50 protein-coding genes and 1 pseudogene are annotated in these 44,358 nt (G+C 54.0%); 38 read left to right on the top strand and 13 right to left on the bottom strand.

Annotation, left to right across the window (positions count from 1 at the left end; translation table 11 throughout):
- The first annotated feature begins 121 nt into the window (after positions 1-121).
- From EKM95_RS07490 to EKM95_RS07620, 28 genes and pseudogenes are all read left to right on the top strand, one after another.
- Entirely contained in the window at positions 122-1,108 is a 987-nt protein-coding gene (locus EKM95_RS07490) for a metallophosphoesterase family protein (RefSeq protein WP_164510124.1), read from the top strand.
- On the top strand, positions 1,101-1,427 hold the full coding sequence (locus EKM95_RS07495; protein ID WP_125697229.1) for a thioredoxin domain-containing protein: 327 nt from the start codon (positions 1,101-1,103) through the stop codon (positions 1,425-1,427). The genes EKM95_RS07490 and EKM95_RS07495 overlap by 8 nt, the downstream gene beginning before the upstream one ends.
- Before the next feature lies 1 nt (position 1,428).
- Positions 1,429-1,593 (top strand): hypothetical protein, encoded by a 165-nt coding sequence (locus EKM95_RS11655; protein ID WP_164510125.1) that lies wholly within the window; start codon positions 1,429-1,431, stop codon positions 1,591-1,593.
- A gap of 5 nt (positions 1,594-1,598) precedes the next feature.
- Positions 1,599-2,411, top strand: coding sequence for an HNH endonuclease (locus tag EKM95_RS07500; protein WP_125697230.1), 813 nt, complete (start codon positions 1,599-1,601; stop codon positions 2,409-2,411).
- A gap of 112 nt (positions 2,412-2,523) precedes the next feature.
- The gene (locus EKM95_RS07505) at positions 2,524-2,979 is read left to right on the top strand and encodes a P27 family phage terminase small subunit (RefSeq protein WP_125697231.1); all 456 of its coding nucleotides are present in this window, start codon (positions 2,524-2,526) and stop codon (positions 2,977-2,979) included.
- Positions 2,976-4,682: a terminase large subunit gene (locus EKM95_RS07510; protein ID WP_125697232.1), complete on the top strand. Its 1,707-nt coding sequence runs from the start codon at positions 2,976-2,978 to the stop codon at positions 4,680-4,682. Before EKM95_RS07505 ends, EKM95_RS07510 begins: the two co-directional genes overlap by 4 nt.
- A gap of 11 nt (positions 4,683-4,693) precedes the next feature.
- Positions 4,694-4,876, top strand: a complete 183-nt coding sequence (locus EKM95_RS07515) for a hypothetical protein (RefSeq protein WP_125697233.1) — start codon at positions 4,694-4,696, stop codon at positions 4,874-4,876.
- On the top strand, positions 4,877-6,118 hold the full coding sequence (locus tag EKM95_RS07520; RefSeq protein WP_125697234.1) for a phage portal protein: 1,242 nt from the start codon (positions 4,877-4,879) through the stop codon (positions 6,116-6,118).
- The gene (locus EKM95_RS07525) at positions 6,084-6,707 is read left to right on the top strand and encodes an HK97 family phage prohead protease (protein ID WP_225423227.1); all 624 of its coding nucleotides are present in this window, start codon (positions 6,084-6,086) and stop codon (positions 6,705-6,707) included. Before EKM95_RS07520 ends, EKM95_RS07525 begins: the two co-directional genes overlap by 35 nt.
- Positions 6,708-6,738: 31 nt before the next feature.
- A complete protein-coding gene (locus EKM95_RS07530; RefSeq protein ID WP_125697235.1) occupies positions 6,739-7,896 on the top strand; it encodes a phage major capsid protein in 1,158 nt (385 codons plus the stop codon).
- Between the two features lie 196 nt (positions 7,897-8,092).
- The gene (locus tag EKM95_RS07540; protein ID WP_125697236.1) at positions 8,093-8,440 is read left to right on the top strand and encodes a head-tail connector protein; all 348 of its coding nucleotides are present in this window, start codon (positions 8,093-8,095) and stop codon (positions 8,438-8,440) included.
- Position 8,441: 1 nt separating this feature from the next.
- Positions 8,442-8,774, top strand: coding sequence for a phage head completion protein (locus EKM95_RS07545; protein WP_225423229.1), 333 nt, complete (start codon positions 8,442-8,444; stop codon positions 8,772-8,774).
- Positions 8,764-9,144: an HK97-gp10 family putative phage morphogenesis protein gene (locus EKM95_RS07550; protein ID WP_125697238.1), complete on the top strand. Its 381-nt coding sequence runs from the start codon at positions 8,764-8,766 to the stop codon at positions 9,142-9,144. The genes EKM95_RS07545 and EKM95_RS07550 overlap by 11 nt, the downstream gene beginning before the upstream one ends.
- Position 9,145: 1 nt before the next feature.
- Positions 9,146-9,556: a phage tail protein gene (locus tag EKM95_RS07555; protein ID WP_125697239.1), complete on the top strand. Its 411-nt coding sequence runs from the start codon at positions 9,146-9,148 to the stop codon at positions 9,554-9,556.
- 27 nt (positions 9,557-9,583) lie between these two features.
- The gene (locus EKM95_RS07560; RefSeq protein ID WP_125697240.1) at positions 9,584-10,183 is read left to right on the top strand and encodes a major tail protein; all 600 of its coding nucleotides are present in this window, start codon (positions 9,584-9,586) and stop codon (positions 10,181-10,183) included.
- Positions 10,184-10,253: 70 nt separating this feature from the next.
- A complete protein-coding gene (gpG, locus tag EKM95_RS07565) occupies positions 10,254-10,667 on the top strand; it encodes a phage tail assembly chaperone G (protein WP_125697241.1) in 414 nt (137 codons plus the stop codon).
- A gap of 5 nt (positions 10,668-10,672) precedes the next feature.
- A complete protein-coding gene (locus tag EKM95_RS11660) occupies positions 10,673-10,813 on the top strand; it encodes a hypothetical protein (RefSeq protein ID WP_164510123.1) in 141 nt (46 codons plus the stop codon).
- Positions 10,813-15,168, top strand: a complete 4,356-nt coding sequence (locus EKM95_RS07570; protein WP_125697242.1) for a phage tail tape measure protein — start codon at positions 10,813-10,815, stop codon at positions 15,166-15,168. The genes EKM95_RS11660 and EKM95_RS07570 overlap by 1 nt, the downstream gene beginning before the upstream one ends.
- Entirely contained in the window at positions 15,165-16,676 is a 1,512-nt protein-coding gene (locus EKM95_RS07575; RefSeq protein ID WP_125697243.1) for a distal tail protein Dit, read from the top strand. The genes EKM95_RS07570 and EKM95_RS07575 overlap by 4 nt, the downstream gene beginning before the upstream one ends.
- Positions 16,676-19,774 (top strand): phage tail protein, encoded by a 3,099-nt coding sequence (locus EKM95_RS07580; RefSeq protein ID WP_125697244.1) that lies wholly within the window; start codon positions 16,676-16,678, stop codon positions 19,772-19,774. The genes EKM95_RS07575 and EKM95_RS07580 overlap by 1 nt, the downstream gene beginning before the upstream one ends.
- A gap of 11 nt (positions 19,775-19,785) precedes the next feature.
- A complete protein-coding gene (locus tag EKM95_RS07585) occupies positions 19,786-20,040 on the top strand; it encodes a hypothetical protein (RefSeq protein ID WP_125697245.1) in 255 nt (84 codons plus the stop codon).
- Between the two features lie 65 nt (positions 20,041-20,105).
- Positions 20,106-20,171 carry an XkdX family protein gene (locus EKM95_RS11925; protein WP_263852819.1) on the top strand — a complete coding sequence of 22 codons (66 nt, stop codon included), beginning with the start codon at positions 20,106-20,108 and terminating at the stop codon, positions 20,169-20,171.
- A gap of 28 nt (positions 20,172-20,199) precedes the next feature.
- Positions 20,200-20,493 carry a hypothetical protein gene (locus EKM95_RS07595; RefSeq protein WP_125697275.1) on the top strand — a complete coding sequence of 98 codons (294 nt, stop codon included), beginning with the start codon at positions 20,200-20,202 and terminating at the stop codon, positions 20,491-20,493.
- A pseudogene (locus EKM95_RS07600) lies at positions 20,483-20,722 on the top strand (phage holin); the annotation flags it as partial. The gene EKM95_RS07595 and the pseudogene EKM95_RS07600, both read left to right, overlap by 11 nt.
- A 28-nt stretch (positions 20,723-20,750) precedes the next feature.
- Complete coding sequence (locus tag EKM95_RS07605) at positions 20,751-21,554, top strand: N-acetylmuramoyl-L-alanine amidase (RefSeq protein ID WP_125697248.1); 804 nt, start codon at positions 20,751-20,753, stop codon at positions 21,552-21,554.
- A 661-nt stretch (positions 21,555-22,215) separates the two neighbouring features.
- Positions 22,216-22,596, top strand: a complete 381-nt coding sequence (locus tag EKM95_RS07610) for a DUF1694 domain-containing protein (protein WP_125697249.1) — start codon at positions 22,216-22,218, stop codon at positions 22,594-22,596.
- Between the two features lie 15 nt (positions 22,597-22,611).
- Positions 22,612-23,589: a DUF2785 domain-containing protein gene (locus EKM95_RS07615; protein WP_125697250.1), complete on the top strand. Its 978-nt coding sequence runs from the start codon at positions 22,612-22,614 to the stop codon at positions 23,587-23,589.
- Positions 23,590-23,828: 239 nt separating this feature from the next.
- Positions 23,829-24,704, top strand: coding sequence for a helix-turn-helix transcriptional regulator (locus EKM95_RS07620; RefSeq protein ID WP_125697251.1), 876 nt, complete (start codon positions 23,829-23,831; stop codon positions 24,702-24,704).
- Between the two features lie 463 nt (positions 24,705-25,167).
- Here the strand turns inward: EKM95_RS07620 and EKM95_RS07625 are convergent, their stop codons facing one another.
- From EKM95_RS07625 to EKM95_RS07640, 4 genes are all read right to left on the bottom strand, one after another.
- Positions 25,168-25,668, bottom strand: coding sequence for a universal stress protein (locus EKM95_RS07625; RefSeq protein ID WP_125697252.1), 501 nt, complete (start codon positions 25,666-25,668; stop codon positions 25,168-25,170).
- Positions 25,669-25,723: 55 nt separating this feature from the next.
- On the bottom strand, positions 25,724-26,014 hold the full coding sequence (locus EKM95_RS07630) for a hypothetical protein (protein ID WP_125697253.1): 291 nt from the start codon (positions 26,012-26,014) through the stop codon (positions 25,724-25,726).
- Positions 26,015-26,421: 407 nt separating this feature from the next.
- Complete coding sequence (locus EKM95_RS07635) at positions 26,422-27,699, bottom strand: replication-associated recombination protein A (protein WP_125697254.1); 1,278 nt, start codon at positions 27,697-27,699, stop codon at positions 26,422-26,424.
- Between the two features lie 73 nt (positions 27,700-27,772).
- A complete protein-coding gene (locus EKM95_RS07640; protein ID WP_125697255.1) occupies positions 27,773-28,225 on the bottom strand; it encodes a YueI family protein in 453 nt (150 codons plus the stop codon).
- Positions 28,226-28,307: 82 nt separating this feature from the next.
- Here EKM95_RS07640 and EKM95_RS07645 point away from each other — a divergent pair, with 82 nt between their 5' ends.
- Positions 28,308-28,910 (top strand): DUF1054 family protein, encoded by a 603-nt coding sequence (locus EKM95_RS07645; RefSeq protein ID WP_125697256.1) that lies wholly within the window; start codon positions 28,308-28,310, stop codon positions 28,908-28,910.
- 10 nt (positions 28,911-28,920) lie between these two features.
- The gene (locus EKM95_RS07650; protein WP_125697257.1) at positions 28,921-29,934 is read left to right on the top strand and encodes a TMEM175 family protein; all 1,014 of its coding nucleotides are present in this window, start codon (positions 28,921-28,923) and stop codon (positions 29,932-29,934) included.
- Between the two features lie 121 nt (positions 29,935-30,055).
- Here the strand turns inward: EKM95_RS07650 and EKM95_RS07655 are convergent, their stop codons facing one another.
- Positions 30,056-30,676 (bottom strand): hydrolase, encoded by a 621-nt coding sequence (locus EKM95_RS07655; RefSeq protein WP_125697258.1) that lies wholly within the window; start codon positions 30,674-30,676, stop codon positions 30,056-30,058.
- 104 nt (positions 30,677-30,780) lie between these two features.
- Between EKM95_RS07655 and EKM95_RS07660 the strand changes: the two genes are divergently transcribed.
- Complete coding sequence (locus EKM95_RS07660; RefSeq protein WP_125697259.1) at positions 30,781-31,092, top strand: helix-turn-helix domain-containing protein; 312 nt, start codon at positions 30,781-30,783, stop codon at positions 31,090-31,092.
- A gap of 26 nt (positions 31,093-31,118) precedes the next feature.
- Positions 31,119-31,703, top strand: coding sequence for a hypothetical protein (locus EKM95_RS07665; RefSeq protein ID WP_125697260.1), 585 nt, complete (start codon positions 31,119-31,121; stop codon positions 31,701-31,703).
- A 217-nt stretch (positions 31,704-31,920) separates the two neighbouring features.
- Here EKM95_RS07665 and EKM95_RS07670 read toward each other — a convergent pair whose 3' ends face one another.
- Together EKM95_RS07670 and EKM95_RS07675 are read right to left on the bottom strand one after the other, a co-directional pair.
- The gene (locus EKM95_RS07670; RefSeq protein WP_125697261.1) at positions 31,921-32,196 is read right to left on the bottom strand and encodes a hypothetical protein; all 276 of its coding nucleotides are present in this window, start codon (positions 32,194-32,196) and stop codon (positions 31,921-31,923) included.
- A gap of 16 nt (positions 32,197-32,212) precedes the next feature.
- Positions 32,213-32,551 (bottom strand): hypothetical protein, encoded by a 339-nt coding sequence (locus EKM95_RS07675; protein ID WP_125697262.1) that lies wholly within the window; start codon positions 32,549-32,551, stop codon positions 32,213-32,215.
- A gap of 312 nt (positions 32,552-32,863) precedes the next feature.
- On the opposite strand from EKM95_RS07675, the gene EKM95_RS07680 reads away from it, so the two are divergent.
- Complete coding sequence (locus tag EKM95_RS07680) at positions 32,864-33,127, top strand: hypothetical protein (RefSeq protein ID WP_125697263.1); 264 nt, start codon at positions 32,864-32,866, stop codon at positions 33,125-33,127.
- A gap of 318 nt (positions 33,128-33,445) precedes the next feature.
- Positions 33,446-34,687, top strand: a complete 1,242-nt coding sequence (locus tag EKM95_RS07685; RefSeq protein WP_125697264.1) for an MFS transporter — start codon at positions 33,446-33,448, stop codon at positions 34,685-34,687.
- Positions 34,688-34,764: 77 nt separating this feature from the next.
- Here EKM95_RS07685 and EKM95_RS07690 read toward each other — a convergent pair whose 3' ends face one another.
- The 3 genes from EKM95_RS07690 to EKM95_RS07700 all read right to left on the bottom strand — a co-directional run bounded on the left by EKM95_RS07690 (position 34,765) and on the right by EKM95_RS07700 (position 35,997).
- Entirely contained in the window at positions 34,765-34,971 is a 207-nt protein-coding gene (locus EKM95_RS07690; RefSeq protein ID WP_125697265.1) for a hypothetical protein, read from the bottom strand.
- Between the two features lie 69 nt (positions 34,972-35,040).
- On the bottom strand, positions 35,041-35,493 hold the full coding sequence (locus EKM95_RS07695) for a hypothetical protein (protein ID WP_125697266.1): 453 nt from the start codon (positions 35,491-35,493) through the stop codon (positions 35,041-35,043).
- 81 nt (positions 35,494-35,574) lie between these two features.
- The gene (locus tag EKM95_RS07700) at positions 35,575-35,997 is read right to left on the bottom strand and encodes a MerR family transcriptional regulator (protein ID WP_125697267.1); all 423 of its coding nucleotides are present in this window, start codon (positions 35,995-35,997) and stop codon (positions 35,575-35,577) included.
- 78 nt (positions 35,998-36,075) lie between these two features.
- Here EKM95_RS07700 and EKM95_RS07705 point away from each other — a divergent pair, with 78 nt between their 5' ends.
- Both EKM95_RS07705 and EKM95_RS07710 read left to right on the top strand, forming a co-directional pair.
- Entirely contained in the window at positions 36,076-37,545 is a 1,470-nt protein-coding gene (locus tag EKM95_RS07705; protein ID WP_164510126.1) for an MFS transporter, read from the top strand.
- Positions 37,546-37,772: 227 nt separating this feature from the next.
- The gene (locus tag EKM95_RS07710; protein ID WP_125697269.1) at positions 37,773-39,947 is read left to right on the top strand and encodes a Tex family protein; all 2,175 of its coding nucleotides are present in this window, start codon (positions 37,773-37,775) and stop codon (positions 39,945-39,947) included.
- 133 nt (positions 39,948-40,080) lie between these two features.
- Here EKM95_RS07710 and EKM95_RS07715 read toward each other — a convergent pair whose 3' ends face one another.
- The 3 genes from EKM95_RS07715 to EKM95_RS07725 all read right to left on the bottom strand — a co-directional run bounded on the left by EKM95_RS07715 (position 40,081) and on the right by EKM95_RS07725 (position 42,790).
- Positions 40,081-41,022, bottom strand: a complete 942-nt coding sequence (locus EKM95_RS07715) for an alpha/beta hydrolase (protein ID WP_125697270.1) — start codon at positions 41,020-41,022, stop codon at positions 40,081-40,083.
- A 68-nt stretch (positions 41,023-41,090) separates the two neighbouring features.
- Positions 41,091-41,681, bottom strand: a complete 591-nt coding sequence (locus tag EKM95_RS07720) for a Crp/Fnr family transcriptional regulator (protein WP_125697271.1) — start codon at positions 41,679-41,681, stop codon at positions 41,091-41,093.
- A 98-nt stretch (positions 41,682-41,779) separates the two neighbouring features.
- Positions 41,780-42,790 carry an NAD-dependent epimerase/dehydratase family protein gene (locus tag EKM95_RS07725; RefSeq protein ID WP_164510127.1) on the bottom strand — a complete coding sequence of 337 codons (1,011 nt, stop codon included), beginning with the start codon at positions 42,788-42,790 and terminating at the stop codon, positions 41,780-41,782.
- Between the two features lie 200 nt (positions 42,791-42,990).
- On the opposite strand from EKM95_RS07725, the gene EKM95_RS07730 reads away from it, so the two are divergent.
- Together EKM95_RS07730 and EKM95_RS07735 are read left to right on the top strand one after the other, a co-directional pair.
- Positions 42,991-43,614, top strand: coding sequence for a TetR/AcrR family transcriptional regulator (locus EKM95_RS07730; protein ID WP_225423231.1), 624 nt, complete (start codon positions 42,991-42,993; stop codon positions 43,612-43,614).
- Between the two features lie 446 nt (positions 43,615-44,060).
- Positions 44,061-44,324 carry an AAA family ATPase gene (locus EKM95_RS07735; protein WP_125697273.1) on the top strand — a complete coding sequence of 88 codons (264 nt, stop codon included), beginning with the start codon at positions 44,061-44,063 and terminating at the stop codon, positions 44,322-44,324.
- Positions 44,325-44,358 lie beyond the last annotated feature (34 nt).

The following is a 44,358-nucleotide window of genomic DNA, read 5'->3' on the forward strand; positions in this document are numbered from 1 at the left end:
CCTCTGCATTCATTATACGACAGTAACGGAACGGTTCCCATGAAAACAAGGCACTTACAAATATTCAGTATCCACTATAAAGGCGAAGTCACACAGGCTCGGAATTGAATTTCAGCCACCCATGACGAACGAGTACGATTCAGATGGCACACAGTCTAGTGAGACGATCCTGAAGGTCGTCAGGGGACAGAAACTCACCCCAGAAGACGTTCTTAGGGCGCATGGATACGACCCAGAACAATGGCGTATTTCAAATGCGACTTCCAACTATTGGAAGCAGACGCCCGAGGCAACCCTGTATCAGAGTAAGATTCGGCTGGCACCAAAGGGCGGACTACAGCCCAAGGAACTGTCGGTGATGCTCAATGAAGATGTCACACCGATCAGAGTAACTAATATCAAAGCGGGACGCCATAACTTGGTGATTCCGCTTTTTGATTTACACTTCGGTATCACGACATTGGAGATGTTAAGGCCCAGGCTTAACGATCTGATTGAGATTATTGGGCGAGGCTACAAGCACGTTGTCATTGAGTTAGGCGGCGACTTGCTTCATTCCGACTTCATGGCGACTACCCAGACGGTCAAAGGCACTCAGCTTGACCACGCGGACACCGTAAAGGCGTGGAGCGAGGCCAAACAGTTTATTGGTGCAATCATACAGGCGTGTCTGCAAAACGCCGCACACGTCTCAATACGAGCAATTGGGGGAAATCATGATTTTGACATGCAATGGGCATTCGTTGATGGCCTGAGTGATCGCTATCCGCAAGTTAGTGTATACAATACCATTGAGTATCGGCAAGCGTTCAGACTTGATCACGTTGGCATTATGATGGCCCACGGCGATACGGCGCTGCGCAAGTTGCCAATGCTATTTGCAACAGAGCATTCAGACATATGGGCAAATTCTACATGGCGCGAGGTACATTACGGCCATTTCCATCATGAGGTAGTCGACGACGATAGTGGTGTGATTCTTAGACAGATGGGCACACCCAAGCCGTCAGACAACTACGAGAAGAAGAACGGCTACACCATGAGCCATAAGTCGTGGAAGGTGTTTGAATACGATGAGAGCAGATTGCGGGTGACGTACGATGTCTAATCGTATGATCCGAACTGACTACGGCTACGTCAGCGGCATAGAGCGATCAATCATTGAGAAACTATCGAGGGAAGAGAAACACATGCACGCAATCATTTATACCAAACCAAACTGTGCCAAGTGTCGCATGACATCCAACCTGCTGTCTCGTGCCATGCCAGTCCAAACAATCATGGCTGACGAACAAGACTATGCACGTTTCCGCAAGCAAGGCTACAAGTCTATGCCAGTCGTTACCGTGTACAAGCCAGATGGCACGCGCGATCAATGGTGCGACATGAGGACAGACAAGATCAACCAATACAAGGAGGCTGACTAACATGTACTACTTCGTACTACTGCTGACGCTGATCTTCGTGCTGGCCAAGCTGTTCGGCTTGATCGCATGGAGTTGGTTACTGGTGTTCGTGCCGCTGATTGCTTGGATCATCTGGATAGTATTCTGGATCGGACTAATTGTCGTCACCGGATTACATGAGGAGTGACGGCCATGCCCATGCAAAAGCTGTCCTTCATCAATGGTAAGCCAACGCTTGTGCCAGTCAACCAACGCACGCGGCAATCATCCGACCGCCAATATAATCAGCGTAGGGCGGACGCCGACAGCGATTACCTGAGCTTCTATCACTCCGCTGCGTGGCTGCATACTCGCAAGCAAGTGCTGATGCGCGACAACTACCTTTGCCAGCGATGTGGATTGGAAGCCACGCTGGTTGACCACGTCATCCCCAGCGAAGACGATTGGGAAGACAGACTGAACGTGGACAATCTGGAGGCCCTTTGCAAAGACTGCCACTACTGGAAGACACGCAGGGAGAATGCTAAGCGGAAGAAGGGAGAGCGACGTGCGATGCGCATCAATGTCATTGCTGGTTATCCCGCAAGTGGGAAGACAACATATGTGAGAGATCATTGTGGAAGTCATGACTTGATCTATGACTATGATGCGCTGATGGCGGCGCTCACTGGACAACCGGCGCACACTCACAATATAAACGCCCATGACTATGTGCAACTCATCTATGAGATGATGCTTCGTAAGCTCAAGGCAGAGCAGACATTCGACAATGTGTGGATCATCCTGACTTATCCAGACGACAAGCTCGACAGTCTGCTGGTGAACAGAGATGTTCATCACATTCGATTGACAACATCAAGAGAGATTTGCGTTGCGCGTTTGCGGGAACAAGGACGACTCGATGCGATGGAAGCAATCAACAAGGTTGACCAACTTTTGGCCGACGGAAAGTTTGCCGGCTATTCGGCGGGTGGGGATACCCCCCTCGGTTTTGTCGGGGGTTAGGTCTGTTCGGTCTCTTGAACGGCCGTCCTATTTTTCTCGTCCCATTTTCTATCCATTTTATAGGCTAAAGTGGAGTGCTGCACCCTATTTATGAAAAAGGGGGTGACGTGGTATGGCAGGAAAATATAAAGTTTTGAGCCAAAGCAAGGGCAATCTGACTAAGCTCCAGCAGGAAGCCAAGGTACAAGCGGAGTTCCTGGCGGCAGACGGATTGCCGGAATTGCAGAAGACGCCACCAAGTCATCTCGACCCCCTGGCGAAGCAAGAATATCGCCGCATAGTGGAGAGCATTGGCCAACTTCCGCTGCGAAACCTCGACCGTGGGGAGCTGGAGAATTATTGCACGTGGTATTCGGTATATAAAAACACATCAACGCGGATGAAGCAGGCCATGGCGGTGGGGGATGAAGAGCAATACTTTGCTTATGTGGGTATCCTGAACAAGGCGACCGCCGCAATTAAAGGATTAGCGAGTGACCTCGGTTTATCCGTGAACAGCCGCATGGCAATGAATATGCCTAAGACTGAGGAACAGAAACGGAAGTCACTCAAGGAGGTGTTCGGATGACATTCAAAGACCCGTTGCCGTCATTTGTGGGGCGGGTGCTGAGTGGGGAGCTGCTGACATCGAAGGCAGTCCTTCAAGCCGTCCAACGCCACAAAGAAGACTTGAAACGGACCGACTGGCGTTGGATCTATGACGCCGAGTTGGCTGGCAAGGCCGTCGCATTCATGGAGATGCTGCCCGAGCCTAAGACTGGCAAGCCGACACCGCTCGCGCCGTTCCAGAAGTTCATCATTGGCAGCTTATATGGCTGGGTAGACAAGGACGACAACACCGTGCGCCGGTTCACTGACGCGTTTATTTCTATGGCTCGGAAAAACGGGAAGAGTTTGCTCATTTCTGGCGTCATCACCTATGAGTTTCTGTTCGGCAAAAATCCTGAGCGCAAGCGGCAACTATACACCGCCGCGAACGACCGCAAGCAGGCCGGCATCGTGTTCGGCATGGTCAAGGACCGCATCAAAGCGTTGTGCCGCAAAGATTCTGATATTAATCAGATGGTTAAGATCACTCGCGATGAGATCGTTAATCTCGACGATGGCTCGATTATCCGCTCATTCTCGCGTGACGCTGGCCTGGTCGATGGCTATGAGCCACACGTTGCCGTTGTGGATGAATATGCCAACGCCAAGACAACCGATATGCTCGAGACGCTCGCGTCTGGCCAACTGTTGTTGCCTAGTTACCTCACGTTCATCATCTCCACCGCTGGGTTTGACATGAACGTGCCCATGTACACGCAGAATTATCCCTATGCGAAGAAGGTGCTGGCTGGGGATGAGACAAACGACCGCTACTTTGCGTTTATCGCGGAGATGGACGGCATCGAAGAGGTCGATGACCCTGTGCTATGGATCAAAGCAAACCCGTTGCTGGACGTCCCCGCGTTGCATGACCAGATAACCGATTATCTAACTGGCAGGCTCAAGGCCGCTCGCGCTGATGGCACAATTAACTCAAAGCTAATCAAAAATTGGAACATCTGGCGGCAAGCAACCGAAGACAGCTATATCGACACCGAAGTCTGGAGTAACTCACAAGGCGATGCGCCAAGCATCCACGGTGCACGTGCGTGGCTCGGCATTGACGTTGGCCGCGTGGGCGATTTGTTCGCCATCACGTGGCTCATCCCACAAGAGGGCAGTTGGTGGCTCGACGGTTATGCATTCGTTGGTAGCCGCGATGGCATCGACAACAAGCAGAAGACTGACCGCATCGACTACATCGGCGCGGCAAACGCTGGTGAAGCAGAGGTGTCAACGCTGGAGTCTGGCATTATCGACAACGACCGCGTTTATGAGTGGCTCGCAGGCTTCATCGAAGACAATGAGCTTGACGTTCAAGGAATTATGTATGATCCGTATCAATTTGGCCCATTGCTGACCATGATTGAGAAGAATCATCCCGAGTGGCCAATGGTCGAAGTTAGGCAGGGCACACTCACACTGTCCATGCCGACCAAGCAATTCAGAATGGACTTAATCTCTGGCAAGATAAAGCACTCCGCAAACCGCATCATGCGTGCGGCCGCAATGAATGCCGTGCTGATGAGTGACAACAACGGTGTGCGCATCAACAAGAACCGCTACACGAACAAGATTGACATGCTGGACGCGGCGCTGGATGCCTACGCCGTGGCATTCCGCACTGACATTGATGATTATCTGGACGATGACCGCGTGTTTAGCGATGACTTCGGCTTCTAGGGGGATGAATAATGGCAAATTTAATCAAATTAATCGTCCTAAACGCGCCGGCAATCGTCCTGATTGCTGGTTTTTTATTGCTCGCGGCGGCAGGCTTTTCGGTGAGTTTGACAGTGGGGTTGGCCGTTTCTGGCCTATTGATGGTCATTTTGGCCGTTATCTTGATGATTCCTGACGGGAAAGGAGGTGATTAATTGAGACTATTTAGAAGTTTGGACTATGCAACTGATGCAGACCCAAATTGGGCTGGCTCACTGCTTGCAGATGGGACACTGCCGTCATTCCGTGGTGGTTATGTGGGCATCAGTGCGCTTCGCAACAGTGACGTGCTGACCGCCGTGTCCATCATTGCGGGGGATGTGGCACGGTTCCCCATGATTGTGGAAGACAAGGCAAAAGAGACCATCGTGCCGCTCGAAAATGTCGAATATCTGCTGAACACAAAGGTCAATGGCCGGCTATCTGCTTATCAGTGGCGCTTTGCGATGACTGTGAACGCCATTTTGACCGGCAACTCATATTCCCGCATCGTGCGCGACCCGCTGACCAATGAACCGTCAATGCTCGAGTTTTATGCGCCGTCGCAGACTGAGGTCGACACAACAGACCCGAATCACGTTGTCTATCGCTTCACGCCATATAACAGCGGATACACCATCGTTTGTCAGCAAGAAGACGTTCTTCATTGGAAGTTCTTCAGCTATGACACATTCACTGGCCGTTCGCCGCTTCTATCGCTCGGCGATGAGATTAAACTGCAAGAGCAGGGCATTGGGACGCTCAAGTCATTCTTTGGCGGGGGCCTCAAGGGGTCAGTGCTCAAGGCTAAAGGCAAGTTGTCTGCTGATGCTCGCAAGAAGATGCGTGAAGACTTTGAACGCGCCCAATCTGGAGCCGCCTCGGGTGCACCAGTGGTGGTAGATGACACCGTGGAGTATCAACCGCTCGAAGTGGACACCAGCGTGCTGAACCTCATCACATCGAACAATTATTCCACCTCACAGATTGCAAAAGCCTTGCGCGTGCCAGCTTATCGACTGGCGCAAAACAGCCCGAACCAGTCCGTTAAGCAGTTGTCTGATGACTACATCGTCAACGATATGCCGTTCTATTTTGAGCCAATCACCACCGAGGCCGAGATGAAGCTGCTTGATGATGAGCAGCGACACAAATTCAAGATTGAGTTTGACACGTCCAAGGTGTCGGGGCCGAGCGTGCAAGACGTGGCGTCAATGAAGACCAACGGCATCATCGTCGGTAACGAGGCGCGCCAGAAGCTCGGCATGAAGTCGATTGATAACCCCGACATGAATCGGCTCGAGAGCAATCTCAACACTATTTGGCTCGACCAACGTGCAGCCTATCAAGCCGCTAAGGCGGCAACGAAAGGAGGTGATGCACATGAAGGAAATTCGCATGATGACAACGCCGATTGAGCTGCGTGATGCCGAAGAAGGCAAATCGCAGGCCATCACCGGCTATGCGCTGAAGTTTAATCGTCAATCTGACCCGCTCGGCTACGGCGACTATCGGTTCCGCGAGACCATCGACCCGCACGCACTCGACAATGCCGACCTGTCTAACGTGGTTGCGTTGTTTAACCATGACCAGTCGCAAGTGTTAGGCCGCACGGGCATTAATCTCACATTGACCGTGGATGAAGTTGGCTTGCGTTATGAGCTGACACCGCTTGACACGCAGCTTAGCCACGATCTGGTGGAGAATATCCGCTCCGGTGTTGTCTCGCAGTCCAGCTTCGCTTTCACAATCCCAGATGACACCGACGCTGACAAGTGGACACGTGACGGGGATGCTGAGGCACCTTATAACCGGCTCATCCGGTCAATCGACCACATTTATGACGTGTCTCCGGTGACTACGCCAGCCTATCCTGACACAGAGGTCAAGGTGGGTGCACGATCACTCGAAGAGATCAACAAACTTGACCAGCCGCCGAAGTGGCAAGAAGACCGCGATGCACTGGTCAAGCAGTTAAAACGTGAACAAATCACTGAAGGCCTATAAAGGGGCCTTTTTTAATTAGGAGGAAACAAGTATGACTTTAGACGAAAAGCTCGCCGCACTGCGTAAACAGCTCGACGAAAAGCGGGCGGCACTGCCTGCTATGAAGGAAGAAGTGCGCTCGTTGGCTGAAAAGGCCGAGAGCGAAGAAGATTTTAAGGCGGCACAAGACAAGCGTTCTGCTGTCGAAGCCGCAGAGAAGGAAATTAATGACATGGAAGGCAAGCGCTCTTTGTACGAAATGGCGCTAAAGGGTGAACAAGTACCGGCGAAGGTGGCACCAGCGACTGAAGACCGCCGTAAGGAAGTTAATGACTTCATCCGCGCAAAGGACTTGAGCAAGTCTATGACTATTAGTCTGCGTGAAGACGCCGTTGTGTCCGAGACAGCAGCTGACAATGGCATCAAGTCTGCGGACAATACGCTGACTATTCCCATTGCCCAAACTTATGTGCCACAACGCGAACTTGAGACCGTTAGCGACCTCAAGCCATTCACGCACGTAATCGCGGCAAAAACAGCTAGCGGCACATATCCAATTCTGAAAAATGTGGATGGCGTGCTTCACGAAGTTGCTGAGCTGGAAAAAAATCCGGCACTGGCCAAGCCAGAATTCTCCAAAGTTGACTGGAAGATTGGCACCTATCGTGGCTCCATTCCTATCTCTCAGGAAGACATCGACGACAGTGCCGCTGACTTAGTTGGCATCGTTGCCGAAAATGGCCGCCAGTTGAAGCGAAGCACCGCCAATAGTGTCATTTTGGCAGCATTCAAGACGCTCACCGCGAAGACAGTCTCCACCGTTGATGACCTCAAGCATATCATTAACATCGACCTCGACCCGGCTTATAACCGCGCATTGATCGCATCTCAGACTTTCTACAACTTCTTGGACACCATCAAGGATGGCAACGGCCGTCATCTGCTGCACGATGACATCACCAGCGCTTCCGGCAAGTCTATCTTGGGGATGCCAGTTGTTGTTGTGTCTGACAAGTCCTTTGGTGCTGGCAATGCGTTCTTGGGTGATGTCAGCCGCGCCATTCTGTTCGCTGACCGGGCCGATCTCGACATTCAGTGGGTGGACAATGATGTCTATGGCAAGTACCTGCGCGCTGGGATGCGGTTTGGCGTTGCGGTTGCTGACAAGAATGCCGGTTTCTTCTTGACCTATGTTGACCCAAAAGCGTAACGCCGTCCGAGAATGACGGCGGCGACACCACCACAACTCCGGATACGTTCGACCCCGCTGGCAGTGTGAAGCCGACTGACGCCCAGACCGTGGCCGACATCACGGCGTGGCTTGACGCCCAAGGCATCGACCACACCGGCAAGACGCTGAAGGCTGACCTGTTGGCACTTGTGCCGGCTGAATAAGGAGGCGCGCCATGGCTGAACAACTGAACACCGATCCACTGACCGAAGACCAATTTGCGGTGCTGAAAATGTACTGCAAGGTCGACAACACGGTGGAGGACGACCTGCTGATGCAACTTGTCCATGATGCTGGATCAGAGATTGCCACGGCCATCCGCTTCGGCTCAACGCCGGAAGACTTCCTGACACCCACCGCCACCCGCGACCGTTTTTTTGCGGCCATGATGCGGCAAGTGAAGGAAGAATACGATTATCGCGGCGAAGGCGCCGAGGTGATGCGTTATCCCCTGCTAACGCCGGTCGCTGGCATCGTGAACCAGCTTCGCACTGAAACGGGTGATGCAGATGCGAACGACTAATATGCGAGAACGCATTACCTTTGTGTCACTTACACCGGCCGAGGTGAATGGCGTCATCGTGCCGGACAACCCGACTGACCAGATGACTGTGTGGGCGGAGGTACCCAAGGTTCCGTTGCGTGAGGCGAACGATCCGCAAACGACACTCGGCGTGCGGACAGAGAAGCCGACATTCATCATCCGCTTCTTGACTGACAGTAACATCGACCCATCGTGGTGTATCCGGTGGCATGGCGTGCTATATGACATCACGGGACTTGACCCGGATTATCAGCGGCGCGACATCACCACCATCACCACGGCGAAGAGGAAGGTGAAGCCCCGTGTCAGTTAAGACGACTGGAATTGATGAGTTGCAGGCTAAACTGCTGGCGCTCGACCTAGGCATCCAAGCAAATGCGCGCAAGGCCGTGAAGGACGGTGCCGAGGTGTTTGCTAAGGCACTGTCCGAGAATACGCCGGAATACACGGACGGCCCTGGCGCTGATGCTGTCCATTTAGCCGACCACGTGGCGCTGGGCGCGGTGACGGACAAGACTGGCGACATCTCTGTGGACGTTGGCTATGACAAAGAGACGGGCGGATATGCGCACTTCCCAAACTCAGGGACAAGCAAGCAATCCCCACAACACTTTATTGAGGCCACCGAAGAGAAAACGCGCGATGCTGTGATTGCAGCAATGCTCAAGCATCTGGAGGTGTGACATGAACGAATTCACAGTTAAATCCATTCTGGGCGCACTCAAAGAGACTCTCGATGAGATGCGCGGGCAACCATTGGGCAACAGCTTGTCTGGCATCTTCACCACGACGCCGCCATATGACGAGCTTCAGACCACGCCGGATGAGATGGCACCGTTTATGCGGGTGACCATGTTGCCTGGGGACGCTGCCGATTATGCGGACGATGCGCGCGTCGCTGAATATCCACGTGTCCAAGTTGATGCCTGGCTTCCCGTGACCACTGATTATGCTGACCTACAAAGCCAGATCTACGCGGTGATGCACGCGGCAGGCTGGGAACGCGACTACAAGGACGCCTACGTGGATGTCGACACGCCGAGTCTGCGGATGATCATTGGTTATTACGAATATCAAGGACTGCCGCTGGGGTAGTCCTTTTTTAATATAAAGGAGAACGAAATGACAAAAGTTAAATTTGGTGTTTCCCACGCCGAATACGGGGTCGTTAAAGGTGACCTTGTTGCGGACGAGACCAAGAAGTTGCCTGGCATGACCAGCGCAACGCTGGAAATTACTGCTGAGGTTAAGACGCTCGCGGCTGATGACGGCCCATATGTGACCGTTTCTGGCGGCATCAGCGAAGCCAAGCTGTCGCTGGAAAACTACGACATTGGCCCCGATGCGCAGAAGGACTTCTACGGCATTGAGACCGTGGGCGGCGTTGCCCTCTATAACAAGAGCCTTGTGCCGAACGACATTGCCTTCTTGCTTAAGACTCGCGATGAAGAAGGCAAAGGAATCTGGGTCGCCGTCCTCAAGGCTAAGTTCACTTTGCCTGGTATTGACGTCAAGACGGTTGACGGCACGCCTGACCCGACTGCCGACAAGATCGAAGGCACTGCGGCCCCACGTGGTGACTCCGACACCGGCAACATGATCTTGATTGGCCGCGAGTCCGATCCAGACTTCAACTTCGAGCAGTTCCACAAGTGCGTGTTTCCGAAGACTTCTGACGAAGCTGAGATTACTGTGACGCCTGCTAGCGGCGTTCAAGGCTAATCACTGACAGTTTGTCGCCTGTGAAATAAACAGTACTGCGAGCCGGCAGGGCGGCGCTTAGGAGGAAAACATGGCATACGAAATCGAACTTGAGATTGATGGCAAACTGAATAAATTTGTCCGCAACGATGAACCACATTTGCGCGACATCAACAACGCAACCAAACTCCAACGCAATTGGCTTCAGCAAATGTCGCGCGACGACGGCGCAACTAACCAAGACATCGACGAGGAAGAGCAATTGCTCGCGAAGTTTGCGGTCGACTTCTTCCACGGGCAATTCACCAAGGATGAAGTCATCGACGGCGCGACTAAGGACGCGGTGAACAACATCTATGTCACCGTTAGCGGCATTCTGGCAGCCGGGCAGGAAGAACCGTCGGGTGACGCCGAACCAAAAAAATCACCACGGCGGACGTCGACAAAGCCCTCCGCCAGCTTGACCGATTCTACAACGCTCGCCGCGAAGAAGGCTACACATTAGCTGACGTGGACGAGATGACGCTGGATGATATGGCGCGTTTCTCCGAGCTGAACAAGCTCATTGGCACTAAGGAGCAAGAGCCGGTTCTCGAGACCACCATTGACAAGGCGTTTCCATTTTTATTCGCAGGGAAAGGAGGTAAATAATGTCAGGAAACTTGGGACATATTGCGTCCACGATTAGTCTGAATATCGACCCGTTCCAGGCGTCTGCAAAGGCGCTCGGCTCGACCATTAAGGCCACGCAAGCCGAATTGAAGGCCCTCGATGCCACGTCTAAAGGCAATGAGACGACCGTCAACGGGATGAAGGCATCCTATGAAGCAACTGCGCGCCAGATGAAGAATTACGAGGCACAGCTCGCTCGGCAAAAAGCCACCTATGACAAGCTGTCCGGCGCGACCGCCAAGACTGACAAAGAGCAGCAGACGCTCAACGCTCGCACGGCTAACGCTGCCAGTGCCTACAATAAGACGTCCGCACAGATAGAAGCACTCCGCAACAAGATGAACACACTGAACAAGTCCATCTTGCTTCAGCAGTCTGGTTGGACTAAGGCTGGCGAAGGCCTGGAGAAATTCTCCACGCTATCTGGCAAGATCGGCAACGGCCTGACAAACGTTGGCTCGAAGCTGACCATGGGTGTCACAGCACCGATCGTTGCGGGACTGGGCACAGCAGTCAAGTCTGCCATCAGCTTCAGCTCGCAGATTGACGCCATTGGGCCGCTGCTGACAAACGGCGCGGCCGTTACAAAGAAATATCGCGACTCTCTCGACCAAATGTCGGCGTCAAGCCTCAAGTGGGCTGGACAATACGGAATCTCCACTGATGAGATCAATGACGCGCTGTCTGAGATGGTCAAGCGTGGCTTCAGTGCAAATCAAGTGCTCGGCTCGATGCCGTCCATTCTTGACGCGACAGTGGCCTCTGGTGAGCCCCTGGAAGACGTCATGCAAGCCACCGCGTCCATCATGGAGCAGTTTGGCCTGAAGTCTAACACCACGGCTGGCCAATTGAAGAACACGCAGGCCGTCACGGATGAGCTGACCTATGCAGCCAACGCTACTGCTGCCGGCTTTGGTGATATGTCACTAGCCATGAGCTATGTTGGCCCTGTCGCTAAGTCTGTTGGCATGAGTGTCTCAGACACGGCGGCGGCTGTCGGTGAGCTGTCTAACCAGGGAATTGAGGGCCAGAAGGCCGGCACTAACTTACGTGGCATTCTGACCGCGCTCATCAATCCATCTGGTGCGGTCGCGCAGAAGATTAAGTCCCTCGGCATGGACGCTGGTTATCTCAAAAAGAATGCGGGTGATATGCCGAAGATTATCGAATACTTCACGGCATCACTTGCTGGCATGACCAAGCAACAGAAGGCCTCCGCACTGGCGGCCATCTTCGGCCGGCAGAACCAAGCAGCGTTTAGCGCGATGATGGCGGCTGGGACGACCACGCTTCGCAACCTCACTAAAGAGACTGAGAATAGCGCCGGCGCCACAAAGAAGGTTGCTGACCAGCTCAATGACACGCAGGCGAACAAGGTCAAGCGATTCCAGCAGTCAATCAAGGCACTGGGCATCTCGTTTGGTCAACAGTTGCTTCCTACACTCGCACCGATCGTGGACGATGCGACCAAACTCATTCAGAAGTTCTCCGCGATGGACGCACAGACGCAGAAGAGCATCATCAAGTGGGCACTGCTTGCCGCCGCCGCTGGCCCTGTTGCTGGCGCACTCGGCAAGGTGATGAAGGTGACCAGTGGTGTCACGGGCGGGCTTGCTAAGACCGCCTTGGGCATTGGACGTGCAGTAACTGCCGCTAAAGCCGGCGGCACTGGCATGGAAGTTCTTAAGTCAGCATTCTCGAAGACCGCGCTCGAAGCCGTCAAGGCCGGTGGCGCGATGGAGACTGCTGCGGGCGGTGGCACAAGCCTTGTAGCATCACTCGCGCCAGCCGTGCCGGTAGTGTCTGCACTCGCAGTCGCCGTTGGTGCCGGCATTGCCGTGTGGGAGCTATGGGGAAAGGAAGCCGTAGCCTCTGCACAGCGCACGCAGAAGTGGGGTTCCGACATCGGAGCGTCCGCATCTAAGGCGGCCGGTTCGATGCAACAAGCCTCCGGTCAAATCAGCGGCGCGCTTGACAACACGAACCAGTCCACGCAGACGAACGCCAAGCAAATCGCGGCTGGCTTCGATGCTATGACTAAAGCGGCGCAGAAGGCCTCTGATGAGTCTGCTAAAGCGGCAAAGAAGCTGGCGGCGACACTCGGCGGCGACTCCGCAGACCAATTGCTCGCGGCAACAGCTAAAGAAGAGGCGGCTGACAAAAAACGCATTGCGCAACTGCAGTCTAACGCTGCCAAAGCTAAGGCCATCACAGCGGCGGCCGCTAAAGGTCAAGAGGCGCTGACTGCTGACCAGCTTCAAATCATCAAGAACCTTCAACAGGACAGCGCGACCGAAGCCGTGAAGTCTCTGTCACTGGGTGGTAAAGCGGAAAACAACGTCATCAAAGCCGTGCTCGGTCAGCGTACAAACATGACCAAGGAGCAGGCGGCGGAGCAGTTGCAAGAAGTCCACACCGCTCAAATGCAGGAGATCAAAGAATATGGCAACAAGCAACGCGAGATCAATGACAACGACCAGCTAACCACCAAACAACGCAATGCGGCGCTGGCTGGCCTTGAGAATGACTTGCAGTCTAAGTTGAAGTCCATTCGCCTCGGCGCCATTCAAGCGATGAAGCAGCAGGGCATGAGCCAAGACGAGATTATCAAGAACCTCTATGATAATTTTGGCTTCTACAACGGCGCGGCTGAAGACCTACTGACTGAATATCAGCAGAACATGTCCAAGACGGTCGTCAGCAACAAACAGTTTGCGGCCTCCATTACTAACGACATGGACGCCGCGACTAAGAAGGCTGGCAACGATTGGAACAAGCTGGTGCTCGACCCGAAGACTGGCAAAGTCAAGACTAACCTCGATGAGGTACTGACAAAAACGGCATCCACCAAGAAGGGATGGGCGGCGCTGGAGTTTGACCTCAAGAACGCTAAAATCACCAGCAACGCCAAGCAAACTATCGTGGAAGCGATGGCCGCCAGCAAGCAATGGAAGACAATGCCTGACTGGGAGAAGAATGCGGTCATTCGGATGCAAGGCCGTAGTGAGCTTGCTGACGTCATGGAGAAGTTCAAGAGCTGGAACAAGCTGACACTCAAAGAGCAACGGGCAATCGTTAACGGCGACTACACCGCGCTTGCCGACAGTCTCATCAAGGCCGGCGATTGGAATAAGATGACGATCGATGAAAAGCAGGCCGTTGTGAACGACAGGGCCACGCCGCCACTGATTGACTCGTTAATCCAAGGCAAGAAGTGGAACAGCCTCACATGGACTGAGAAAAAGGCCATCGTTGATGCTAAGGGTGCCGCTGATGTGGGCTTGCTATATCTCAAATATGGTCAGTTCGCAAAGCTCGATGACACGACGAAAAAGGCCGTGTTCAAGGACGAAGGCTTCTTGAAGCAGGTCGCCAACGACTCCATCAAATATCACAACTTTGCCACCTTGCCTGATAGCATCAAGAAAGCGCTGATGAATGACAAGGACTTGCGGCAGAAGTTAATTGATTCCGGCCAGCTTGTGGATGACTTCAATAAAAACCATAACCCGACGGAAAAAAAGCCGACTGCTGACACCGGAATCTTCAATCACAAGATGCTGAAAGCAACTGACAATACGAACAAATTCAAGAAGCAGGACGTGGGCAAGACCAAGATGCCAACCGCTGCCGACCACGCATCGCCTGACATCAACCGCGCAACTAAGGCCGCGAAGGCATGGCAAGGTCAAGGCATGGGAAGCACTAAGACAGCTAAGGGTAAGGATAACGCATCCAGCGCGCTGACAGCCGCAAAGAAATCATGGACGGCATTTGGCGGCAACGAGACCATCACCAAGACGTTTAACTTTGTGGCGAATATATCAGATAAAATTCGCAAGCTGCTCCATCTCAAAAACGGCACAACAAACTTCGCTGGCGGCCTTGCGATGGTCAACGATGCGCCCGGCCAGACTTATCGTGAAGCCATCATCCACAAGGCAACCAACACGGTAAGTTATTTTGAGGACCGAAACGTCATCACACCGCTGGCCAAAGGTGATGCAGTCGTTCCTGCCGCTAAAGCCGCGGCGCTCTACAACATTCCGCAGTTTGCCAATGGCACGCCAAACTATTCGGCCACGATCAACGAGATAAATGCGATGCAGATGACCACCGGCAACTCAACGCCAACCGTTAACGTAGCGGCCACGGACAACTCGGCTGTAGTCGCTGGCCTGAGCACACTCGCCATCTTGCTGAAGCAACTGCTCGACAAGGATATCGACATCTATATGGACAAAAAACGAGTTGCGGCGGTAATCAATCCTGAACTGGTAAAAATCAATCAACGGAACGAAAGCGTTAAGAAGAGGGGGATGGGAATTGTATGATCTCGTTTAAGTTTAACGATTATGATTTTTCAAAATTAGTTGTTGTCGAGACGCTGTCCATGCCGTTTCTCAGTAAGGAAGCGACGTTGACACCAGTCGGACGCGCAGACGGCTCGTTGTTCAATTATTCGCGGCACCTAGCGAACAAGATTGAACTGGGCTGTCACCTCGTGTCTGACCTATCTCGTACAAACGTAGCACATACACGTGACGCTATCCTGGCACAGCTTGACACAGACGCGCCGGCGCGACTGGTTTTCTCAAACGACCCGTCGCGCTATTTTAGTGCTATTTTTGACGGCGACCAAACTTATGAAGCTCGCTATGCAAACTTCACAGACATCACACTGACGTTCACCGGTCCTGATGGCTTGGCCCACGCTGTTACGCCAAAGACATTCACATCACCAACTGATACAACGGTGGTGAAGAATGTGGGCACAGCGAAGGCGTGGCCGGTGCTTGAAGCACAAATGCAAAGCGACAATGGCTTTGTTGGCTTCATCAATCCGAACACGGGTGGAGTGCTTCAGTTTGGAAAATTGGAAGAAGTCGATAAGATACCAGCGCCAAGCTCGGATAAGGCCATTGCGTTTAGTATGGAGACTAAGCCCGCCGGCGCTACCGAAAACACAGGCTTCATGCAATACGCCTACAACCTCAACGACACCAGCACACCCAACAAGTTTGATGGCGCAATGGTTTACGGCAATCTCAACGGGGACAAGAACTCGGCCTCACCTGGTTTCATTGCTCAGGACTGGGGTGCTTGTTGGCTAGGCCCATCGCTCCACGCCGACATCGTTGGCAATTATGATGACGATCAGACCGGTTCCTTTAACTTCTCGAACCGGTACCGTATTCCAACGGTCACAACACGGATGTTCCGTATTGAGACCACACTTGAGAGCGCCGGATACGGTGTGATGACGTGCATTCTGCGGTCGTCCACGATCAAAAAGAACGACGCATGGATGGATATGAATGTGAACGGCCGTCAGGTCAAGTCAGTTAGTATCAATCTCAAGAAGTTGCCACTAGACTTCTGTGAGCTTGAGATGCAGCGGCGTGGCGACACGGCAACGTTCATCCTGAACACAGTCAAATCTGGAACCACCCTTCAAATTGGCGGCATGTCCGTAAAGTACTCATTTTCGATTGAGGATTTCGGTCAGGTTCCAATCGATGCAATGACCGTCTGGTTCTCCGGCTACCGGAGCGTAGATTACTTCCCGATGGGTGTGTTCTGGTCGAACTGTTCTTTCACTTGGATAAACGCTGCGGCCGACATCGATATTCCGAATACGTTTTCAGCTGGGGACGTTCTGACTGTCGACACCGGCACCCATTCTGTAATGCTTAACGGTGCGCCAAGCTCGCTGTTCACCATCGGCAATCAATGGGACAAGTTTGGGATCACTGAACCGGAAACAGATATTCAGACGGTTGTCTCTGACTGGGCCACTCAGCCTGTCACTATTATCACGTTGGAGGAGGCGTTCGATTAATGGACTTTTACTTTTTTGACCGAAGTTTTGGCTATCTCGGCACCGCCACCACTGACGATACGCCGGGTACTGTCAAATTCGGCAACGATCAAGACGTACAAAGCGTTGAAATATCCAAACGAGTGCTGACGGCGACACTTTTTTTTGATTCTAGCCAATCCGATGACGTCGCGACTATGGCCGCCGGTGGCAACTTCTTACTATACAAAGATAACGATGGCGAAAGCGTGTTTATGGAAATCACGCACACCGAGCGGAGCCCGAAAGAGGGTACTCAGACTATTCAAGCGGAAGACGCCGGTATCGACCTGATCGATGAGACCGTGGGCGCCTACGCTGCGGACGATGCCTACACCATTGACTTCTATCTGGACGAGTTTACTTCTGATTCGGGCTGGTCGATTGGGGCCAATGAGATTCCTAACACTGCACTCAAGCTCACATTCGACACCGAAGATGAAACCGCTCTGGCACGTATCCTCGAAGTAGCCGAGGGATTTGGCGTTGAGCTGAGCTTCAGCTTTACGTTTGTCGATGGCGTGCTAACGAAGTTCATCGACATTCACAAGAAACGGGGGTCAGATACTGATGCCGAGCTAATCCGCGATTTCAATGTTGATGATCTGATCACAACTACTGACATTACCGGACTCTTTACCAGTGTCAAAGCAAAGGCTGACACGCATGGCACTAACGATAAACCGATCACCTTGAAGGGCCACACGTGGCAGTCGTCTGATGGCCGTTATGTCCTGGGGTCCGATGGTATCTTGCGAGACACTGAGGCTGTAAAGCTCTGGAGTCGTGGACTGTATACGCCCGGGTTGAGTGCCGACGCGCACCACCTCCAGCGCGTTAAGACATACACGACGGGGATTGAGTCGGACATTAGCTACTCTCAGTACCCAGAGGAGATTGAGAGCAAGTCCAAGGACATCACCGCGCAGAAAAAGAAAATCACCAGCGCGAACACGCAGATTGCTAACCAGCAGAAGTACATCGCTAACAAGAACATGTACATCTCGCAGTGCAACGCCCGCATCAAGACTTACCAAGCACGAATTACTCAGTACAACGCGGACATCGCCAAGCTGAAGACTGAGTCGCAGACAGCTACAGTGGTCAAGTCAATTGCCTCAAAGCAGAAGTCGATCACTAACAACAACCGGTACATCCCCAACCAGAAGACCTATATTGCCAACGCCAACACTGCCATCAAGGGCTATAACAAGAAGATCGCCGAGTACAAGGCGGACATCGTAAAGTACAACAAGCAGATTTCCACTGACAACGCGGATATCGCTTCGATGAACGCAGGGTCTGCTAAGCTACTGAGCAAGGTGCAAAGTAAGTTGCTTAACTTGGCACTGGCTGACCTCAAGGCGCACAATACGCCAGCCGTCTCATATGAGATTGAGGGCGCTGTGCTGCCTGATGGTGTACGCGTAGGCGATCGGGTGCACTTAGCCGACCCCGAAGAAGGCCAGTACATCGAGACACGGCTTCTAACGCTGACGCATTCTTATTCGATGGGCACGGTTGACGCGACATTTGGCGAGTTTGTGAAGGAACAGTCGGGTATCAGTCCTGAGCTGCAGGCCATTGCGGACACACTGCGAGCGACTATCAAGCAGACGTATACGTGGATCCGCTACGCCGATGATGACCAGGGCACTGGCATCAGTCCACTGGCGGCGGGCAAAGCGTACATCGCGATGAAGCCGAACCAAACGGACGCGGTGCCGAGCGACGATCCCGCCGACTATGTGGGACTGTGGCAAAAGGTCACTGGCGACCCCGGTAAGGACGGCGGGCAGGGGACACCTGGGACGCCGGGGGCTGACGGTAAGACGTCGTACATTCACACAGCCTGGGCGGATAGCGTGGACGGCACGGCCAACTTCTCGACCAGCGAAGCTGGTAATCGTCTTTACATTGGCACCGTGACAGACTTCACGGAGGCTGACCCGACAGACCCGACCGCCTACACTTGGCAGTACGTCAAGGGTGAAGTCGGACACACTGGCGCAGATGGCCAAGACGGGAAGGATGGGCTGACCAGTTACTTACACACCGCGTACGCACAGAATTCGACCGGCACGCTGGGGTTCTCCACTACCAGCGCCACTGGTGCGACATATATTGGTGTTTACTCCGACCAGACAGCGGCCGATAGTACGGTTGCCAGCAAGTACACCTGGATGCAGGCGCAGGGGCCAGCAGGCAAGGACATCACTAGTTTTGCCAAAGGTACCGCCCTTCCGTCTACAGTTGGTCCTGCAAACAGTCAATTTTGGCTCACAAATGCAGACGGCCAAGCTACGGCGGTCTATGTCAGCAATGGTACTTCCTGGGTAGCAACGCCGATAACAGCTTCTATGATTGTCGCCGCCACTTTTAAGGGCATGAATTTTGAGGGGGTCACGTTCACTGGCTCGAGCTTTTCCACCAGCAATTCTTATAAGGCGGATGGATCGGACACTTTCACGAGCGGAGCTACGATCACCAATACCCAGACCCTAGACAGCCACGGCTACAAGTCCTTGACTAAGGGCGCCATCATGGGGAGCACCGTTGCGGGCAGCTACACTGGGACCACGACCATTGATAACGCCGGACGCCTCATTGCAAGATCTGACTTCTCCAGCGGTGACTGGTCTGAGATGCGCGTGGACCCTGTCAATTCCTCATTCACCGCCACCAACAGTTTTGGCCAGCTCGGTCAGCTGGGTGCCTGGGATCTACAAGCCCTCAACGATTCTGGCAAATTGCTATGGCAGGGCGGTATGTGGATGCTGGAGACTCAATCTATTACACCTTCCAAGCCGCTTAGCGACTGTCTCAACGGCTGGATCATCCTATGGTCTCGCTACACCAATGGAGCAACAAGTGACGCGCAGTTCGTGGCGTCGTTTGTGCCCAAGTACTACGCACAAATGTACTCGGGCAAAGGGATGAACTTCCCACTATCCACATTCTCAACGAATAAAACGGTCACAAAGATGTTGCTGATCACCGACACGAAAATCACCGGACACGCGACAAACGGGGTTGATCCACAAAACGAGTTTGCGCTGCGTGCGGTGCTGGCAAACTAGGAGGCGAAGCTATGCAAGTTAGATTGGACACGGACGCAGAGGGCTATATCAACGGCTGGACGGGCGCGGAGTTTGCCGATGAGGGAGACACGATTGTCGAGGTTGATACGGACGCCATCGTCATCGGCGCAACAAAGCTGGTCGATGGGACGCTGAAGATAGATGAGGCAAAGCAAGCTGAGCTATACGCGCCAAAGCCGACTACTGAGCAGCAATTGATTGCCTCATTAAGTTTGCGTCTAGCGCAATTGGAGGCGAAGTCATGAGCAACTATGACCAGTGTGTACTATTTAACAGCTGGGGGATTGACCTAGCGCCATACGTGCCAGCGATGATAACGGCTGATGAGTACAAGCAGATAACCGGTAATGACTACGCCGCTGGGGCAAACGCCTAGCGGTATTTTTGTGGAAGGAAGTGAGAAAGTGACATTTTTGGGATACACGATTGGTGACTGGGCGGAGTTCATATCAGTCATCGGGGTGGGTGTGAGCGCAGGCAGTTGGCTGTTCAAAAAGATTGCCTTAGACCCATTGCGTTCTGATATTCAAGTGCTTTCAGAGACGATTAATCGTCAGCTCAAGCTGCACGAACAGTCACTGGCAGATTTGGGACAACATCTGAGGACACACGATGACGAGCTCGGTAGCCATTCGGTTAGAATCACTCGATTAGAAGACCATGTAGGCATTAAAGGAGAAGATAACCATGAAGATTAATTGGAAAGTACGAGTATTGAGCGTCAAATTCTGGCTGGCCCTAGTGCCGGCTATTTTATTGCTTGCGCAAGCTGTGGCTGCGCCTTTTGGATACAAGTGGGACTTCGCCAATCTTGGTACACAGCTGACTGGCATCGTCAACGCTGTATTCGCGGTGCTGTCAATTCTTGGGGTTGTGACTGATCCGACGACCGCGGGCGTGTCCGACAGCTCTCAGGCTTTGACCTACACCACACCAAAGAAGGGGGACGGTAGCAATGGTCAAGTATGACAGTACCTATGCGCTGGCGACTAACGCTGGCAGCTCGGCGAAGGCGGCCACGCAGTATATCATCCTGCATGACACTGGCAACGCCAACAACACCGGCACCAACAGCGCCGTGAACGAGGCCGTCTACATGAAGTCCCACTGGCAGTATGCCTATACACACGCCATTGCTGGGTGGGACCGTGTTTATCTGATCGGCGAGCCTGGTTACGTAGCATATGGGGCTGGAAGTCCGGCAAACGAACAAAGCCCGTTTCAGATCGAGCTTGCCCGCTACGCTGATCACGATAAGGCCATCGCGGCCTATCAGAACTGGATCGCGGCGGCCGTCTACTACGCAGACAAGTACGGCATCCCACGGACACTTGACGGCTCAGGTAACGGCATCAAGTCGCACAAGTGGGTGAGTGACAATCTTTGGGGTGACCACCAAGACCCATACGCTTACCTAACCAGCATTGGCATCAGCAAGACGCAGCTCGCGGCTGACTTAAAGGCGGGCAAGGCCGCCAGTAAAACTGCCGCGCCAAAGTTCGACATGAAGGACTATTGGACAGTGGCGGAGCTGGAAGCGCGCAACTCAGGGCTGGCGGAGATCATCGCAAAAAACGTCTACGCATACACGGACTACACTTTCGCGAAGAAGATCGGACGACTGCCAAAGGGCACACGACTGTATGCGACAGCGGTGTCGAAGACAAAGCTCGGCTATCCGTATCTCAAGACGACGGTCGGCTGTATCAGCGGCAACAAGAACGTCGTGAAGCTGATTGCGGCGGAAAAGAAGAAGTGACCCACGGCCTCACCCTTTGCGGGGTGGGGCTTATTTTTGTGCGACGAGCTACAGAAACTCATCGACCAGCGGAGAAGTGAGCTGTAAATTTAGCTTGGAACGTTATATTATTGCCCATATCGTGCCCTCATTTATTTACAATTGGGTTCAATTTAGAACAGTGACAAGTTTTGAAATGCCGGGAAATGGCCTTTTTGATAGATAACAATACCTAAATTTAGTCCAGGGTCGTATCCATGGAAATGGACGGCTCGGTCGGGTAAGTGCCACATCGCTGGGTTAGATTCCGCGGCCGAGATTGGGTGCGAGGCAAGCCATTGAAAAACCGGAATGATCGTTGTTCCGGTTTTTTTACTACGCCCGAAGATAGATGGGTGTCAAGCTTTTGGAAAAGCAAGTGGTGAGCGCGGACATTTATGAACACGGGCTAGAATGATGGAAAACTAAGCAACCTGTTTTCACGTCTTCTGCAGCTGAAGGGCGCTGTCGTTTTTCGATGTGAATGGGAGAAGTCGGTTCTCCGAACTCAGCAATAAGCAATCATGAATAAAGTGCTACCCGCATTTTTTCCCGTTTTACAATGGGCTTCAACCCGAATGTCGGGTGGACCTGCGCACCCTTTTGAAATGCTATAATGGAACGCGAAAGGCAGGTGGGCACGGTGGCAGAAGATCTGAATGAGTTTATCAAGGCGAAGGCATTGGGCCTGTCGACGATCAAGCCAGATGAAAAACGCGAATTCCTTGGCAATTTTCGCGAGCGGGTGGCGATGGCGGTCACCATCGGCCAGCTGCACGATCCCCGCATTTTTGACCTGCTCGACGAGGTGCTTACGCGGTATCCGCAATACCGCATCTATCTTAATGGCCTGATGAACCAGGCCCTGATCACCCAATATATGCAACAAGCGCTGGCGCATGATTATCCGTTCACCATCATGGCCCAGCCGGGGATGCGGGTGAAAAAGACGCCGCTGGTCAACGATTTTGGCTGGGTCCTTGCCCATCCGACCGAAAAGATCAGCCGGCCGATCTTGCTATGACAGAAGGAGGCTCTTATGGCAACTGAACAAGAGGCCGTGCAAACGGTCAAAGACGCGATGCAGACGCTTCGACAACAATTGCTCGATGGCAAGGTCTTCAAACACCTGCCAGATGCGCTGGGGGAGATCTACAACGCCCGGCCGTCTTTCCAGGAGACGCCGTTCACCACGCCGGATGATGATATGCGCGCGCTTGCGCGAATTTCGTCGATCAGCAAGCGCATCAAGGGAAGCAACGATCCCAAGATCAGCGATGAAGAGTTAAGTTTTCTGATGGATCACCTGGCGAGCCTCAGTCCTGCGGTGCGAGACAAAGGCGTCTTTTTCCTGATGGGCGATCTGTTTCAGGCGGATGCCTTCACTGTTGCCCAGATCGATTGGCTGGCCACGTATCTCCAACGACCCGATGTGCTGTTTGCACACATTCTCGAGCCGCAAAATGACGCGGTCTTTCTGCGCAGTTTTGCGGTGATGTTGCTGTCCGGCCTCGTGTATGCGGACAGCCGCTATCACGTGCTGTCGGCCGAAGCGCATGAGGCGCTCACGCTGAATTTTGCCACCTACATCATCCTCGAGCGCGATGGGCGCGGCTATGTCGATCCGCAGGGGTGGGCGCACGCGTACACACATATCGGCAACCTCGCCGATGAGCTGAGTCAGGTCAAGGTGCTGAGCCGCGGGCACAAGCTCTTCCTGATGGCCACGGTGCTGGAAGGCTGGCAGCGCATGGATGATGCCCTGGTCTTCGGTGAGGATCAGCGCATCGCAGGCTACTTGACCAACTTGGCAGTGAAGCATCAGTTTTACGCGGAGTCGCTCGTGATGTGCTTAACGAGTTGGCAAAAACGTGTGACGACCATGCGGCCACGCGAATCGGAGGCGTTTTGGAACCGCTGGTACAACCGTTTGCGCTTGCTGGAGGCGCTGATCATCCGCTCTGACATGCCAAAGGGTGTCATTGACTATTTACAAAAAATAATCGACGTCTATTAATTTCATCTGACTACGTGAAAATTTCCGCAACCGCATCTGATTGATTGATGTGGTTTTTTATATTCTGTTATCTTTGCATCGGGACGCCAGCTTATAAATTTTTTTGTTTGCTTAGACTTCAATGATACGCGCCCGAAAAAACTAGCCAAAACTCATACTCGTCAGTATAATATTGTTATGGAAAAGAGCGTAGGGAACGCGCCTGCCTGATGCAGGCAACAGCTAAGGGAGTGTAAGTCATGCAACGAGAACAGGGACCACTGCGGATCTTGGGGGAAAGGGTCCGCTACTATCGCAAACTCAAAGGCCTCTCGCAAGCCGAGTTGGCCAAGGATATTTGCACCCAGGCGACCATCAGCCTGATCGAAAAGCGCAACAAGGTACCGAGTATGAACATCTTGATGCGCCTGATCGGGCGGCTGGATATCACCATGGATGATATTGTCGTCGCTAATCACGACAGCATTCAGCAATCACTCAGCGACACTGACAAGGCATTGCGCCGCGGGGCTTATCCCCAAGCCGCCGAGTTTTTGGCCAAGGTCCGTTCGGAAAAACTCACCACGGAAGAGGACAAGCGCCGGTTCAACTATTACTCGGGGATGGTGGAGCTTTTTGCTCATAAAGCCCCAGACGAGGCAATCTATTACTTCGGCCGTGTGCTGACGCCGATGTTGGTCAAGGACCGCGATCTGCTCACCATCATGGCGACGCTGGGCCTGGGACTCGCCTATGCCGAGAAAGGGACGCATGAACGCGCACGGGTCTATATCGACCAGGCGCTGGCCCTGCTTCATGATGCGCCATTTCCGGAAGGCCGCTATCTCGATGTTGTGATCACGATCTATTGGCACATCAGTCGCGTCTTTTTCGAATTAGAAGAGTACGCCGCCGTCTTGACCAATGTGAAAACCGGCATCGACTTTGCCACGAAACACGACAGCCTTTTTCTACTTGATGAATTGTATGCGCTCCAGGCGCGGGCGTATGATGCCCTGGCCGACAAGCGCGCAGATGAAAATTATCAGATCGCGCTTGCACTTGCGCGGGTCAACCACTCGCCGCAGCTGTTAGCGGCGCTGGAGAATGAAACGAGCCAGCGCGAACTGGCGTGAAAGACGAAAGATCGCCCCACCAGACAGTTGTTGATGTCTGGTGGGGCGATCTTTTTTGTGTGGCGGGCGAGACGCAGGCTGCGCTCCGCACCCTTATAGTTGGGCTTCGCGGGGCAGGTCTGAGACAGCTAGGTACGCCCGTCACTCGGGGCGAAGTGCACCCCAAGCGCCGTGCTAGCCTAGCTGCTCAGACCTAAGCGCCCCGCTCCGCACCCTTATAGTTGGGCTTCGCGGGGCAGGGGTGAGACGTCTAATTGGGACTGTCACTCGGGGCGAAGTTCGGCCCCAAGCGCCATTCCCAAATTAGCCACTCACCCCAAAGCGCCCCGCTTCGCACCGTTTTTCCAGTTGGGCTTCGCGCAGCAGGGGCGGGTCATCTAGGCAATCTGGTCACCCGATGGTTTCACCATCGACTGCCCAGACTACGCTAGCTGCCCGCCCCTAAACGCTGCGCGACGCACCCTTATTTCTTTGGCGCCTGTTTCTTTGGTGCCTTGGTGGTTGCTAGGGCCGGCTTGTTGTTCAAGTCGGTGCGGACCACGAGGACGTCACATTCGGCGTTTCGAGTCACGTATTCGGTGACGCTACCGATCAATAGCCGTTCGACCGCATTGAGCCCAGTGGCGCCGATCATGATGAGATCGATCGAGAGCTTCTTTGGCAGATCGCGGGCGATCAGTGTTTTCGGCGCGCCGTATTCGATGCTATAGGTGACCTTTTCCAGACCGGCCTTATGTGCTTGGTCGATGTAGTCTTCCATCGTCTTTTTGGCGGTGGCAGCCACTGATTCCACCATATTCGTATCAAAACTCGACACGTTCGAGAACGACCGTGTGTCTACCACGTTGACAAGATCGAGTTCGCCGTCATTTCGTTTCGCGACGGCAACCGCCTTCTGGAAGGCAAGCTCGGATTCATAAGAGCCGTCGATCGCGACCAAGATATGCTTGTATTGTTGTAACATTGCCATCACCTCCGCTTTAATTGTACTTTATTGGCGCATGAAATGAAACCAGACGCTATTCTTCATCGTCTTCGATCAGGTTCGGCAGGCGAAGCCCAAGCACGCCGACACTCACTGCGCCGATCAAAAGCGCGAGAATATCAACGACTGCGTTTTGCCAGATCACCGGCACCAAGGCGATCACCCCGGCGATCAAAATGAACCACGCATAGTTACGCAAAGCCTGGCCCGTTTTTTCCGACACGGTCTGGCGGGTGAGGAAGCCGTGTTTTTTATACCCAAACAGGTAAGCGGCGAGCGTAAAGAGTAAGATGGCGTACAAGACAAAGACGATTCTGATCAGCATAAGCGGGTCCCTTCGTGTGCATAATAATGAATCCATTGTAACAAAGCCCTGCGGCAAAACAACTGAGCGGGTGCTGTCAGGGCAAAGAAAAAACCGGCAAATGCCGGCCTAAAGTTTGCACTTTATACGAAAGCCTAGTGGTGCCGTTTTCTTCCCGTTAAGTTGAAACCCGCTTTTCAGTAGGTGGGACTAGACGACATGCACGTCAGTCATTCAGTGAAAGAACAACACGATGCCTGCCACTTCCGGTCCCAATGTGGTGAGACTGTTCGGTCAACTGATAGATGGGAAGCGCGCACACCTTAGAACTTCCATGACTCTATGGTAGCACTGAACCGCCGATCGCGCAAGAATCCTTGCTTCGGGGAAACCGCTTTAAACGACAGCGTGTGGGGAATGGCAGCGCTTCACCTGCTGCGCTTTTCCATGTCGTGCAGGCGCGTCAATTGGGCGGCCAAGGCCTGTTCATATTTGCCGGTATTTTTCGGCGCGTAGTAGTGATGGCCCACCATTGTATCCGGCAAATATTGTTGTTTGACCCAGCCGCCTGGAAAATTGTGCGGAAGCTGATAGCCGACCCCGTGGCCCAGCGCCGCGGCGCCCTTGTAATGGGCATCGCGCAGGTCGTCGGGAATACTGCCGGCGTGGCCCGCTTGAATGTCGGCGAGTGCCGCATCGATCGCGCTCATGGCACTGTTGCTTTTCGGTGCGAGGCACAGATCGATCACGGCGTTGGCGAGGGGGATGCGCCCTTCAGGCAAGCCGAGCCGCTCCGCAGATTGAATCGCGGTGAGTGTCCGACTGGCGGTCTGCGGATTGGCGAGGCCGACGTCTTCGTAGGCGATGACTAAGAGGCGCCGCAAAATGCTTGGCAGGTCGCCGATCGTGATCAGTCTTGCGAGATAATGGAGGGCCGCATCGACATCGGAGCCGCGAATCGATTTTTGAAATGCGGAAATGATATCGTAATGCGCGTCCCCGTCGGCATCACCAGCGATGGCGCGCTGCTGGAGCGATTCGTGCATCACGGCTAGCGTCAGGTGAATCTCACCGTCCGTTTCCGGTGTGGACAACGTCGCAAGCTCTAAAGCGTTGAGGGCACTGCGCAGATCGCCGTTGGTCGCGGTGGTGAGAAACTCGCGCGCCTCGTCATCCAAGACGACCGCGTGGTTGCCGAGGCCGCGTTCCTTGTCAGCCAGTGCCCGGTCGATCGCCGCGCTGATATCCTCCGGCGTCAGCGGGAAGACTTGGAAGATCTGTGACCGCGAGCGAATGGCAGGCAAAATACTCATGTAAGGATTTTCGGTAGTGGCGCCGACTAACACGATGCGGCCACTTTCAAGAAGCGGTAGTAAAAAATCTTGCTTCGTTTTGTCCAGCCGATGAATCTCGTCCAGCAGCAGGATCACGGTGCCACTCATCTTGGCTTCCTCCGCCACGATCTGAAGATCCTTTTTCGTGTCAGTGGCCGCGTTCAGCATGCGAAAGGCGTATTTGGTGGTGCCGGCGATCGCGCTGGCGATGCTGGTCTTGCCCGTGCCAGGCGGGCCATATAGAATCATTGAACTCAGGCGTTTGGCCACCACCATTCGGCGAATGATCTGGTCGGGGCCAACAAGGTGCTGCTGGCCGACGACCTCATCCAAGTTGCGTGGCCGCATGCGATACGCGAGTGGTTGTTGCATAATATCCCTTCTTTAATGAAGAAAACGCGCAGGCGACTGCCGCGCGTTTCGTGTCATGCCTTGTCAGGTTGCGCTAGTGCTCACCAAACAGCCGGTCAAACAGGCTCGGTTTTTCCTTTGGCGCCTGGGCCGTCTGCTTTGGTAAAAAAATGTCGGCGTGATCGATCGCCTCGTCGCTGGTGATCAAGAGGCCGCATGCGGTGTCGTCAGTCTGGGCCGTCTCATCGGAAACCAGCGTGAATGGTAGGCCGAGCTGCGTTGCTTCTGTCATATAGGGGGCAGTGAGCTCCGCCGGCAGTTTGCCATTCAGCAGCAGTTTGAAATTCGCCTTCGCCGCATATTGTTTGAGCAGGGGCTCTACCTGCGCCAAGGTGGTCGGCTCGCGCAACGTTTGATTGTCCACAAACAGCGCGGTGCGTTCCCGCAGCGACCCGAGGTAGTGGCGTCGTTCGTCAGGCCTGGTTTGCGGCGGACCGTACAGCGCGGAGTTGAGGTGGTCTTGCATCTGGTTTTGATCGTCTGCCATCGGATCCTCCTTGGGGGCTGTTATCGAATGCTCAAAAGGGCTAACATAGGTCCTATCTAGTATAGCAGAAAGGGTGAACGCCGTGTTTACAACGGCTGACTTTACCATCTTTGAGGACCCCACTTTGGCCGGGCGGTTAGGAAAAATTCGCACGTTGCTCGATCCTAAATTCGTGATCGCCGGCCAAACGCTGGCGAATCAGCTCGCCGCAGTGGGCCTGCCGATGCAGACCGTGCATCTGGCCAAGCATCTACGGCGGCATAATAATCCGCCGCCGGATACGTGGTTGGCACTGGCGACAAGCACCCGCGGGTATAAGATGCAGCCGCACATCGAGGTGGGGCTGTGGGATGATCGCCTGTTTGTGTGGCTGGCGCTGCTTCAGGAAAGCAAGGCCACCGGCGTGCAATTCGACCTTGCGCGCCTTGGCGCGCAGGCGGACCGCTTGCCGACGCCGTTTGAGCTTTCCGGAGATCACACGCAAAAAGCGGTGTTGCCCCTTGACGCGACGAATTTTGCCAAATTCAGCCAGCGCTATGCGACCACGCAAAAAGGGGAGCTGCTGATCGGGCAGACGTATCTTGCGACAGATCCGTTGTTCGCCGAACCGGATGAGTTGTGGGCCGATATTCAGCGACGAGTGGGGATGCTGGCGCCGCTTTACGCCGGGTTGTTAGACGCATAGGAGGGCACACATGGAAAAATTAAAGAACAGGCTGGACGCCTTCAGTGATGCGATCATCGCGATCATCATCACGATCATGGTGTTGAATATTCCGCCGGTCATGCATGATTCCTGGGCAAATTATCTGCAGTTGGGCAAAGCGGTCGGCATTTTCCTGGTGAGTTTTATTTTCGTGGCCAATATGTGGTATCAACATGGGACCGCGTTTTCCGAGATCGAGACGATGACGTACCGCATCCTGATTCTCGATATGGCGTTCTTGGCACTGCTGGCGCTGATGCCGCTGTTCACGAACATGATGGCGCTGCACACGACGCGCGTGTCGGTGATGCTGTATGGCGGGCTGCAGGTCGCGGTCAATTTCCTGTTTCGCTATCTCGCCAAGGCAATCGTCCATTTGCAATACACGGAAAAATCCGAGATGCAAAAGGTCTACACCAAGATCTACGGCACCGCCAACCGCTACTTGGATTTGATGAGTTTGGCAATGTTGGTCGTCGCCTTTTTCCTGCCGGATTTTGCAGTCATTTTTTACTTGGCGTATCCGATTCTGATGTTTTTGCTCAACAGTCAGGCGCGCCAGCAGATGTACGATGTGGCGACTTTGCCTACCGACCAGCAGGCGGATTTTGTTTCGTTGACAGCCGATGGGGTGCGGGATTTTCGCAAGGCCTGGCGTGAAGCCTCAGGGCGCACGAACGGGTCGCTGCCCAGTCGCCAGCCCAGGACGACAGGCGGACAGGCACCTGGCCAGGGCTCACGCACGACGACTGCAGATCACAATACGCCGGTTGAAAAGCGTGGGGCGGATGCTGGCGACCCAGATGCGTTCAATTTACATCAATGGCTAGACACGAGCGTTGATCCGCGCTGGCGCCATCAGGTCGAGCGGCGCTTTGATCACATGTCGCCGACCCAGCAGGCCCAATTTGAACAGAAAATGGGCAAGTGGTTCGAGTTGCAAAAAGCGGCGCGGGACCAGCGGCTGCAGGCGTCCAAGGATGACCAAAAACCGCGCGACTAAGAAGAGCTGTTTTGGAGCGCCGTATGTCGGGTTTGGCAAAACGCAAAAAAGAGGTTGAGACTGGGGATGTCTCAACCTCTTTTGCGTCTCATCACGGGTTGCGAAACGCGCGCGACCGGTGTTATTCCAATGAGATAAAGTCGCCGGCCCCAAGTAGGAGCTGGACAAAATCTGGCACGGTCGCCGTGCGATTCCAGTCGCGCTGCCATTCACACGCCAACTGGGCATTGGTGGTCAGCTCCGCGCCGGCTTGGGCGATGCGCGACAGGGCCGTTTCGTGCGCCACAACGGAGGTTCCGCCGACCGCATCGACAACGGGATGGACATAATAGCCTTCACGCAAGGCGTCTAGCGCGGGAAAGGTGAGGCAGGCTTCCGTCCACAAGGCGGCCATGATGAGGTGCTTGCGGCCAGTTTTTTTGACGGCTTCAACAAAGTCTTGATCTTGCCACGCATTGATGCTGGTGCGGTCGATCGTTGGCGTGTCTTCGAGCAGTTTTTTCAACTGGGGCACGGTGTCCTTGTTCCGGCCGGTGGCGACGTTGACGGTCGACAAAATGATCGGTACTTGATACACTTGCGCAAGTTTCACGGTCATCTCGATATTGTTGATCAAGGTCGGATGGTCGATCGAGCGAATCGAGCTGATCTGGGTCGGCTGATAATCGATCACGAGCAGCGCACTGTTTTCCGGCGTCAGCAGGCGGTCTTCAAAGGGATCTCTTCGCGGATAGCTGGTCATCTGAAATCTCCTCCCTAAAAAACGTAATCTATTAGACAAGATGATTATAAAACGGAGACGGCGAAAGCGGTAACAATATGCTTTGCCGGACGAGGAGGCCTACCATGGCAGTGACGCTCAAATACTTGGTCGAACACGGCGTCACCCGCGCCGAACTTGCCAGGCAGATCGGCTTGGCCCCAACCACGGTGACGCGTGTGCTTCGGCAGCAGCGAACGACGGACTTGACGAAGCGGAAGGTCAAGTCCTATTTGCGGCAACTAAAAAAAGGCACACGCCAAATGCCACCTGGACTTGAGTTATCCGTCCAGAAAAGAATAGCGCTGGGGACAGCGATCGCAGTCGGAGGGAAAACACCTTTGGCCACCATCGGACTTCCCGCGCAAGTTAGCAAACAGGGGACGTTTTTTTTTTAGACGAAGCCTTTACCGACCCGACCCAAATGTTGGTCTCGCTCACCGCTTGGGCAGAAGGCGCCCGGTTCAGTCAGCCCTTGACGGAAGGTCTCAATCCCGCCGGTTGGTATCCGGGTTCTGAATCGAAGGCACGTGTCGCCAGTCCGCAGCGGTTGAATAAGGTGCTCGGTCAAGTCGGTCGATCGATGAAAGCCCAACTTCTGTGGTTGCCTCTCCGGACGTTTCAGCTGGCAAGCGGCAAGCAAGATCCACTTTACCCCTACCTGATCGCGATTCTCGCACGCGTTCTCGCCATCAACGCATCGTCTTTTACAGTCGTCCTCGATCAGCGTTCCGATATCCGAGCAGAACATCTGACCACAGATCTTGAGCATCTAGCCGACTTCATCTATGTTGAAACAGGCCGGCGCGTGACACTGCAGGGTCTGCTCATGGATTCAAAGAAAAGTTTGGGCGTGCAGACCGCCGACTTCTTGGCCTTTGGTGGGATGCATCTCCTGATTCCGGCGCTTGCGGCATTCAATATCAGACGCTTGGAGTATGAGACCTTGATTGGGGAGCCCATTTACCAACGTTACGCGCGGCTGCATCGTGAGTTTGCCGAGCGGTGAGGGTTTGGCGTCGGGGTTCTTCGGTGGGGGATGTTTGCAAAAAATGCCAGGTCTCGAATTTGAGACTTGGCATTTTTAGTGTTTCGGGTACCTGGATTGAATGCAACTTTCCCCTTTTTTGGAAGCGAAGAAAACGCCAACCGGCAAATTTCGTCAGTTGGCGCCTAAAGACACACTAAAGAGGCCTCGAGAGGCGTTGTGAGCGCGTGCGAAAAGCTTAACTTTTGTCCTCGGCGCGTTCGCCCACCAGTTCCCCATAGCGGAAGCACATCGCGCAACATCCGCCGGCGATGATCACCCAGCTGCTTTGATCGGTGGCCATGCCATGGTTCCAGTACGCGAGGTAACACGCGGCCAGCAATAAGACGAAGACGGCCCGCAGCATGGCGCGTCGGGCCGCATGGACGACGCGGGAGGTGGTCAGCCCGCTGTAAAAGCCGATCGCCAGTGTCAACGTTGCGAGCATCAATGTCGCAGTGTCTGGCCCAGTCATTCCCAAGCTGCCCTGTTCACAGCGGAATTTTCCCAGTATCGATCAGTTGGCGCATCGTGGTCTGGACATGCATCAGGGTGCGATGCGCGTCGGCTTTGAACGACGCGATCTGCGCCTGTTCCACAAGTTCGGCACCAGCGTAAATGACGGCGCCGTTGATATCCGTCACCTGAAAGCCCGTGGGTGTCCAGGCCGCGGTCAGATAGCCGCCTTCGATCGCCTCGTCTAGTAGCTCCTGCATCCAGTTGCGAAGGCCCGCACCGATCACATCGTCTTCGCTGGGCTGTTCGCCGCGTGCCTGCGCCTTGTCGACCAAGGTCGCGACCGCCGCCATTGTTTCCGGAATCTCATGCATGTTTGTCTCTCCTTTCACTCACAGCGGCAGTGTAGCACAAACCCGCCGCGCCGTCTGCTTTGGCGCCTCAACGCTGGGATGACTTTGATTAAAAAATAGTGGCGCGCGTGGCTGATGGATGGCTGGATATAAGAAATACCGGAAATGTTTTTAGCGGAGAAAATTATAAAATAATTAGAGTTGAGTCCAAAAGTTGCCTGCACTCAGGTATAATGGAGACAATGGTGCTCGCCACGATGGGGGGCCAAGCTGCGGAAGCCGACGTCGCGGACCGCGGCCGGACTGGGCGACGGACAATGAAGGGAGTCTGTGATGGCAAGACCACAACAGCACTGGGAATTGTTCGAAGAAAATGAGGTCAACGCGCAGTTTCATGAAGGACAGGTGATGCGTTTTCGCTCTGCGTTGCTCGATGGCAAGCAGGCGCAAGGCGTGATCACGAAGCGTTATAAAAATTCCTGCATGATTGATTTTTCCGCGTGCCCAAAGATCTCACAAGCCGCAAAAGAGGAATTGAATTCAAAGATTGTGATCAGTTATCAGGCGTTGGAGCCGCTGACTGGGACGGACGACTAAAAAAGCTGGGCAGAGGCCCGGCTTTTTTGCGCGTGGGGTGGGGCGGTGACTGATTATTTTCGGAGTCGGGCCGCGGGCACTTCGAACAACTTAATACAAAATGGCGTAACCGCTAACAATTCGACCAATCGGGGGATGGGCCGCATGCGAGCAGGTTGACTGTCCGCATCGGAACTTAGCGGGCGGTGCGCGGGAAAACTGTTATCTGGCGCGCACATCGCCTAATTGCCCCTTGCGCCGGCTGCATTCTAGTGCCACAATGAATCAGAACAAAATAACGGCCGACAGAGAGCGGCCATTTTGGAGGCAAAATTGAATATGAATCAAGCAGAAGTGCACACTGTTGACGGCGCCACTCACGAGCAGAAACTCGTGATCGCGTCCACCGCGTCAGGGTTTTCGCTGGAGAATATGGACATCATGTTTCTCTCGTTTTCCCTGACCCCAATCATCGCCGAACTCCACATCTCAAGTGGGGCGGCTGGTTTGATTGGCTCGATCACCAACATCGGGATGTTAGTCGGCGGGGCACTTTTTGGTTTGCTCGGGGATAAATACGGGCGGGTCAAAACGTTCTCGCACACCATCTTGATCTTTGCGATCGCCACCGCGGCCATGGCGTTTGCCAACAACCTATGGGCGATCTACTTCCTGCGTTTTCTGGCCGGCATCGGGGCTGGCGGGGAGTATGGCGTGGGTATCGCGCTGATCGCGGAAAGCTTTGACAAGCACCAGATCGGGCGGATGACCTCTGTTGCGGCGATCGGCGGCCAGATTGGGGCAATCATCGCTGCGTTAGCCGCGTCCTTCATCATTCCGCGGTGGGGCTGGCACGCACTGTTTTTGCTGGGGGTCTTCCCAGTGATCTTGACCTTCTTTGTTCGCCGTCACCTCAAGGAATCCGATGATTTTCTGGCGGCGCGGGCCGAGGCAAAAGTCAAACATGAAAAAGTCAGTTTCGCCGCACTGTTTGCCACGCCGCATCTGGCTACTCAGACGCTGGGTCTGATGGTGATGACCATTGTCCAGATTGCCGGCTACTTCGGCCTGATGAACTGGCTGCCTGTGATCGTTCAAAAGCAGCAGGGCCTGTCTGTTTCCGGGTCTGCGCTGTGGATGATCGCCACGATCGTTGGGATGTGCCTTGGCATGGTGGTCTTCGGCAACATTTTGGATAAGATCGGCCCACGTTGGGCGTTTGGCCTGTTTCTTTTGGCCAGTGCCATGATCGTGTTTGCCATCACGCTGGCGCGCTCTGCCACGGTTCTGGTCTTCATCGGCGCCATCGTCGGCTTTTGCTCCAACGGGATGTTTGGCGGCTATGGCGCGGTCATCAGCCAGCTCTATCCTGCGCGGATCCGCAGCACGGCCAACAATGTTATCATGAACGTCGGGCGGGCAATCGGCGGGTTCTCCTCGGTGGTCATTGGCCTTCTGATGGACCGCTACAACTTGATGGTCACCATGGGCTTCCTGTCCGCACTGTACCTGATCAGCTTCATCGTGATGCTCTCCTTGCCGGGGCTGCGCACCTTGAGCAAGCAGGCAAAAGCGGCGTAAGCGACGATCCAGTGTGATCGAAATTGGAAATAAAACGGCGATGCTGTTCCGAAATATCGGACAGGCATCGCCGTTTTTTATTCCTGACTGTCGCGTTTGGCTTCCAGTTGCGAGATCTGATCGTTCAATGCCGCGAGCTTGTCTTTGATCTCCTGCAGCGACAGGCCGCGGCCGGAGTAGCCCTTCGCCATGGCGCTGGGGTAATCATAATCTTCCAGTTGTTGGCGCTCATCGTTGAGCTTGCCGAGTTTTGTGATCAAGGCATCGTATTCGTCATCTGTCATTGGGACACCTTCTTTGTTGTGATGACAACAGTATACGCGGCGGTCGGATTAAAGCAAGGGTGGGTGTCCTCAGCTCCGCAACACAGGCACTTTGTATTTATCAAACCAGCTCTGCTTGAGCGTGCGCTCGGCCGCAAAAACGATGCGTCGGCTCGGATCACTGGTGACATGCCAATTTTGCCCGGCATAATAGCTGCGCACCGCCGTCGCATCGGCGCTACTCTTGGCGATCAAGATCATAAACTTGATGCCCGTATCATTGGTGAATGTCGCGGCGCTGGTCAGGTCGCCGCCGACCTGACTGGCGAGCTTTGCCAACGCGTTTTCATCGAGCGCCTGCTGGTTGCTGATCGGCAGGCCAAGGTCTTTGATCGCGGCCATCATGCTGGCGGGTGTGGCGGTCTGCGTCGAGGTTGTGCTACTGGTGCTGGTGGTCGTCGTAGTCTGCGGTTGGCTGCAGGCGGTCAGCAGCAGTAACGGGATGAAGGCCAACGCAAGGGCCTTCTTGAATGTTTTTTTCATAAGTCCTCCAAATTACTGATTTTCATGAGTATATAAAAAATATGCCCTGTCTGCATCAGTCGAAAGATGGACGCGAGCTGATCAATGGCGGTCGACCTCGTTTCCAGAGACGTCCTTCGGCAATCCCAATGCGGCGTCCTCTGCCGGGGTCGGGATGTGCTGGCCACCTGCCGAGAGCCGCTGCTGTTCGTGGGCGATTTTAGCGGTCAAAAAGGCGAGCGTCTCCTGCATCTCGGCGAGCTGGTCGACTACTTGTGCGCGTGTCTTGGTCAAAAGCGCGATCATCTCGGTTGTTTCCATGCCAGCGAAAATTGTTTGAATCTGCTCGACGGACAGACCCGCGCGACGATACAACACGATGCGGTCCAGCGCTGCAAGGTCTTCCTGGGTGTAATCTCTGTCGCCGCGGCTGTCACGCCCCGGATGGAGCAGGCCTTTTCGCTCATAAAAGCGCAGTGAATAGGTGGTGAGGCCGTATTTTGCAGCCATTTCTTGAATTCGCATTTTTTCTCCTTCTCATCGCTTGACTTACACCTAGTGTAACCGCGTAAGGTTGTGCTTGCAACTATGAGGAGGGACAGCATGGACACAAAAAAACAAAATATCGCGATGCACGCATTTGCGCTATCGAATGTGATGGTCGGCTTGGAATCGACCATCGTGGCAACCGTCATTCCGGCAATCGTTGATGACCTCAGTGGGATTCGGCTGATGAGCTGGGTGCTGACGGCCTATTTTCTGATGATGGCGGTCACAGCCCCGCTTTGGACCAAACTCGCGGAACGGTTTGGCACCAAGCCACTGATCTTGATCGGGACAGGAATTTTTGTGCTTGCCTCATTGACTGAGGGCCTCGCCGTCAACATGTACATGCTGATCGGCGCGCGCCTGGCGATGGGCATCGGCGCTGGCGCGATGGTGCAACTGCCATATGTGATCTACAGCACGCAACTGCCCACCGCGCAACGCGTGAAGCAGGTCGGCAATGCCAATGCGGCGTATTCGATCGCATCTGCAGTCGGGCCGTTGATCGGTGGCTGGATCGCGGATAGTTTGGGCTGGCGCTGGGTCTTTTTTATAAATATTCCGATCGGCTTGTTCATGATGTGGCTGATCAGTCGCAACTACCAGGAGTCGTTCACGCCAAACCGCCAGGCAATCGATTATCGTGGGGCATCGACCTTAGCCACGACGATCATTGCACTGATGCTGATGATTCAGGCACTCGGCGCACAGACGCCGAATCTGGGACTGGTCGGTGCGACGGCCGTGATCACGGTGGTCGTTGGCGTGTTCTTCTTTTGGACCGAGCATCGCGCCGTTGATCCAATCATTCCGTTGGGGCTGTTTCGCAATTGGTCCTACATGGCAAAAAACGTGCTGATGTTTTGCCAATACGGGGTCTTAAGTTTCGTCAACAGCTACATTCCAATGTGGGGCCAGGGGGTCTACGGACTGACGGCCCTGGCAGGTGGGTTTTTACTGGTGCCATCATCCGTCATGCTGGCCGTCGGGACCCGGCTTAACGCCCCGCTGCTGGCACGCCGCTCGGAAAAATCGGTGGTACGGCGCTGGAGCTTGGTGATGTTCGCGGCGGTGCTGATTTTGGCTTTTATCTGGCAAACTAGCAGCGTGGGGTTCTTAGTCGTGGCGGGGGCCTTGTTTGGCCTCGGCGCGGGGGTCGTGACGAGCACCGCCCAAGTCGCGGTCCAGGACGCGGTGCCAAAGCGTCAAGTGGGTTCGGCCACCGCGCTGAACGCCTTGATCCGGACGATTGGCTCCACCCTGGTGCTGTCGATGCTGTCGCTGAGTCTCAACACCACCTTCCGCCACGCGATCGCGGCGCATTCTGGCAAAATCAAGATCAATCAGCTCAACGCGATCAGTAGCGCTGCCTCCGCTGCCAAATTGCCGAGCCATCTGGTGCCGCTGCTCAGGACGATTCTTTTCCAAGGCTTTCATTGGCTGGCGATCTGGGCCTGCCTAATTATGGCGGTAAGCCTGCTGGTCAGTTTGCTGGATCCGTGGCGCAAGGGGGGCCTGCGCGACTAATTGGCTGGCGGAAAACTGCATGGCTGTCCAATGGGCCACGGCGATGCCGCTTTGGTGCAATTGCTGGCGACTAGGATCTGGCACGCAGACGCCGACCAATTTTCCCCGCCACGACTGGTTGCCGTGACGCGATGTCTTCATCCGCGATCCTCATCGTGGACGATTTTGCGATCTTATGTTAAACATAGTGAGGGACAATCGCCCAGAAAAAAATAAGGGATGATCGCATGATCGAAGCACAGACACTACAGCTCGTGAAAAATGAACTCACGGGCATCACCAGCCGCCAGATCAGCGCGGTGCTTGAACTGATGCAAGAGGGCAACACGGTGCCATTTATTGCTCGGTATCGAAAGGAACGCACTGGCAGTCTTGACGAAGTCCAGATTCAGGCCATCGAGGCAGCCTTTCAGCGCGCGACAGCCTTGCAGGACCGCAAAGCCGCGGTACTCAAAAGTATCCAGGAGCAGGGCAAGCTCACGCCCAAGTTGACACAGCAGGTCAATGCCGCCACCAAAATGCAGGATGTGGAAGATCTCTACCTGCCATACAAACCAAAACGCCAGACCAAAGCCATGGTCGCGCGGTCGCAGGGACTCGCGCCATTTGCGGATTGGATCAGCCGTTTTCCCACCGAGGACCTCCGCCAGCAAGCAAGGCGCTATGTGAATCCGGCCAAGAAGGTCAAGAGTGTCACAGAGGTCTTGGCTGGCGCACATGAGATCCTGGCGGAAAATTATGCGGATCAGTCCGCGCTACGCAACTGGGTCCGCACTTACACCACCAAAAACGGGAAGATCGAGGTCGCACTCAAGCCCAAGGCCAAGGCGCTTGATGAAAAAAGGGTCTACCAACAATTTTATGACTTCAGTGCGCGGGTCAACGAGATGTCTCCGACCCGCACGCTGGCGATCAATCGGGGCGAAAAAGAAAAAATTTTGACGGTCAAGGTGACAGTCGCCACCGGCCCTATTTTGCAACACTTGCATGAGCGACTGATTGGCCGCCACCAGCGCAGTCAGGCGACGCAGTTTGTCACAGACGCCTATGAGGACAGCTACAAGCGGTTCATCGGTCCAGCCATCGAGCGCGATCTGCGCAATGAGTTGACGGAGACTGCCGACACCAAATCGATCGAAGTATTTGGAAAAAATCTGTACAATCTGTTGATGCAGGCACCGCTTAAAGGTCGCGTGGTGCTGGGTTTTGATCCGGCGTATCGGACCGGGTGCAAACTCGCCGTCATCGACGAAAACGGGAAATTTCTCACCAAGGCCGTGATCTATCCATTTCCGCCTGCGCCTGCTGCCAAGCGCGCTGTGGCCCCAGCGGAGCTCACCGTCCTGCTGGAGAAGTACCATGTCACCATGATTGCAATCGGCAACGGCACCGCGAGTCGCGAATCCGAGCAGTTTGTGGCCGACACCTTGAAAAAAATTCATCGCGAGATCTTCTACGTGATCGTCAACGAAGCGGGGGCATCCGTGTATTCCGCCAGCCAGCTGGCCCGCGACGAATTTCCTGAGCTGCAAGTTGAACAGCGCAGTGCGATCAGCATCGGCCGCCGCTTACAGGATCCGTTAGCCGAGCTTGTCAAGATCGATCCCGAATCGATCGGGGTCGGCCAATATCAACACGACCTGCCAGCAAAGGCTCTGGCCAGCGAGGTTGATGCCGTGGTCGAACGGGCCGTCAATCAGGTCGGCGTGGATCTCAATACCGCCAGTGTGCCGCTGTTGACGCGCATTTCCGGGCTGACCAAGACGACTGCGACGAATATCGTGGCCTACCGCAACGAACACGGTCGCTATACCACCCGGATGGATCTCAAAAACGTACCGCGACTTGGCCCCAAAGCCTTTGAGCAGTCGGTCGGGTTCCTGCGTATCATTGGCGGCGTTGAGCCGCTGGATAATACGGACATTCATCCAGAAAGCTATGGGGCAGCGAAGCGCTTGCTGCACGCCGCAAATCTGTCCACGGCTGATCTCGGCGATGCCGCAAAAACGGCGACGCTGACGAAGGTCGATCCGGTGCCACTTTTGGCCACGGTCGGCGCTGCGACCTTGGTGGATATTGTGGCTAGTCTCCAACATCCAGGCCGCGATCTGCGCGATCAGATGCCGGCCCCACTTTTGCGCAAGGATGTGCTGACAATGGAGGACCTCCAGCCAGGCATGCAGTTGCAGGGCACGGTGCGGAACGTGGTTGATTTCGGCGCATTTGTCGATATCGGCGTCAAACACGACGGCTTGGTCCACATCTCGCGGCTGGCGAAAAAACATGTCCGTGATGCCAGCAGTGTCGTTGCAGTCGGCGATATTGTGACTGTTTGGATCGCCGAGGTCGATATGGTGCGTGAACGAATCGAGCTGACCATGATCGATCCGGATGAGGACTGATCTCGAACTAGTTACCTTCGTGTGACAGGCAACCTCTCACTTTTTTCAATCAAAAATGGCGACATTCCGTTCGGCACAACTGCCGATCTGGATGTCGCCATTTTCGTGTTGAGGGGCGTGAGGCGGGGTGGCCTTACAGGTTACGCTGCAGGAAGTCACTGATCGCGTCATGCAGATCGGCCAAGGCGGTGGCTTCGATTGGATAGTGGGAGCCATTGCGCAAGGTGGTGCGCGTGACTTGGACCTTGGTCAGCCGATCGAGGAACGGGTCGCTGAGACGCTGCGGGGTCCACCGGTCCGCATCGGGCTGAGTAAGCAAAACAGGGCAGACGGTGACATCTTCCGGTTCAATATCTGGGGCATAGGTCATATACGTGTTCATGAAGCGCATCGAGACCCGGTTGCCGCCGGACGTGCGATCCTTGAGCAAGATCTTCAGGCAATCAGGATCATTGACCAAGGCGGACATTTTCGATGGGATGCTCATTTTCATCTTGAAGCCGGATAAGCCGATGCTGGTCGCTATTTTCGTCAACGGAATGCCAAACGTGCCCCAGAACCAGTTGTTGGTCGTGGTCATTTGGACGTCTTTGCTGCGCTGGTCCAAAAAGGTCATGCCGATAATGCCACGGACTTTTTTATTCCGCGCCGCGACATGGTAGGTCTCCATGCCCCCGGCGGACAGGCCATACAGGAAAATCGGCCGATCATCTTTTGCGAGCTCGCTGTCGATCAGGTCGGAGCCGCACTGAACCCAGTCGTCATAGCTGATGATTGTGTGCGGTGCGACATCGGTGACGCCATAAGTCGGCATGTCCACAGTGATCGTTTCGTAGCCGTCCTGTGCAAGCGGGCCGCCGATGATCATCGAGATCTGCCGGCCGTTGGTGCCAACGCCATGAAATAGAATGATCTTCGCCTTTGCGTTCGGGTTGCGGAAAGTGTCCAGGTGCACGCTATTGCCGCGCCAGTTCCATTGCTCTTCGACAGGGTGGTATGTCTCAGTATAGTGATAAGCCGCCGGTAAAAAGTCTTGCACATCGCGCCACGCTTGTTGGTTTTCATAAGTTGTCATTGTCATGACCTCCATCTATTTGATGAACTTAGAATACCAAGGGGTGGGGCGCGGCGCGTTGATCTATGTTAACGACTCGCCAGGTTCTTGCGGATGCGGCTCAAACTTTCTTTTGTGATGCCGATGTAGGAGGCAATCTGGTTTTGCGGAATCCGCGCTTCCGCCTTGCCAAAAAGCGCCCGGAATTCCTGATAGCGGGCCGCCGCATCCAAATTTTGAAAACCGTATTCGCGCCGCATCTTGTAGCGCAGGGTGTCCTCAAGCACCGCGATGTACAGTTGCGTCAAGGCCGGGTCCGCCATCAAAATGGGTTTCATTTGCGCAGCCGCAAACCGCAAACAATGGAGGTCCTCGATCGCACTAAAGCTTTCGGTGCTGGTGGCCGAAAACAGGCTTTCGCCGATGAGGAAATCGCCCTCCAACATAAAGTTTTTCACGATCAGATGGCCTTGCTCATCGACCGCCGAGGAGCGCGCAAGCCCGTCCTGAATCAGATAGACCTGCTCTTGCGGCTCATCAAGCTCAAGAATGGTGCTATTGCGGGGAAAATAGACTTGATCCGCCAGCAACGCCAATTTGTGGATACTGGCAGTGGGGATGTTCGGGGCATACCGAGCCGTTGTTTGCGCGATCAGCTGTTCTTTAACTGCGATCTCCATGATGACCTCCTGGGAGTCTGTATTTGGGTCTCATTATATCGCGTTTGGGGGTGAGGTGGGCGATTGCGCTGCCGGAAGAAATCACACAATTAGAGGTGTCAGCTCAATAAATTAAATGCCTTGAGACTTTTGGCCGTATCGATCACGGTCGTTTCAGCTGGCCGGGGACGCCAATCTAGTTCGCGAATGGCCTTCTGGTTGGTGTGCGCAAATTTGCGGCCCAGCATCCCGACGATCGCGTTCACTGCAGGGGCCTTTTTGGCTGCGAGTCGCAGGAGCGTGTCTGGCAGTTGGGAAGTCCGCACGAGGCTCGCAAGGTCGGGCACATCTTTCTTCAGCATCTTGGCAATGTCGCGCATCGGAATATTTTCGGAGATCGCGTTATAGCGTTGGCCGTTTGCGGCGGGAGAGTTAACCGCCCGTATCTCCAGATCGACCAGGTCCTGGACGTCGATGATCTCAAAGCTGATCTTGGGATTTGGCGCGTGGCGGACGATCATTTGCTGAATGACTTGGACCGAGTGGGTGTTCTGCGGTTGCAGAATTGGACCAAAAATGGCGCCAGGAAGAACGGTCGTGAAGGCAGTCTGAGTTTGTGTCTTCATATAGTTCCATGCGGCTAGTTCTGCCAGGATTTTTGATCGGCAATACGCGTTAAGCTCAGGATTCGTTGGGTCCGTCCAATAAGATTCATCGATGGCCTGATTGGTCTCCGAACTTGGCGGGGTCGCGGCTGCCAGTGAGGAGGTCATTACCACATGTTTGACATGGGCTGCGGCTGCTGCCTTGAGCACGTTTAGCGTCCCATCGACGGCCGGTTTCATCACGGCCGCCTCATCATCTGGATCGTCAGCGCTCATTGGTGAAGCAATGTGTAAGACGAACTCGATATCTCGCATCGCAGCGGGCCATGCAGTTGCATCAGTCAGATCTGCGACCGCAAAACTGAGGGCGGTCGTGTCTGTGTACTGACTCAAGGCTTGTTTGAGTGTTTTCCCTTTTTCTTCTGAGCGAACGGTGGTACGCACCTGCTCGCCTCGTTTGAGTAAGGTGACGATCGCCCAGCTTGCAACGAAGCCGGTGCCACCAGTGACTAAATAATTTGCCATTGTATTGTCCTCCTCATGTCTTGCGGGAAGCACGCGATGATCACGGATGGTCAGGTATTGGCCCCGAGAAAGTCGCCGCTGTGCATCGTGTGTTTTCCCTGGCTGAGAAACATTTGTAACCTCAGCGTCATTAAGGTACACTGTCATCGAGTTCAAGACAAGCAGGTTGCCGGCATGTGTGACATAAAGGAGAAAGTGATATGGCAGCGACGAAGCACGCGCAACAGATCAAAGAGGATTCGCAACAATATCTGACGACTGCGCTGTTGCAGCTGCTGCAGACGCATGACCTGAACGAGATCAAGGTAACTGATCTGATCAAGCGCGCTGGCGTCAGCCGGATGGCATTTTATCGTAACTATCAGGCGCTAGAGGACATTCTTCGCGCGTATTTCGCGCCTCAGATCAAGGCGATCTTTGATGACGTGATCCGACAAGTACCATCTGAGGACAAATTGCGGGATATGGCGGCATTCTTTTCTGATTTCTATGCAGATCTAGCTTTAGCCGCAACGCGGAATTACGAATACATTATTCAGCAGATCTTCACCGACAATATGGCACGGTATTACGCGCAAGGGAGTGAGTGGGAAGATCTTGATGCCACCAAGCGCAGGTACTGGGTGACATTTATGAGCGCAGGCGTGTACGGCATTTGGCGTGAGTGGTTACTGCATGGCAAAGGGGAAAGCCTGGATGATATACACATTTTGATAGGGACACTGCAAAACGCGACAGTGGGCGCGCTGAAAGTGGGTGCACAATTCACAACCATTCTTGAAGCTAATTATCCGCACAAAAACGTGCCAGCCTCGAAAGACTGACACGTTTTTGTGTTGCACCGCTTTGTACCAGAAAATGTCCGGTAAAGGCGTTTTGCAGCGTTTTTAATTACAGCTTCTGGTGGTAACAAGGCAAATATTGTCAATTTGACTCAACACAAATCCAGGCACACCAAGGTATTCAAGGAAGACTTCTTGACAGAATGCTGTGAAAGTTAGCACCAATTGATAACTTCTGCAACAGCGTGCAACATTTGAGCTGACCTGTAAATACTACTGAATGAATCGCACATTTAACCAATGTGCGATTTTTATTCAAAAATACACCAATATCTGGAGTCAACTTTTTTCAAAGCATGCGTAATTGTGGTGATTACATGATATGCTTGACGGACAAGCATCAGTAACTTCACGCTGATCGTGATCATACTGGAGGACAATCAAATGGGAAAGATTGAGGCAGAAGCTTCTGAAAATGTGGTGAGAGTATGAACTACATCAAAGCAATCCGAATTCATGGATATAAGAAGTTTGAAAAATTTGAAGTTAAGTTTCAACCAGGACTGAATATTTTAATCGGCGAAAATTCCGCAGGAAAGTCTACGATTCTAGAAGCAATCGAAATTGTCCTAAATCAAGCAACCTTCAAATACGATTATTCGCAATTAGAATCGTTGCTCAACAAAACTATGATTGAAACGTTTCTAACTAGTGGCTGTTCAACTAGGCCACCATATTCTTGGTGCTGGTAGTAAATTTGTACCGGAAACGATAGGTTTGCCCGTC

The sequence above is a fragment of the Lacticaseibacillus yichunensis genome, assembly GCF_003946405.1.
In the GTDB taxonomy this organism is placed as follows: domain Bacteria; phylum Bacillota; class Bacilli; order Lactobacillales; family Lactobacillaceae; genus Lacticaseibacillus; species Lacticaseibacillus yichunensis.

Excerpts from the sequence above, each read along its gene's own strand:
- EKM95_RS07490 (WP_164510124.1), top strand. The coding sequence starts at position 122 with ATGACGAACGAGTACGATTCAGATGGCACACAGTCTAGTGAGACGATC.
- EKM95_RS07495 (WP_125697229.1), top strand. The coding sequence starts at position 1,101 with ATGTCTAATCGTATGATCCGAACTGACTACGGCTACGTCAGCGGCATA.
- EKM95_RS11655 (WP_164510125.1), top strand. The coding sequence starts at position 1,429 with ATGTACTACTTCGTACTACTGCTGACGCTGATCTTCGTGCTGGCCAAG.
- EKM95_RS07500 (WP_125697230.1), top strand. The coding sequence starts at position 1,599 with ATGCCCATGCAAAAGCTGTCCTTCATCAATGGTAAGCCAACGCTTGTG.
- EKM95_RS07505 (WP_125697231.1), top strand. The coding sequence starts at position 2,524 with ATGGCAGGAAAATATAAAGTTTTGAGCCAAAGCAAGGGCAATCTGACT.
- EKM95_RS07510 (WP_125697232.1), top strand. The coding sequence starts at position 2,976 with ATGACATTCAAAGACCCGTTGCCGTCATTTGTGGGGCGGGTGCTGAGT.
- EKM95_RS07515 (WP_125697233.1), top strand. The coding sequence starts at position 4,694 with ATGGCAAATTTAATCAAATTAATCGTCCTAAACGCGCCGGCAATCGTC.
- EKM95_RS07525 (WP_225423227.1), top strand. The coding sequence starts at position 6,084 with ATGAAGGAAATTCGCATGATGACAACGCCGATTGAGCTGCGTGATGCC.
- EKM95_RS07530 (WP_125697235.1), top strand. The coding sequence starts at position 6,739 with ATGACTTTAGACGAAAAGCTCGCCGCACTGCGTAAACAGCTCGACGAA.
- EKM95_RS07540 (WP_125697236.1), top strand. The coding sequence starts at position 8,093 with ATGGCTGAACAACTGAACACCGATCCACTGACCGAAGACCAATTTGCG.
- EKM95_RS07545 (WP_225423229.1), top strand. The coding sequence starts at position 8,442 with ATGCGAGAACGCATTACCTTTGTGTCACTTACACCGGCCGAGGTGAAT.
- EKM95_RS07555 (WP_125697239.1), top strand. The coding sequence starts at position 9,146 with ATGAACGAATTCACAGTTAAATCCATTCTGGGCGCACTCAAAGAGACT.
- EKM95_RS07560 (WP_125697240.1), top strand. The coding sequence starts at position 9,584 with ATGACAAAAGTTAAATTTGGTGTTTCCCACGCCGAATACGGGGTCGTT.
- gpG (WP_125697241.1), top strand. The coding sequence starts at position 10,254 with ATGGCATACGAAATCGAACTTGAGATTGATGGCAAACTGAATAAATTT.
- EKM95_RS07570 (WP_125697242.1), top strand. The coding sequence starts at position 10,813 with ATGTCAGGAAACTTGGGACATATTGCGTCCACGATTAGTCTGAATATC.
- EKM95_RS07575 (WP_125697243.1), top strand. The coding sequence starts at position 15,165 with ATGATCTCGTTTAAGTTTAACGATTATGATTTTTCAAAATTAGTTGTT.
- EKM95_RS07580 (WP_125697244.1), top strand. The coding sequence starts at position 16,676 with ATGGACTTTTACTTTTTTGACCGAAGTTTTGGCTATCTCGGCACCGCC.
- EKM95_RS07585 (WP_125697245.1), top strand. The coding sequence starts at position 19,786 with ATGCAAGTTAGATTGGACACGGACGCAGAGGGCTATATCAACGGCTGG.
- EKM95_RS07605 (WP_125697248.1), top strand. The coding sequence starts at position 20,751 with ATGGTCAAGTATGACAGTACCTATGCGCTGGCGACTAACGCTGGCAGC.
- EKM95_RS07615 (WP_125697250.1), top strand. The coding sequence starts at position 22,612 with ATGGCAACTGAACAAGAGGCCGTGCAAACGGTCAAAGACGCGATGCAG.
- EKM95_RS07620 (WP_125697251.1), top strand. The coding sequence starts at position 23,829 with ATGCAACGAGAACAGGGACCACTGCGGATCTTGGGGGAAAGGGTCCGC.
- EKM95_RS07625 (WP_125697252.1), bottom strand. The coding sequence starts at position 25,668 with ATGTTACAACAATACAAGCATATCTTGGTCGCGATCGACGGCTCTTAT.
- EKM95_RS07630 (WP_125697253.1), bottom strand. The coding sequence starts at position 26,014 with ATGCTGATCAGAATCGTCTTTGTCTTGTACGCCATCTTACTCTTTACG.
- EKM95_RS07635 (WP_125697254.1), bottom strand. The coding sequence starts at position 27,699 with ATGCAACAACCACTCGCGTATCGCATGCGGCCACGCAACTTGGATGAG.
- EKM95_RS07640 (WP_125697255.1), bottom strand. The coding sequence starts at position 28,225 with ATGGCAGACGATCAAAACCAGATGCAAGACCACCTCAACTCCGCGCTG.
- EKM95_RS07650 (WP_125697257.1), top strand. The coding sequence starts at position 28,921 with ATGGAAAAATTAAAGAACAGGCTGGACGCCTTCAGTGATGCGATCATC.
- EKM95_RS07655 (WP_125697258.1), bottom strand. The coding sequence starts at position 30,676 with ATGACCAGCTATCCGCGAAGAGATCCCTTTGAAGACCGCCTGCTGACG.
- EKM95_RS07660 (WP_125697259.1), top strand. The coding sequence starts at position 30,781 with ATGGCAGTGACGCTCAAATACTTGGTCGAACACGGCGTCACCCGCGCC.
- EKM95_RS07665 (WP_125697260.1), top strand. The coding sequence starts at position 31,119 with ATGTTGGTCTCGCTCACCGCTTGGGCAGAAGGCGCCCGGTTCAGTCAG.
- EKM95_RS07670 (WP_125697261.1), bottom strand. The coding sequence starts at position 32,196 with ATGACTGGGCCAGACACTGCGACATTGATGCTCGCAACGTTGACACTG.
- EKM95_RS07675 (WP_125697262.1), bottom strand. The coding sequence starts at position 32,551 with ATGCATGAGATTCCGGAAACAATGGCGGCGGTCGCGACCTTGGTCGAC.
- EKM95_RS07680 (WP_125697263.1), top strand. The coding sequence starts at position 32,864 with ATGGCAAGACCACAACAGCACTGGGAATTGTTCGAAGAAAATGAGGTC.
- EKM95_RS07685 (WP_125697264.1), top strand. The coding sequence starts at position 33,446 with ATGAATCAAGCAGAAGTGCACACTGTTGACGGCGCCACTCACGAGCAG.
- EKM95_RS07690 (WP_125697265.1), bottom strand. The coding sequence starts at position 34,971 with ATGACAGATGACGAATACGATGCCTTGATCACAAAACTCGGCAAGCTC.
- EKM95_RS07695 (WP_125697266.1), bottom strand. The coding sequence starts at position 35,493 with ATGAAAAAAACATTCAAGAAGGCCCTTGCGTTGGCCTTCATCCCGTTA.
- EKM95_RS07700 (WP_125697267.1), bottom strand. The coding sequence starts at position 35,997 with ATGCGAATTCAAGAAATGGCTGCAAAATACGGCCTCACCACCTATTCA.
- EKM95_RS07705 (WP_164510126.1), top strand. The coding sequence starts at position 36,076 with ATGGACACAAAAAAACAAAATATCGCGATGCACGCATTTGCGCTATCG.
- EKM95_RS07710 (WP_125697269.1), top strand. The coding sequence starts at position 37,773 with ATGATCGAAGCACAGACACTACAGCTCGTGAAAAATGAACTCACGGGC.
- EKM95_RS07715 (WP_125697270.1), bottom strand. The coding sequence starts at position 41,022 with ATGACAACTTATGAAAACCAACAAGCGTGGCGCGATGTGCAAGACTTT.
- EKM95_RS07720 (WP_125697271.1), bottom strand. The coding sequence starts at position 41,681 with ATGGAGATCGCAGTTAAAGAACAGCTGATCGCGCAAACAACGGCTCGG.
- EKM95_RS07725 (WP_164510127.1), bottom strand. The coding sequence starts at position 42,790 with ATGGCAAATTATTTAGTCACTGGTGGCACCGGCTTCGTTGCAAGCTGG.
- EKM95_RS07730 (WP_225423231.1), top strand. The coding sequence starts at position 42,991 with ATGGCAGCGACGAAGCACGCGCAACAGATCAAAGAGGATTCGCAACAA.
- EKM95_RS07735 (WP_125697273.1), top strand. The coding sequence starts at position 44,061 with ATGAACTACATCAAAGCAATCCGAATTCATGGATATAAGAAGTTTGAA.